The following is a 56,365-nucleotide window of genomic DNA, read 5'->3' as shown; positions in this document are numbered from 1 at the left end:
CGGCCCGTGCCAGGCCGGCCAGCAGCCGATTACTCTGTCCGGCACCGTGATGATCCCCGCCGGTCACCAGGTCAACCTAGTGTGGGACTTCGGCGATGGGTCGCCGCTCAGCGCTCCGTTCCCCGTGGACAACCAGGCCGGCACGTCGACGACGCCGCATCCTGTCAGCACTACTGCCCCCCACCTGTACTCACCAGGCACTTATCAGGCCTTCTTGCGGCTACAGCCACCCTCCGAATGCCCACCGGTCCCCGTGACCGTGACCGCTACCTGCGGCACCGGATGCCCCGTGATTACCGCGACGGCCAGCGTCGGCGACTGCGTGACCGAGCCGACCTCGCCTGTTGTCAACCATCGACCGATCACCTTCGAGGTCACCTCGTTCAACCCGGCACTTCCCGCGACCGCTTCCGCGTACGTGACCTGGTCCTACGGCGGGCCGGACAGTATGGGTGCGACCAGCGCGTCGACCACAATCACGGCACTTCCCCATCAGCACACTCGCTACTTCACCCACCAGCCTGGCGGGTACGCCGCGACCGCGACGGTAACGATCATCGACAACGGCCAGCTACTGTGCGCACCGCCCGCCGTCGTGAACTTCGCACTCCCGGCGAACGCGATACCTCCTGTTATCCCCGTGAGCCCGTGCGTCCCGTGCCCGATTCAGGTCAACGTTGTTCAAGCAGCACCGGCCAACCCACCACTTCCAGCTTCAAACGCGGGGTTCACGGCCTCGATCGTCTGGCCGGCGAACATCATGTCCCCGCCAATGCCGGTGGGTTTCGACTGGGTTGTGACGCTGCCAGCCGCCGCGGGGCAACCCGCTCCCCAGGCCAAGACGAGCACCACCGGAAACACCGTCGACACCACCGCTGCTGGCCACTGGACCGGAGCTGGCGCCACCGCTGCCAGCGCTGTGAATCTATCCGCAGGCGGGACCTACGCCGTTGGTGCCACCGCGAAATTCGCTCTATCCGCTGGTGTACCCGCCACCTGCAATCTGACGGGCTCGGCGGCGTTCCCCGTGGCTGGCCCACCACCGGAGTGCCCCACCGTCACCGCCCTCAACGTAACGGACATCGGCTGCGTATCGGCGACCGGCACCACTGCGACGAGCTTCACCGCCAGCGTTACCAACGCGGGTGCCGTCGTTGGTGATTACGAATGGGACTTCGGCGACCCGGCGTCCGGCACGACGAACACGATCACGACGGTCACACCGGCAGCGCAACACACCTTCAGCGCTCCGGGCACCTACAACGTCACCCTGACGATCAACAAGCCGGATGGGTGCGTGCCTCAACGACAAAGCATCTCAGCGATGATCACCGTGCCGCACTGTCCGTGCCCACCGGGTCAGCACCACGACGCGGCAGGCAATTGCGTGCCCGACACCCCGGACCCGTGCCCACCCGGTCAGCACCGTGACCTAGCGGGCAACTGCGTTCCCGACGATGACGTCGAGGTACTCGGCTGCGGAATCCTGCGGTGGGCAGCTGTGCTGCTCATCGCGCTCGGCCTCTTCGTCTTCGTGATCGTGGCTTGTGTGCCCGGGCTTGGCCAAGCCCTCATGTACGTGCTTATCGGCGTCGCAATCGGCTTGATCCTCGCTGGCATCATCCTGCTGCTCATCTGGGCGTTCATCTGTCCCAACAAGCCGTGCGCATGGTTCCTACTGATCCTCTGGCAGATAACACTCGCGTTCGGCGTCGTGTGCCTCTACTTCACCGTCTGCTGCCCGATCCTGTTGTGGATCGGCCTCGGTGCCATTGCCGGTGCGCTGGTTCTGCTTGGCCTGTGGATCAACGCATGCAGGCCGACCTTCTGCCGCATCATCGCCGAACTAGCACCGGTGCTGGCCAACATCATCGCTGGCATCGGCATTGTCGCGGCCATCCCTCTGCTCAACGCCTGCCTGAACCCGGCCATCGGCGTCATTGTCGGTGGCGTCTCGGCGATCCTGGTCGGAATTCTCGCCACGTGTGCCGTTCCTACAGCAGGCCAGAGAGGAGGGAGAGGCTAAGGACGATGACGACGGGCATCGCGGATCTTGACTGCTTAGAACGCCGACCCGTTGCTGCTGCATGGCGTGGAAGTGCCCGTGCCCGAGCGCACCTAAGTTGCACAAGGCCTTCACCAAGCGGTCCGTGATCGATCGCTTGGTTCAGAGAAGGTTCGATCAGTGTCCATTCTTCGTCGGTGGTGTCGGAGGGGTGGCGGCGGGGACGCACGTCGATCACACTCCCGCCTTGTCGACCGGGTTCCGTGCCGTCTGGACCACGTTGAGCCGGCCCAGCACCAGCTTGATCCACTCTTGCTCGCCAGGGATCGTCACGTCCCGTGATCTTTCGCTTTGCTCCGAGCGCGACCCAGGATCACTTAAGGGATCGAAGACACCTTCTCAGTGGCGGATCCCGCCCTTCATAGACGGGTCAGCGGCGGGGGCGGCGGGGCTTGGTGGTGCGGCGGGGTGCGCGGGGTTCCGGGGCGCTCGCCGTCCAGTGCGGCGGGCGGGTCAGCGTGGCGGGCAGGCGGGTGGCGGGGGTGCCCTTGGCGGCGTTGACCTGGGACTGGGTGAGGAAGATGGCGCCGGTGAGGTCGGCGTCCGTGAGGTCCGCGCCGCGCAGGTCGGCGCCGATGAGGTCGGCCTGCCGCAGGTCGGCCCCGCGCAGGTCGGCGCCGATCAGGTACGCCCCGCGCAGGTTCGCTCCTCGCAGCCGCGCACCACGGAGCCGGGCACCGATGAGGTCGGCGCCCCGGTGCTGCCGGCCGTCGAGCCCGTGGCGTACCAGCTCGCTGGCCCGCAGCAGCACCTTGTTGACCCGCTCGCGATGAGCTGCCACGTCGAAGCCTTCGAGCACGTCGGCGCTCTCGCGGGTGACCTTCTCGGTCTCCTCCAGCAGCGCGCGGGCGCAGTCGTGGACGGGCGCGGCGGCGGGCAGGGTGAGGATCTCCGCGAGGTACCACAGCAACTCGTGCAGCCCGCGCATCACCGGGAAGACGGCGTACATCTGCCGGGCCGTCTCCGGCGCCTCCCGCCAGCTCCGCCCCGCGTACGTGACCTGCGAGACCTTCTGCCCGGCCCCGAAGCAGTCGAACACCGTGCACCCGGAGAACCCGCGCTCGCGCAGCCGCGAGTGGATCGAGCACCGGAAGTCGTCACGCAGGTTGGTGCAGGGCCGGCCGGCGTCCTTGTCCACGGCGAAGTCGGCCGACGCCGAGAACGGCAGCGCCACGCAGCACAGCCCGAAGCAGCTCTCGCAGTCGGACAGCAGGCCGAGCTCGCGCGGGTGGGTTCCGGGCACCGGGCGGGTCTCCTCTTCACGTACGGGACGGCAGGTCAAGGGTACTCGTGGCGGCGGCCCGCTCAGCCGCCGTAGCGCCGCTGCCTGGCGGCGAAGCTGCGCAGCGCGCGCAGGAAGTCGATCTCGCGGAAGGCCGGCCAGAACGCCTCGCAGAAGTACAGCTCGGAGTAGGCCGACTGCCACAGCAGGAAGTTCGACATGCGCTGCTCGCCGCTGGTGCGGATGACCAGGTCGGGGTCGGGCTGCCCGGCGGTGTAGAGGTGCGGCGCGATGTCGTCCACGGTCAGCGTCGAGGCCAGCTCGACCATCGACTGCCCGGCCTCGGCCCGCTCGTACAGCAGCTCGCGCAGCGCCTCGACGACCTCCTGGCGGCCGCCGTAGCCGATGGCGAGCGTGAGGTGGAACCCGGTGTCACAGCTGCGGGTGGCCTCGACGGCGCTCTTCAGCGCGCGGGCGGTGGTGTCGGGCAGCATGTCGAGCATCCCCGCGACGTGCACCCGCCAGCGGGCGTCGGGACGGTCGAAGCGGTCGGTGACCATCTGCTCGATCACCCGCAGCAGGAACGCCACCTCCTCGTCGTTACGCCGCTGCAGGTTCTCGGTGGAGCACAGGAACACGGTCAGGTGGTTGATGCCGATCGTCTCGCACCACGAGAGCACGTCCTGGATGTGGTCGGCGCCGTACTTGTGGCCCATGCTCGGGTTGGCCATGCCCATCTGCCTGGCCCAGCGGCGGTTGCCGTCCATGATCAGGCCGACGTGGCGGGGCAGCGGGCCGGACGTCACCTGGCGGCGCAGGCGCCTGGCGTAAAGGGAGTGAAGGAGGTCGGTGGTGTGCACCTAACCAAGAATGGCGTGAGTGAGGGTCAGGAATCTGATCTTTCCTGATTTCCACCTCCGGCAGGTGTCCAACGGGACGCTAAGGGGTCGTCTGCCGGAACAACTTCCAGAACGCCAGCGCCGCCCCCTCCGGCCCGCCGGGGCAGGCGGCGACCACCCAGTGGGCGATGACGCCGGCCAGGGCCCCGGCCAGGTAGGCCGCGTGCACGTCGGCCGGCACGTCCTCCCATCCCGGCGGCCGGTGACCGGCGGCGAAGCGGCGGGTCAGCTCGCCGGTGAGGCGTTCGCGCAGGCGGGCGGAGAAGCGGGCGCTGCCGTGGGTGCCGAGCATGCGGGCGTAGAGGGTGGCGTGGTCGGCGACGTACGCGAACAGCTCGGCTAGCGGATCGGGGGCGCGGTCGCGGGGGGCGTCGAGCGGGCACAGGGCGGCCGCCCTGGCGACGGCGGCCAGGGTGTCCTCCATGGCGTCGGTGACGAGCGCGTCGACGTCGGGGTAGTGCAGGTAGATCGTGGCCCGGTTCACCTCGGCGCGCTTGGCCAGCGCGGACATGGTGATGGTGGCGGGCTCCTGATGGGCTGCCAGGTCGCGCACGGCCTCCTTGAGGCGGGCCCGGGTGCGCACGGCGCGGGGGTCGTCCGGGTTCACCCTTCCCACTATACGACATTCATCGCTTAAGCGACATGTGTTGACTAATCGACATTTGTCGCATACTTTGCTGGCATGCGTATTGAGATCTGGGCAGACGTGGTCTGCGGGTGGGCCCACATCGGCAAGCGGCGGCTGGAGAAGGCGCTGGCCTCCTGGGACGGCGAGCCGGTCGAGGTGGTCTGGCGGCCGTACCAGATCGACCCGTCCGCGCCCGCCCAGGCCGTGCCGATGGCGCAGGTGCTGCTCGACCCCGTGGCCGACGAGGCGCTGCGGGCCTGCGCTCCTGGCCTGTCCCCCGCCGAGAACCGGGCGCGGGTCGCCGAGGTGGCCGCGTCCGAGGGGCTGGGGGCAGAGTGGGGCTCCTCCTACCGGGCCAGCACGCTGGAGGCGCACCGGCTGATCGCGCTCGCGTACGAGGAGGGCGGGGCCGCGCTGCAGGACCGCGTGGTGGAGCGGGTGGTGAACGCCCACTTCGTCGAGGTACGCGACATCAGCGACCTCGCCGTGCTGACCGAGATCGCGGCGGACGCGGGCCTCGCCGAGGCGGCCGGCTACACCGGCGCGGGCCCCGACCGGCAGACGCTGCCCGGCGCCGAGCTGACCAGGGAGCTGCTGCTCACCGGCAAGGCCAAGGGCGTGCGCACGTCGCCGACCATCGTCGCCAACGGGCTCGCCCTGGAGGGCGCGCAGCCGCCTGAGACGATCGCCGCGTTCCTGCGCGACGCCGCCGGGCACCCGCCGCGCCGCCTGCCCGCCGAGGTCGAGCGGCTGCGGCACGCCGAGTCGCTGCTCGACCAGCGCGACCCGCTCGGGGCGCTGACGCTGCTGCGTCCCCTCATGGACGCGCACGGCGACGACCGTGGCGTCCGGATGCTGGCCGCGCGAGCCTACTTCGGGTCGGCGCAGCTCAACAGAGCGCGTACGGCACTGGAGTCGCTGGTCGCCGAATCCCCCGACGACTCCTACGCCCGCCACCTGCTGGGCCGCACCCTGCAACGCCAGGGCCGCCACGAGGAAGCCACCACCCACCTCACCCTGGCCGCCACCATGACCCCGGACTACGCCGCCTGACTCACCCCGGCCTCGGTACGCCGGAGGCCCGCCGGCCGCCTCCGGCCCAGGCCCCATCCGACCCGGGCGCCCGGCTCCACAGCCGAGACGCCCGGGCGACCCGCCTCCGGCGTTTGCCGGGTCATCCGGGCGTGCCCGGTCCGCGACCGAGACGCCAGGCGACTCACCTGCCCCGCCTCCGTCCTGGACTCCGTCCGCCCCGGGCGGATTCGTTCCGCGGGTGAGGCGGCCGAGCGACCCCGCCTGACCCGCATCTCGGGTCAGGCGTTCTGCCTGGCGCGACCTCTCGTGGTCGCGGCGGTGGTCTGCTCGGGCCGTCGCCGTAGGCCGCGGGCCGACAGGGCGATCAGGGCGGCCCACACTCCGCAGTAGAGCCCGAAGACCGCTCCCCCGCGGTCGGTGAAGAGCGCGCCGCCCACCATTCCGACGGCTCCGGCGGCGGCCATGAGGCCGCAGAGCCAGTGACCGGTCACCACGGTCAGGTGCACCCACCCGGCCTTCGCCTGGCCGAGGCGGAGTCGGCCGGCCAGCAGGATCGCCATGACGACGAGGCCCGACGCGGCGTTCGCCCACTGGGCCGAAGCGACCTCGCCGGGGCCGTAGGAGAGGTGGCTCTCCGGCTGCACCACCGGGCCGCCGGTGACTCCCAGGCGGCCTTCGAGGGCGTAGGCGATCTTGGAGGCGACGTAGAGGGCGGTCCAGGCGATTCCCGCGTCAGCGACCTTCATGGGCACCACCCTCCCGATCACCGCGCTCCTCGCGGCTCCCCCGTGCGGGGGGTCCCGCTCCCCCGCACGGGCGCTCAGAGGCCAGGGGACAGCAGCGCCTCGGCGCCGACGGGGGCTGTGAAATCGGCCGGGCGGCCGGGGGCGTGAAGGCGCGCTCGGCTTCAGCGCCGCCGCCGGGGTCGGCGGTTCGTCGGGGGTTTGGATGTGGGGCGGGGTTGGGATGTGGGGCGGGGGTTTTGCCGGGGGGCGGGATCCTGTTGATCAATTGCGGGGTGTGGCGGGCCGCCCTACCACAAGATCGCTACGTATAGTGATGGCCGATGTCACTTCGTGATTACAGGGGGAGATCATGAGAAGTAGCCTCGTGGCCGCCGGCGGCGCGCTGCTCATCACGGCAGCGGTGTTCGGAACGGCCGGCTCTGCGGCCGCCGACATCTGGTCCGACCACAGCTGGAACGAGCACCCGAGGGCGTGCGGGCTCGTCCTGAACGACGACAGCACCTACCACCACATCACCAAGCACGGCGTCTTCGCCGGTACGCGCGACGCCGACGCCTGCAAGGACGGCCACAAGCACCACTGGGGCTGGGACGACGACGCGGACGACGACGACTGAGTCCACCTGATGGCCGCCGCCGCCCGGGACACCTCGGGCGGCGGCGCGCCGTTTCCCGCGTCCGCGGAACGCCGATAGCCTGTGCCGATGCGACTCGGTGTGAACGTCCCGAACTTCGGTCCCGGCACCGACCCCGAGGTCCTGCGCCGCTGGGCGCTGACCGTCGAGGGGCTCGGCTACGACCTGCTCATGGTCTCCGACCACGTGGTCATCACCCCTGACGTGGCCGAGCAATATCCGGCGCCGTTCTACGACCCGTTCACCACCCTGGCCTGGCTGGCGGGCAGCACGACCCGGCTCACGTTCGGCACCACGGTCCTGATCGTCCCCTACCGCCACCCGCTGCTGATCGCCCGCATGGCGGCCAACCTCAGCGACCTGAGCGGCGGCCGCTTCGTGCTGGGAGTGGGCGCGGGGTGGGCGCGGCAGGAGTTCGAGGCGCTCGGGGTGGCCTACGAGCGGCGCGGCCGGCTGACCGACGAGCACCTGACGGCGATCAGAGCGGCCTGGGCCGACGAGGCCGACTACCGGTCCGGCGGGGTGCCGATCTGGGTGGGCGGCGGCAGCGGCGCGGCCCTGCGAAGGACGGTGCGGTTCGGCCAGGCGTGGCATCCGCTGCGGATGACGCTGCCGTGGCTGCGCGAGCGGTGGGCCACCCTTCAGGAGGTCGCCGCCGCCGAGGAGCTGCCGGTGCCGGCCCTGGCCCCGCGCATCCTGCTGCGCGTGACGGGCACGCCGGTCAGGGGTGACGAGCGGCTCCTGGGCGAGGGCACGATCGATCAGGTCACCGACGACCTTGAGCGGCTGCGGGAGATGGGCGCGGAGACGGTGGTGTTCGACCCGTTCTTCGAGGACCCGGCCGAGACCCTGCGCCCCGAGGCGGCCTGGGAGATGCTGGCCGCCGTCGCCGCCAGGATTCAGGAGTAAAGGCCGTCAGCGGTAGGCGAGCGCCTGGGTGCGATAGAGGTCGGCGTAGTCGCCGCCCGCCGCGAGCAGCTCGGCGTGGCCGCCCTGCTCGCTGACCCGTCCGTGTGACAGCACGACGATGTGGTCGGCCATGTGCGCGGTGGAGAACCGGTGCGAGACCAGGATGGTGACGGCGCCGCGCCGCACGGAGTCGCGGGTCTGCGCGGCACACAACTCCGAAAGGTCGTGTTCCGGCTGCGGGTCGAACGAGACCGTGGGCTCGTCGAGGAGCGGCCCGGCCATACCGGCGACCCGACTACGAAGAAGATATTCGGCTATGAATGAAACGTCTTCGAAGTCGTCTTCGCCCTGGCCACCAACGCCACCGAGGGGTTCACCCAGCTGTGGCCCTCGCTGCTCACGGCCGCCGCGGCGGCCGGCGGGATCTTCTTCCTGAGCCTGGCACTGAAGACCCTGGACGTCGGCGTCGGCTACACCGTCTGGACCGGCATCGGCTCGGTCGGCACCGTCGTGCTCGGCACCCTGATCTTCGGTGAGGAGATGAGCGCCTGGAAGGCCCTCGCCTTCGTCCTGATCATCGGCGGCGTGCTCGGGCTCAAGCTCTCCGACCGCCTGACCACCGCCTGACCACCCGCCCGACCCCATCCCTCAGGAGCTGCACCATGGCCTGGATCTATCTGTCCATCGCGATCGTCTTCGAGATCGCCTTCGCCCTCGGCACCAACGCCACCAAGGGCTTCACCCGGCTCTGGCCGTCGGTCTTCACGCTGCTGGCCGCGGCCGGCGGCATCTTCACGCTCAGCCTGGCGCTCAAGACGCTGGACGTCGGCGTCGGCTACACGATCTGGACCGGGCTCGGCTCGGTCGGCACGGTGATCCTCGGCGCCCTCATCTACAAGGAGAAGATCACGCCGGCCAAGCTGGGCTCGTTCGTCGCCATCATCGGCGGCGTCGCGCTGCTCAAGCTCACCTCGGGGATCTGAGCGGTTGCGGCACTGTTAGCCTTATGCCGTAAAGAATTGTCCGTACGGGGAGTTCCGCGTTGGTCGTCTACGCAGGCCAGGGTGACGCGCGACGGTCGATGGCGCTGCTGTGGCGCAGCGGCGAGCCCGGCGAGGCGCGGCCGGGCCCCAAACCGGGGCTGAGCGTCGACGCGATCGTGGACGCCGCGATCGAGGTGGCCGACGGCGAGGGCATGGCGGCGCTGTCGATGCGCAAGGTGGGCGAGCGGCTGGGCCGCACGGGCATGGCGCTCTACACGTACGTGCCGAGCAAGGGCGAGCTGATCGACCTCATGTACGACCGCGCCCTGGCCGAGCTGCCCGCCTCCTACGACCTCGACGCCGGATGGCGCGCGGCCCTGTCGGCGTGGGCCGAGCAGACGCTCGCCTTCTACCTGCGTCACCCCTGGATGTTGCAGGTGTCGCAGGCGCGTCCTGTGCTGGGGCCGAACGAGTTCGCGCTGCTGGAGAGCCTGGTGTCGATCCTGCGGGGCACCGGGCTCGGGCCGCGCAGGGTGCGGGGGATGGTGGCGCTGCTGTTCGACTTCGTCAGGGGCGCCGCCGCGACGGTCGCCGAGTCGCGCCAGGCGGCGACGGCGACCGGGGTGTCCGACGAGGAGTGGTGGCAGGCGCGCGCGTCGCTGCTCGAGGAGGTCGCGCCAGGGTTCGCGGGCCGCTTCCCGCAGGTGCGCTGGGTCGAGTCCGACGACTCCGAGCCCGTCGGGGACGAGCCTTACCTGGAGCATCGGGTGAGCGAGACGTTCTCGATCGGGCTGACGGTCCTGCTCGACGGCATCGAGGCGGCGGCGAAGGCCGCGAGCCGTCAGCCGCTGTGAAGCGGCCCAGCGGCGAATGCGAGACGGGCCGGGGCCATCGTCAACGCCGATGCCGGTTCGTCAGCGCGGAGTCAGCCGGGAGGTGAGTTCGGCGGCGTCGGGGACGAACCAGATGTGATGGCCGCTGTTGCACTCCTCGACCCAGGCGCGCAGCGCGGAGCCGGTCTCCAGGTGGCGGGAGATGTCGCCGACGATCGACAGGCCGATGCGGTAGTTGACGAACTTCTGCGCGATCTCGCCGGCCACGCCGGTGCTGAGCGTGAAGAAGGCGGCGGGCAACCGGTCGGCGGGGACGGCGACCCAGGTGGCGCCGCTCGACCACGCCTCGCCGATGAGGTCGAGCACGTCGCGAACCTCGGCCAGGGGCGGGCCGTCGTAGGAGTGGACGTCGGGCATGGGGGTCCTTTCGCGGGTGGTCATGGGCGGACGAGTGCGTCGATGATCCGCAGCACCTGGGCGGTCTCCTCCAGCCCGCCGAGTACGACGACCTTGAGCCGCCGCCGCCGCTCGTCGTAGGCGACCTCGACGCGCAGCCCGCTCCGCTCGGCCGACAGGGCGCCGAGGACCATCGTGCTGACGCGGTCCATCGCGGCCCGGTCGATGCCGTCGACCTGGACGATGCTGGTCGCCTCCGCGTGGCGGGGACTCGAGGGTGGTTCGGCGGGGAGCCCGGTGAAGGCCGCCAGCTCGTCTTTGGCGATGCGGTATTGCTTGCCGATGCGCACGGCGGGCAGACGGCCGTCGCGAATGTAGCCGCGCACGGTCTTGACGTGCAGACCGAGAAGGCCGGCCACCTGATCCACGGTGTAGTGCTCCATATCGTTCCCCATTATGCAGGACGATAGGGAGTGATAGGGAACGATCAGGCGTGCGCACCGACCGTGACGGTGCCGATGGTCAGACGGGGCGCCGCCTCCATGACGACCCCCAGGCGCTGCACCTGCTCGTCCAGCTCGCGGGCCTGGGCGGAGGTGAGGTCACGCAGCGGCTCGACCGTGACGTCCATCGTGCGGCCCTTGCGCCGCTGGTGCCAGACGCCGCTCACCTGCCCGCCCACCAGCAGCACAGGGAAGTTGCCGGCCTGCCCGCCGGCCAGCGCCCGCTCCGCCGCGGCCCCGGCGTAGAGCAGCTCGCGGGGGCGGCCGGCCACCACGTACGCGTCGAAGTACGGCAGCAGCCGCACCCCGCGCGGCGGCTCGTCGGGCAGCTCGGCCCCTGCCACCGCGTCGCGGATGACGGCGATGACCTGCTCTAGGCCTTGCGGGAAGGATCGTGCCGCGTTACAAGCGTCCGGTCAGGCGGCGGGCAGGGGCTCCCCCGGCATGGCGACCGGGACGCGGGCGGCGCGCGCGGCCCAGCGGCCGTCGTCGCTGCGCACGAGGCGGACCGGATGGTCGAAGCAGGCGCTCACCAGCTCGCTGGTGAGGACGTCGGCGACCGGGCCGCTCGCCAGGCAGCGGCCGTCGCGCAGCAGCATGGCGTGCGTGGTGGTGGCGGGCAGCTCCTCGAGGTGGTGCGTCACCAGGACGGTGGCCAGCGAGGCGTGCCGGGCGCGCAGGGCGTCGATGCTGGCGAGGAGCTGCTCGCGGGCGGCCAGGTCGAGGCCGGTGGCGGGCTCGTCGAGGAGCAGCAGGCGCGGCCGCGGCATGAGGGCGCGGGCGATCAGCGTACGGCCGCGCTCGCCCTGCGACAGCGTGGGCCACCTGGACTCCGCCTTGTCGCCCATGCCGAGCATGGCGAGGAGCCGGTCGGCGCGGGCCGCCTCCTCCTGCCCAGGCTGCCAGCGGGGCACGAGCGCGGCGGTGTTGGTCAGGCCGGTGAGGACGACGTCGCGCACCCGCATCGGCCCGTCGGGGGCGTGGCGCGGGTTGACGTGCCCCAGGTACGCGCGCAGCTCCCGGACGTCCACCCGCCCGAGCGTGCGCCCGAGCACCTCGACCACGCCGCGGCTCGGATGGTTGACGGCCCCCAGCAGGGCGAGCAGCGTGCTCTTGCCGGCGCCGTTGGCTCCGAGCAGCGCCCAGTGCTCGCCGGGGTGCACGGTGAGCGAGATGTCGCTCAGCAGGTGGCGCCCGTCACGGATGAACGCGACCTCGCCGGCCCGCAGCACGGGGCCGCTGTCGGCGGGGCGGGAGACCACGGTCATCGGGCCACCTCGCCGCCGCTCGCCGCTCCGGGCCTGGACGCTTCCGCCACCACATGTCTCCCTTCGTCCGGTCGCACCCGAGTCAAGCTATCAGGTTCTCAGACATCTGATCTTTGGGAGCCTTCGCAAGCGGCGCGGACCTCGGCGACGAGCTCGGCCGCGGCGTCCAGGGTGCGGCCGATCTCCTCAGGCGTGCCGCCCACGCGGGCCAGCAGCGCCTGGGCCCGCTCGCCGAACCGTTCGGGCGCCGACGGCAGCCGGGCGGCGGAGGTGATCATGCGATCCAGTCCACCCGCCACCCGTCCACGATCAGCCGGCCGCCGTCCACCCACGGGCCCCAGCCGCCCGGCTCGGTCACGCCGGTGTCCCGGCCGGTGACCTCGCGGGCCAGCGCGCGCAGGTCGTGGACGCCGAGCGGGCCACGGTAGTGAACCCGAGGTAGTGAACCCCGACCCTAGGATGGCGGGGTGGAAGTGCGCGAGGTCGAGACGTTGCTGCGCGAGCTGGCCCCGCAGGTCCTCGGCACCCTCGTCCGCCGCTACGAGCAGTTCGACACCTGCGAGGACGCCGTGCAGGAGGCGCTGCTCGACGCCTCCGTGCAGTGGCCGGAACAGGGGCTGCCGGACAACCCGCGGGCCTGGCTGACGACCGTGGCGGCGCGCCGGGTCATCGACCACATCCGCAGCGAGCACGCCCGCCGCCGCCGGGAGGAGAGCGCGGCGGTCAGCGTTCCCGCCGGCGCGTTCGTGATCGCGCCACCCGGCGAGGAGCCGGCCGGCGACTCCGACGACACGCTGACGCTGCTGTTCCTGTGCTGCCATCCGTCGCTGTCGGCGCCGTCGCAGCTCGCGCTGACGCTGCGGGCGGTGGGCGGGCTGACGACGGCGCAGATCGCGAGCGCGTTCCTGGTGCCCGAGGCGACGATGGCGCAGCGCATCAGCCGGGCCAAGCAGCGCATCAAGGCGAGCGGCCTGGAGTTCCGGATGCCGCCGCAGGACGAGCGGGCCGAACGGCTGCGGGTCGTGCTGCACGTCCTCTACCTGATCTTCAACGAGGGCTACGCCGCGACCTCGGGTCCCGAGCTGCTCAGGGCCGATCTGACGGCCGAGGCGATCCGGCTGGCCAGGGCGGTGCACCGGCTGCTGCCCGATGACGGCCAGGTGGCCGGGCTGCTGGCGCTGATGCTGCTCACCGAGGCACGCAGGCAGGCGCGCACGGACCGCGACGGCAGGCTGATCCCGCTCGCCGAGCAGGACCGGAGGCTGTGGAGCCGGCCGCTCATCGAGGAGGGCGTGGAGCTGGTCAGCAAGGCGCTGGCGACCTCGCCGGTCGGCCCCTACCAGCTGCAGGCGGCGATCGCGGCGGTGCACGACGAGGCGCCGGCGGCCGATGAGACGGACTGGCCGCAGATCCTGGCCCTGTACGAGGTGCTGCTCGGCATCGAGGACAACCCCATGGCCAGGCTCAACCACGCCGTGGCCGTGGCCATGGTGCGCGGGCCGCGGGCCGGGCTCGCGCTGCTCGACGAGCTGGCCGCCGACGAGCGCCTGGCGCGGCACCACCGGCCGGTCGCCGTCCGCGCCCACCTGCTGGAGCTGGCGGGCGACGCGGCGGGGGCGGTGGCGGCGTACCAGGAGGCGGCGCGGCTGACCACGAGCCTGCCCGAGCGGCGCTACCTGGAGGAGCGGGCGGCGGCGCTGGCGTGAGGCGCTCGTCGCGGTGGGCAGGGGTGCTGGGGTGAAGGTGGTCGCGCTGTCCGACACGCACGCGCCGAGGCGCTGGCGCTCGTGCCCGCCGCGGGTGGCCGAGCACCTGCGCGGCGCGGACGTCATCCTGCACGCGGGCGACGTGTGCGTGCCGTCGGTGCTGGCCGAGCTGGCGGCGTACGCGCCGGTCCACGTGGTCAAGGGCAACAACGACGGCCCGGACGTGGACGCGCCGGAGACCCTCGATCTCACCCTGGACGGGCTGCGGGTCGGCATGATCCACGACAGCGGCCCGGCCAAGGGGCGCCTGGCCCGGATGCGGCGCCGCTTTCCCGAGGCCGATCTGGTGGTCTTCGGTCACTCGCACATCCCGCTCGACGAGTCGGGCGACGGCCTGCGGATCTTCAACCCGGGTTCCCCCACCGACCGCCGCCGCCAGCCGCACGGCACGGTGGGGCTGCTCACCATCGAGGACGGCGCCCTGGTGCGGGCGGAGATCGTCCCCGTCACCTGAGGCGTGACGGGGCCTCAGGCGACCACGTCGTCGCGGGCCTTCTCCAATGCGCTGACCAGCTCCTCGATGACCTTGGCGTAGCCGAGGTGGCTGTAGCGTTCGGCGGCGTGCCAGGGGTAGAGCTGGCCGGCCTTGACGGCGGGCAGCTTGGCCCAGGTCGGCTTCTCGGCCATCTCGCCGATCTTCATCGACTGGGCGCGGGCGTCCACGAGGATCACGTCGGCGTCGTACTTGTCGGCGTTCTCCCAGCTCAGCACCTCCCAGAAGCCGCCCTCGCCCTCGGTGGGCCGCTCGGGGGAGACGATGTTCAGGCCCAGGTCGGCCCAGTACGCGATGTCGGGGTGGTCGGGCTTGTAGGCGACGTACAGCGCGTCGGGGGTCGCGGTGACGACCATGACCTTGAGATCGGGTTTCCTGGCGGCGAGGTCCTTGAGCGCGGCGCTCGCGGCGTCGAAGCGCCTCCTGGCCTCGGCCACGGCCGGCGCCCCGGGGTCGGCGCCGAGGGCGGCGGCGAGCTTGCCGTACTGCTCGATGACCGCGGTCAGCGGCTTGCCGCTGAGCTGAACGCCGACCGTCGGGGCGATCTGGTCGACGGCGTCCAGCGACTCGTCGGGGACGTACCAGAGCGTGTTCTTCTGGTACATGCCGGCCACGAGGAGGTCGGGCTGGAGCGAGGCGTACTTCTCGACGTTGAACTCGCCCCACACGTTGCCGATCGACTCGACGGCCGTGATGTCCACCTCGCCCACCTCGGGGTCGCGCCCGCCGCCCTTGAGCTTGTGGGGGCCGAACACGCCGACCGGCCGCACGCCGAAGTCCCACAGCGCCGCCGCCGCGCCCGACTGGGCCACGACGCGCTCGGGCCGCTTCGGCAGGGAGATCTTCTTTCCGCGGTCATCGGTCCAGGTCCACGCCTGCTCGGCCGCTCCTGTGGCGGGTTCCGGCGAGGTCTCCGCGCAGGCGCTGACACCGAGCAGGGCGGCGATGCCGAGGACGGCGAGAGTGCGGCGCGGGACAGCGGACATGGGTTCTCCTCATCGCGCAGCTTTTAGCTTAGCCTTACCTAACCACATGCCCGTCCCGACGTACGCCCCCGCCCCCGCGCTACGCCCCCGCGCTACGCCTCCGGGCGTAGCCCCGGCGGTGACGCGGGGCCGATTCGCGGGCCGCCCGCGCGGCCGATTCTGGAGCTCTACGAAGGGCTTAAGGGCGGCGGTAAGAGGAGCGGAACGCCGCCGTAAGCGCCCTCCAGCACAGTGATCCCAGATCGCGAAACAGAGAAGGGCCGACGACGATGAGCCAGCCGTACCGCATCCAGGACGACATCCGCCTCCCCGGCTTCACCGGGCCCGTGCACCGGCCGGGCGAGCCGGGCTACGACATCGAGCGCCGCGCGCTGAATCCGGCGCTCGACCCGCGCCCCGCCGTGGTGGCCGAGGCGTACGGCGTCTCCGACCTCCGCTCGGCGCTGCTGGCCGCCCGGGCCCACGGGGTGCCGTTCGCGGTGCAGGCCACCGGGCACGGCACGCACGTCGCCTGCGACGGCGGCGTCCTGGTCAAGACCGCGCCCATGGCGTCGGTGCTGGTGGATCCCGTCCGCCGGGTCGCGAAGGCCGGCCCCGGCGCGCGGTGGTCCGAGGTGCTGGCCGCCGCCGCGCCGTTCGGGCTGGCGCCGCTGTGCGGCTCGTCGCCCTCGGTCGGCGTCGTCGGCTACACGCTCGGCGGCGGGCTGGGCTGGCTGGGCCGCAAGCACGGGTTCGCGGCCGACAGCGTGCTGCGGGCCGAGGTGCTGCTCGCCGACGGGCGGCACGTGACGGCGAGCCGGAACAGCCACCCTGAGCTGTTCTGGGCGCTGCGGGGCGGCGGTGGCGGGTTCGGCGTGGTGACCTCGCTGGAGTTCCGGCTGTACCCGGTGGCGGAGGTGTGCTCGGGGTTCGCGTACTTCCCGATCGAGGCGGCGGCGGACACGCTGGCGGCCTACCGGACCTGGATCGAGGACGCGCCCGACGCGATCAGCACGGCGGTCGTGCTCAGGCGCATGCCGGACGACGAGGGCACGCCCGTCGCGGTGCGCGGCCGGCACGTCGTGATGATCAAGGTGCTGCACGCGGGTCCCGCCGGTGAGGCGAGGCGGCTGCTGGCGCCGCTGTGGCGCGCCGCGAGCGCGCATGGCGGGCCGCTGCTGGACGAGTTGCGCGCCACCACGTTCGCGGCCAGCTCGATGGGCGGTACGCCGGCCCGTCACCTGGACCTGTTCGACGGCGTCGGCGACGAGGTGATCGGCGCGCTGCTGCGGGCCGCCGAGCAGGCGCAGACCGTGGAGGTGCGGCATTGGGGTGGCGCGCTGGGGCGGCCGGGCCCTGACGCGGGGCCGGTCAGCCGGCGCTCCACGCGGCTGTCGGTGATCGTCGACACCGTGGTGCCGGGGCTGGCCGAGGAGTTGCGGCCGTACGCCAACGGCGGGTCGTTCCTGAACTTCACGGCGGACACGTCGCGGACGGCGGCGGCGTACGCGGAGGGCGACTACGAGCGCCTGCGCCGCGTCAAGCGCGCCTACGACCAGGACGGCTTCTTCCGCATCGGGCACGTGACCCGATGATCCGGGTGGTGATCCGAGCGGCGCACCCGCGTGACACGGCTGACATGGGACGGCAGCCGTGTCACCGTCGGGACGTCACCCCGGCCGACGGCCGGGGCTTGGCCTGTCTACGGCCTGTTGCCGCGGTGTGTGACGTGCTCCGCGGTGCCGACGTGATTGCGCTGCTTGCGCATGCCGGCCAAGCCCAGCAGGCCCAGGAGGCCGAGCAGGCCCCAGAGGCCGGCGTTGCCGCCCCCGTCGTCCCTGTTCTGCTGCGGTGCGGGTGTCACCTGACTCTGTGCCACCGGCGCGGCCGGTGCCTCAGCCATGGCTGCGGTGGCCGGTGCCAGCGTGAGAAAGAACGCCAGGCCCAGCCCGGTGAGGGTCTTGCGCATTGGGTTCCCCCGATCCGGCGGTCTCAACAACCGCGGAGACCGCCTATCACGCCTTCTCTCTTCGAAGGCTCCCGATAGCGGGGCGATCTCCTAATCCCCTGCTACCTGTGCCTCTACCATCGACGCCACACCATCAAACGCCTTCTCATCCCGCCTGACCGGCGGCGACGGCCCCGCATCCCCTGCCACGCACGGAAATCCGTTGCCCCCGGAATTCCTAGATCACTACACTCGCCACCGCCATCACCACGCGACGAAAGGAAGGGAGCCGGCCGTGCGCCACAGCACCGCTGCCGTCGTCCCCTCGTCGCGTCACGAGGTGATCCTGGTGTCTTCGTCGCCCCGGCGCCCGCTGCGCGGCCGGCGCCGGCCGCTGCCCTGACGAAGACCCCGTTCGCCGGGCTCAATCGCGCAGTCCTGTTCGGAAACGTCCCCGAAAGGCTGTAGGGCCGTGCGTGCTCACCTTTCCTCTCCTTTGACCACCGTTCGCAACCTCGGCATCCTCGCGCACGTCGACGCCGGCAAGACCACCGTCACCGAGCGCATGCTGTACGTCACCGGCGCCACCTACAAGCGCGGCGAGGTGCACGACGGCACCACCGTCACCGACTTCGACCCGCAGGAGCGCGACCGCGGCATCACGATCTTCGCCGCCGCGGTGAGCTGCGTGTGGGACGGCCACCGGATCAACCTCATCGACACGCCTGGCCACGTGGACTTCTCCGACGAGGTCGAGCGCTCGCTGCGGGTGCTGGAGGAGTTCTGTGCCGAGCCGTCGCTGTCCGAGGCGACGCTGGCCGGCGCGCTGCGCGACCTGACCCGTACGGGTGCGGGCGTGGTCGTGCTGTGCGGCTCCGCCTACCGGAACCGGGGCGTCGAGTGAAGGACTCGTCGGAGACGGCGTTCCGCACGGCGGGCAGGCTCGCGCTCCGCGAGGCGCTGCGGGCCTGCACGATGGTGCTGCTTGAGCCGGTGGCCGAGGTGACGGTGACGGTGCCGGAGGCCATGGCGGGCGCGGTGCTGGGCGACCTGTCGGCGCGGCGCGGGCGCGTGTCGGGCTCGCAGGCGCGCGGCGGTGCCGTGGTCATCACCGCGGTGGTGCCGCTGGCCGAGGTGTTCATGTACGCGACCCGGCTGCGCAGCCGTACGCAGGGCCGCGGCACGTTCACCACCCGCCCGGCCGGCTACGCCCCGGCCGGCTGACCGCTTCCCCGCCCCCGGCGACCGCGCGCCGGGGGCGGGAACCCGCTCAGGCCGTGGTGAAGGCGATCCACGTGTCCGGCGGCACCTCCGGCCTGCCCGGCACGGGACGGCGCTCCTCGGTCCAGGCGTCGCCGGCCAGGTCGGCGGCGACCCGGCGCCAGAACGCCACCGCACCGGCGTTGGCCTCCTGGAACGCGATCTCCCACCGCCCCGGGTGCCGGGCGACGACGTCCCTGACGGCCCGCAGGCCGAGGCCGGAGCGGCGGGCCGCGCGTACCACGAAGAAGCTGTTGAGCACCCTGACCGGCCCGTCGAGCCCGCGCACGAACGCGAAACCGGCGGGCCGGTCGTCGCAGCTCATGAGGTACGCCGCCCACCCGGGATCGGCGAAGGCCGACTCGAGGCGCTCACTGCGGAAGGTGGCGTCGGGGCGGGGCAGGCCGCCCTGGAACTCGGACATGTCGTGGCGGAACATCAGCCACAGCCGTTCGACGACGGGCCGGTCGGAGGCGGTGACGGGGCGGATCGCAAAAGAGGTCATAAGACAATTCCGGCCGGCATCGCCAAGGATGACCGGCCGGAAGGGATGGAGTAAGGAGAGATTACCAGATCATGGTGTGGTGACCGCTGCGCCGGTGACCGACGAGGCCCAGTACAACGCCCTCGCCACCTGCGGGAACAGGCCCTTGGGATGGTTGCGGAACATCGGCTCGGTGCCGAACATGACGACCGCCGCGCCGCGCTCGTCCCTGCCGCTGATCACCGCCGCCTGGCCCCTGGCCGACTCGGGCCCTCCGGCGCCGGCCGCGGTGGCCCGCCAGTGTCCCGAGACGAGCGGCCCGTCGGCCGCGTACGACTGCTCGACCGCCACCTCGGGCCCGAGCCCGGTGAACCAGAGCGGCGAGTACACGAACGAGTGACCCGTCGCGGCGCCGCCGACCTGGCCGCCGTTCGCGACCGTGCGGACCACGCCGTTGGCGTCCGAGCGGCCCTCCACCGTGGTGGCGGTGAGCAGCCCGGCGGCGGCGTTGAACGCGGCGCCCGTACGCCCACGGGTGATGACGCCGCCCGACCCGAGGAACGCCTCCAGGTCCGCCCGCGCCTGCGGCGTGAGCGCGGCGTGGCTGAGCCCGCTGGAGACGTACAGGACGTCGGTGCCGCTCCAGTCGAAGCCCTGGTTGAGCACGGCGGTCGAGACGGGCGTGACGTCGAAGCCCAGCTCGCGCAGCGTGAACAGCTCGTCGGCGGACGCCGCGGCGGCCACCCTGACCTGGGCGAGCGGGACCCCGCCCGGCTCGCGGGCCGGGGTGAAGGCGACGCCGTAGCGGTCGGCGACCACCCTGGCCGCCTGCCGGGCCGAGGACGGAATCACCGCGGCGCCGCCGTCCCAGCGCACGGTCACGCCCTGGGCGAGCAGGTCGTTGAGCGCCCGCACGTCCTGGGCGTCGGCCACCTTCAGGGCGAGCGGCCCTGACGTGCGCGGCACCGAGCCGGTGGGCGCGGCGACCTTGACCGGCGTGGTGTGCGCGCGCAGCGAGGTCAGCGGCTGCACCTGGGCGCCCCAGAGCAGGGCGTGGCTCCAGCCCGAGATGTCGTACATGGCATCGACGCGGGGTGAGATGTCCGCGCCCGGCTCCAGCATGACGTTCGCCAGCCCGCGCTTGGGCTGGCGCATGTCCACGACGTACGTGCCCGCCGGGTACGTCTTCCCGCCCTGGCGGAACGCCGTCCTCGCCCGCTCCACCCGGACGTCGTTGGCGATCAGATGGTCCACCAGCCGGGCGGCGGCCGGCGTGCCGGCCGGGATGGCGTAGGCGCGGGGGAAGGTGGTCGTGTAGACGTCCTCGGGGCCGAAGCCCGGCACGATGCCGAGCGGCACCGTCCTGGCCGGCTCGCCCGCCGCGCCCCGCCTGAACACCTCGATCTGGTCGGCGATCAGCCGGTCGTGGCGGTCCTGGACGAAGCGGTAGGTGGCGCGGATGGCCGCCGCGGCCACGTCGGTGTTGATCGCCGAGCGCCGCCGCAGCTCCTCGACCGGCAGGTTGGCGTAGTCGGCGTTGTTGACCCGCAGCGGGATCTCCACCGTGTGCGCGGCGACGGCACCGTGGAAGGGCGCGTACTGCGGGGTGAAGATCGGCGGCCAGTCGTCCCAGCCCTCCGCCGAGTCGCGGAACGGGATCTGCGCCGGCTGCACGCCGTCCTTCTCCGGCGTGTAGCCGAGCCCGTTGACCGCGGCCTCCATGCCGAGGCCGTTGGCGTAGGTGTTGGTGATGAACAGGTCGTACTCGTAGTTGGCGCCGTGCGGCGGCGTGGTCGGCTCGATGAGCGTGCCGTTGACGTAGCCGTGCAGGTCGATCATGGCGACCGGCTGGGCGTCCATCATCACCTGGCGCATCGCCCTGACCTCGGGCTGGGAGGCGGTGACGAAGTCGCGGTTGAGGTCGAAGCCGGCCGCGTTCTGCCGCGAGTTCGCGATGCGGCCGTCGGGGTTGGCGGTGACGTTGAAGTAGAGGCGGGTGCGCCTGAGCAGCGCGGTGATCCCCGGGTCCTCGGTGGTGGCCAGTTCCTCGATGGTACGCAGCGCCGCGTCGGTGCCCTCCCACTCGTTGCCGTGGATGTTGGCGTTGACGTACAGCGGCGCCTTGTACTTCTTGGCCAGGCCGCGGTCCCTGGCGGCGGCGGCCGGGTCGTTCTCGATGCGCTCGCGCAGGCGGGCCTGCTCGCGCGCCTGCGCCGCGCTCTCCGGCGCGGTGACGGTGACGAGGTAGAGGTCGTGGCCGCCGGCCGAGCGGCCGATGATCTCCGCGCTCACCCGGTCGCTGCGCCACTGCAGCTCGTTGAGCTTGGGCGCGATGCCGTGGTACGGCACCAGCCCGAGCTTGATCGCGGCGTCGGCCGGGTTCTCCCGCGGCGGCGGCAGCTTCGTGCGCCTGGGGTAGCCGCGGTCGTGCGGGATGCCGTACGAGCGCTCCTCGCCCTGCGTGGCGGCGCGGGCGGCGGCGGCCTGCTCGGGGAGGCCGGCCGCGACCTCGTTGCGCTCGGGGCCGTTGCCGAAGTCGCGGACGGCCGGCGGGGGCGGCTGCGCGGGCTCGGCCATGGACACGTTCTGGGGGACGGTGAGCAGGGCGGCCGCGACGGCGGCGCCGAGCAGGGCTTGGGGTAAGCGCACGGAAGAGCCTCCGGGGTTCCGGCTTGCGATGCGGGACGTTCATCCGAAAGGGCGGCCGGGCGCGGGCCCGGCCGCCGCGGTCCGTCAGTGTTCGCGGTAGTCGGCGGCGATGCCGACCAGGGAGATCAGGCCGGCGGCGAACTCCATCGCCTCCTTGTGGCCCTCGTCGAACGGCGGCTGGAAGCCCACGCCCTGCCACGTGCGGGTCTCGGCGTTCCAGAGGTCGGCGCCGACCTCGAAGTCCCAGCCGTAGATGCCGTGGTCGTACCAGAGCTCGTCGGCCGAGTTGCCGGCCGCCGAGTACAGCACGTCCGTCACGGGCCCGGTCTGCTGCGGCCAGATGACGGTGCCCCGCTCGGCGGCGATGGCCTCCAGGATCGTCTCGGACGAGCGCTCGAAGAACGCCTCCTCCTTCTTCGTCGGTCTCGGCAGGGTGACGCGGCCCTCGGCCTTGTACGCGCCGGGCGGCCACATGAAGTAGCCGCCGTAGCTGTGCACGTTCATGGCGAACTTGATGTTGCGGAAGCGCTGCGCCAGCCAGATGACGTTGCGGCTCTCGGGCTCGGAGTGCGCGGCCGGGCCCGCGTACGTGCCGCTCTGGCAGTTGGCGGAGGCGCCGAAGTAGCCGTCGTCGTGCGAGCCGACGGCGTAGTTGCGGTTGACGTCCACGCCCCACTGGTTGCGCAGCGCCGGGTCGGACTGCTGCGGCGGGCAGTGGTTGGTCATGTTCTTCCGCTGGGAGTTGAAGTCGTAGAAGCTGTAGTTCGCGCCGTCGGGGTTGACGGTCGGGACGATGAAGATGTCCGTACGCTCCAGCAGCCGCCTGGTGGCCTTGTCGCGCCCGTGGTTGCGCAGCAGCCGCTCCGCGGCCTCGATCGTGACCAGCGGCGTCACCCATTCGCGCGCGTGCTCCTGGGCGTAGGCGAGCACGCCGGTGCGCGAGCCGTCGCGGCGGGTGCCGATGCGCAGGGCCAGCACCTCGGCCGGCTTCCTGGAGACGTCGGCGGGAGCGTTCAGGAAGTCGTCGAGCTGGACGGGCTGCGCGGGTGACATGACGCCGGTCCCCGGGTCCGTACGGTAGAGCGCAGCCTTGAGCGGCAGCCCCGGCGTCGCGTTGATCGCGGCGACCACGTCGGCGGCGGTGCTGACGGGGTCGCCCGCCTCGCCGGTGCCCAGGCTGACCGTGACGAGCTTGCCGTCGAGCTTGACGCTCAGCGCGCTGCCCGGCGTGCCGGGATCGACGAGCTCGACGGACAGGTCGTTGCCGCCCTCCGAGCCGTAGGCGTTCGAGGTGATCACGACGGCGGCGCCCGGCGGGGTGCCGATGACGGCCTGGGCGTGGCGGCGGTAGCCGTTCGTCCGGTACGGCAGCGTGATCAGGTCGGTGAGCTTGGGGAACTGCCGGTGCAGCGCCTTGATGCGCTCGTTGAGCTGGGCCGGCGGCATGTACTGGGTGATGAAGTCCTTCTGGTAGCCGCGGTCGTGCTTGTCGGGGCGTTCGCCGTCGGGCCACTCCCGTACGTGCGCGTCGGCCCTGCCGCCGCCCGTCGAGGTGACGGTGATCCTCTGCGGCCGGTCGTCGGCCGGGACCGGGGTGCTGAACTGGTGCCCGAGGTACGCGCCCGCGTCCACGTACGCCACCATCTCGGCCCGCCCCGTCGTGCCGCGCTTGCCCCGCCACTCGACGGTGAGCGTGGCGGCCTGGGCGGCGCTGCTCGACGCCTCGACGGACAGGAAGTAGCCGTCGCGCGACTTGTACCAGAGTGCCCGCTCCACCACGATCTGGTCGCCCGAGGGCGGCTTCTCGCGGGCGTCCGCTCGTGTCCCGGCCGGCGCCTCGGACGCGAGCGCGGCGCCGAGCGCGCGGATTTCGGTCAGCTGGGTCGGGGTGACGACGGCGTCGACCTGGACGCTGCCGTCGGGCTGGGGACGTACGCGTTCTGTGAGGTCGGCGCCGGACGCCACCAGCCGCTCCATGACCGTCCGGTCCGGCACGGACAGCGTGACCAGCGACGCCGCTTCGGGATCCGCCGGTCCGGCGACCGCGGGAACGGATGGCGCCGCCCCCGGCAACGCCGTGGCGGCGATCAGCAGAGCGACTACGGACGCCCGTAAACCACGCATATGGACCCTCCTGGATCTTCCCGTATGGGGCTCATTGAAAGCCGACGAACCACATCAAGCAAGACCCAGGACGACCTCTTCCGGCGATCACGTGCGCGCGTCGCCTCAGTGAGGACGGCGTCTACCGGCGATCACGTACGCGCGTCGCCTCCATGAGGACGGCGGCTTCAGGCCGTCATGAGCGTGAGCTGAGCCACTCCCGAGCGCGGTGACGACAGCACCGGCACCGCGCCCGCCGGCGCGTCCCCGACGATGCGCGCCATGGACGCCTGCGCCAGCACCACCACGTCCACCTGCGCCGCGAGCCTGCCGAAGCCGTCGAGGACCAGCGCGTCGTGGCGGGCCGGGTCGCCGCCGCGCAGCGCCTCGAAGGCGCCCTCGCACAGGTACGGCACCACCTCCCGCGCCAGCCCCTGCCTGGCCGCCGCCCGCTCGACCACCCGCGTGGTGGGGCCCAGCGTGGACGCGAGGGTGGCCAGCACGCCGATCCTGGCGCCCGTACGCACCGCCTCCTCCGCCATCGGCTCGTCGATGCGCAGCACCGGCAGCTCGGCGTACGGGCGGGCCCGCTCGGCCGCCTCCCCGATGGACGAGCACGTCACCAGCAGCACGCCCGCGCCCGACTCCTTGGCGTAGGTGGCGTAGGCGATCAGCCGGCGCAGCACGTGCGGCGGCGGGTCGCCGGCCGCGATGGTGTCCTGCAGCAGGCTCTCGTCCACGAAGTTCAGCACCTTGGCATCGGGACGCGCCTCCTTGGCAAGCTCGGTGAGCGAGGCGGCGAGCGCGGGCACGGTGTGCAACATCGCGACGGTCTCCCGAGCGCCGTCCCGGCGGTCCTGCCCGGCCGCCGCGCCTTGAGCACCTTCCCGGCGCGTCTCGCCGGTCATCGGGCGGTCCAGGGGCGGGCGTGCTCGTCCACGATCGCGGCCAGGCGCCGCACCCTCGGCACCGACGTGGCGCGCAGTTCGGCCGCGAGGTCCGCCGTACCGACCAGGTCGCTCCAGACGGCCCGCCCGGCCAGCATGCCGGACGCGCCCGCGCGGCAGGCGGCGCGTACGGCGGCGGGGAAGTCGTCCCGCTCGACGCCCTGCGACAGCACCACCCACGGCACGGGGATCACCTCGTCCAGCGCCGCGCACTCCTCGACCAGCCGCTCCTCGGGCGCGGCGCCGCCGAGCGGGACCTGCGCCTTGTAGAGGTCGGGCCGCAGCCCGGCCAGCTCACGGGCCGCCTTCCTGATCGCGGCGGGCCCGTCGAACCCGGCGGCGTCCCCGGCCGGCTTCGCCACACCCTCCAGCACGGACAGCAATCCGGCCGCGGCGCACCTCCTGACGAACTCGGCCGCCGTCTCCAGCCGCCGGCCCCGCTCCTCGTCGTCCCGCCAGATGAGCAGCAGCTTGGCGGCCACCGCCCCCGCCTTGCGGGCCGCCTCGAGATCGATCCGGTCGTCGATGCCGGTGTCCTCGACCGGGCCGTCCGGGTCCTGCTGGAGGCTGTCCACCGCCACGATCAGCCCGCCGGGCACCGCGCCCTCCGCGGCCACCTGCTCGAACCCGTAGTCCTGGTCGATGAGGAACCCCGAGGCGTACGGGCCGACCTCCCGCGCCACGGTCAGCTTGAACTTCCGCAGCGTGTCGTCGCCGGCCCGCTCCCCCGTCGCGGCCGTGAACATCTGCCTGAGGCTCTCCCGCTGGTCCATGGCGACCATGGCGAACCCGCCGGAGGGGCGGGCGAGCAGGTCGAGGGTGGGTCGGTCTGGGGTGGTCATGCATGCTCCCGTTCGGGTGATGGGTTTCCTGAATGCGCGGCTCGCGTCCGGAAGGTGTCGTATGCGGGGAGGTAGGCGGCGCGCAGGGCCGGATCCTCGGGGTGGCGTCCGAGCGGCAGCACGGGAACGTCGGCCGGCGAGCCACCGGCCCGGCCCGCGATGAGCGCGGCGCCCGCGCAGACCGCGTCGCCGGACCGGACGATCTCGACCGGCACCGGCGAGACGGCGGCCTTGATCCGCATCCACGCCGGGATCCTGACCTGCCCGCCGAAGACCGCCAGCCGTTCGGGAACGGCACCGGCCACGGCGGCCAGCTCGTCGAGCATCCAGCGCGCGTGCAGGCAGGTGCCCTCGACGACGGCGGCCAGCAGCTCGCCGGGCCCGTGGGCGGCGTCCAGCCCCGCCAGCACCGCCCGCCGCTCCCGGTCGGGCGCCGGAGCCACTCTCCCCCTCAGGTACGGCTCGACCACGATTCCGGTCGGCAGCCGCACCTCTTCGAGCAGCCCCGGCAGGTCGCCGTACCCCTTGCCGCCGACCAGGCGCAGCGCCCAGTCGAGCATCGCCCCGCTGGTGGGCAGTCCGCCGACGAGCACCGTGCGCGCGCCGTCCAGCGACGGGTCCGCCGTGACGCCCAGCGCGATCCCGGTACGCGGGTCGGGCGCCGTTTCCGCGGGCACCATGAGGGCCTCGGCGGTGCCGAGCGAGTCGGCCACGTCACCCGGCCGCCGCACGCCCGCCGCCCACGCTCCTACCGCGTGGTCGTGCCCGGCGATCACGACAGGCACCCCCCGCCGCACGCCGTTCACGTCCACGTTCAGCCCGCCGACCGGTTCGGTCGCGCCGGTCACGGGCGGCAGGCGGCCGGGATCGATGCCGGCGTGCGCGGTCAGGTGCGGGTCGTAGCGCCCGGTCCGTACGTCGTAGGCGAGCGTGCGCGCCGCCAGGGTCGCGGTCGAGCGCAGGACGCCGGTCAGCGCGTACGCCACCGCCTCGGGCACCCCGGCCCACCAGCGCATCGCCTTGAGCAGCGCCGGCTCGTGGCGGCCCAGCCACATCCACTTGGCGAGCGGCGCCTTGGCGTCGGCCCAGCGGCCGGTGGCGGCATAGAGCGCGGCGTCGTCCGGCTTCAGCCCGGCGATCTCCTCGGCGCCGCGCGGGTCGTTCCACCAGATGAGCGGAGTGAGCGGCCGTCCTCGTACGTCGAGCGGCACCCCGGTCTCGGCCATGCCCGCGATCCCGATGGCTTCCGGCCCCCGCCCGGCCCGCTCCGCGCACTCCCCGAGCGCGTCCGTCACGGCCTTGACGAGGGCGGGCAGGTCGGAGGGCGTCCTGCGCCGGACGGTGGCCGCCTCGCCGCCCCATTCGTCGAAGAAGCCCACCTTGACGTGGGTGGTGCCCACATCGATCCCGGCCAGCAGCCCGTTCGGCGTCATGTTGTCACTATAAATCCATAAGTTGGCGGAAAAGTGCCAATTTATGGTGCATCATGGCCATAAGCCCAGCGTAGGAGCAACGGGCAGCACCGAAACGATCTACGCTACGTCCCAGCGATCGATGGAACGAGCAGGAGGTGAGAAGGCTGCGCTCCGAGCAGAACCCGGGCGACCCGCACGCCGGACACGAGCCCACCACCGCGCAGGAGGCGGGAGGTCTGCGTTACGGATCCGCGCCCGGCCGGCGGGCCGCCATCCTGCGCCGGGTCTCCCAGGACGGCTACGTCTCCGCCGCCACCCTGGTCGACCAGCTCGCGGTCTCCCCCAACACCATCCGCCGTGACCTGCGGAAACTCGCTCAGGACGGCCTGATCAGAGCGGTGCGCGGCGGAGCCACCCCGGCGGACGCCGGCGCCCTGCCGTTCTCCGACCGCTCGACGCAGGCCGCCGGCGCGAAGCACGTCATCGCCGCCGAGGCCGTACGCCTCATCGAGCCCGGCACCACGGTGGCGCTCGACTCGGGCACCACCACGCTGGAGATCGCCAAGCTTCTCCCCGCCGACGCCGGCCTCACGGTCGTCACCCACTCACTGCCGGTCATCGCCGCCCTCGCTCCCCGGCCGGACATCACCCTCATCGGCATCGGCGGCCAGTACAGCCGCGACACCCGCTCCTTCGGCGGCCCGGAAACCGTCGCGGCCCTGGAACACCTCGGCGTGCGCACCCTCTTCCTGGCCGCCACCGCTCTCGACGAGGCCGGCGTGTACGGCGCCACCCCCTACGAGGCCGAGACCAAACGCCGCCTGATCGCCATCGCCCGCGACACCGTCGTGGTGAGCGACGCCCGCAAGTTCGAGCTGAGCGCCCCGATCAGGGTCTGCACCTGGTCAGCCGTCACCCGCCTCATCACCGACGCCCTCCCCGAGCCGTTCACCCTCCCCACCCCCACGACCGTCACCCCGTGACTCCCGCACCCCCGGATCAGGCACTACTCCCTAGCCGTAGTACTCCTCGGCCTTCCCGTAGGCGTCTTTCCTGCGCTCCAAGAGCCGCATCCACGGGTCATCCCAGTTGCTGCGAGGCAAGCTCAGTTTGCTCTCGTGAATGTCCTGGACCCTCCACCTGAGTTCGCGGTGGTTCTGGTCGTTGACGAGCAGCCCGGGCAGGTTCTCCTCGATCCGCTTGGGCATCAGCTCGTAGACCTCCATGAACGCCTTGTTCGCCTGGGCGAGGAAGTCCCGGGCACGGCTGTCCGCCGTGCCGCCGAAGTCCCAGAGCTCGTCCCAGCCGCTGCGGTCGGGGTCGGCCATCGCCTCGAAGTTCTGGGCGCACCACGTGATGACCTGCAGGAAGCGGCTGCTGGCCCTGTTCATCGCGCCGGTGACGGCGGCCAGCGCCGTCACGCTGCCGTAGGTCTGCCGCAGCGCCCACTGCGCCTTGACGGCGGCTTCGCCATGCCACGGGCTGTCACGCAGGTCCTGCGCCCGTAGCCGCAGCGTGTGGGTCAGATCGACCAGGGACGCGGCCATCTGCGCGTAGCTTTGCGGGTCGCGGTGACCGCCGTTCATCACCAGGGTCTCGATGTCCCGCTTCGCCTGCTCAGCGGTCATGTGGTCGACCCCGTAGTCGATCGCTCTCGACAGTGTCAGCGGCACGATGCCGTTGGGGTAGATGTCGCTCGGCCCCCTCAGCCTGCGGTTCGCCAGGCCATCGACCCGCTCCTGCAGCTCCTCGATCGGCGCGTCGCCGAGCAGAGGATGGTCGGCGAGCTTGTAGTTGGCCGCGGCCCGCTCGATCAGCATCCCGGCCATGCCCGTCTCGGCGTACACATCGTTCCAGAAGCCTGCGATCGCTCTGTCAGCCTCGGCCATCATCCGGTGCAGCTCGCGCGGCAGATCCCAGCTCATCCTCGAAACGCCGATGTCGTCGGCGCTGCTGTGGTTGAACTCGCCTGCCGCGGCGGCCAACGCGACGAGCTTGCCCCCCACGGATCTCACGGGGCCGCGAGAGATCTCGAATCCCTCCGGACGGTCCAGATCGAGCCCCGGCCAGGAGTTGGGGATGGTCGGCTCCATCTCCCACGCGGACCACTGGTCGGCAGGCGTCGGCTCAGGCTCGCGCATTGAGGCTCCGATCAACACATGTGGGGTTGCCATACCCTACGAAGATCGTCATCATCTCCGCAACCGCTGACCTGTTGGCGAGGACCGCCGAAGCCCGCCGATGCCGCGCTCAGCGGCTGAGCGGGCGCGGCGGCAGGAACAGGGCCACCTGGAGGGGGGCCTGGCCACCCCGGCAGGACCACCTTGGCAGGGCCGCTCGGAACAGGGCCACCCGAAGTGGGGTCTGGCCACCCCCGGCAGGACCACCCCCGCAGGGCCGCTCGGAACAGGGCCACCCGCGGCAGGACCACCCGGGCAGGGCCGCTCGGATCGCGTCCATGACGGCGCGGCGCTGAGCGGCTTCCTCCGTTCCCTCGCTGAACGCTTTCAAGGCCGTTCGCCGCCCCCACCTGCACTCCCCCACGTCCGACGCCACCTGGCGAAACGAACCCTTGACAAACCTCGCAACCCCACATAATCTCCAGCCCAAAATTTAATCGATTCAACGAGCGGAGCTCGTCACGATGAGACCCCCCAGCAGCATCCGCCGCACCCTGGCCGCAGGCTTAGCCGCCCTGCTGTGCCTCCCCCTCACCGCCGCCCCCGCGCAAGCCGCCACGGCGGCAGGCGGCAAGCACCGTCCGAGCCCGCGTCTGGAGCATCTCGATCGCGGGCTGGTGGCGGCCTCCACCAGCGAGGGCGTCTTCCTGAGCTGGCGACTGCTCGGCGACGAGGTCACCGGGCACGGCGCGAAGGGCATGACGGGCACCGACTTCCGCGTCTACCGCGACGGCCGCCCCATCGCCACGGTGACCGACAGCACCAACTACCGCGACCTCGCGGGCACGTCCCGCTCCACGTATCAGGTGGCGCCGATCGCCAAGGATCGCGAGGGACGGAAGAGCTCTGTGGCCGCGCCTTGGCTTAAAACGTTTTATGATCTTCGGCTCAGCAAGCCGGCCGACGGCGTGACCCCGGCGGGCGAGGCGTACACGTATGCGGCCAACGACCTGAGCGTGGGCGACGTGGACGGCGACGGCCAGTACGAGTACGTGGTCAAGTGGGACCCCTCGAACTCCAAGGACGTCTCGCAGCGCGGCTACACCGGCACCACGTACGTGGACACGTACGAGCTGGACGGCACCCTGCGCTGGCGCCTCGACCTCGGCGTGAACATCCGCTCGGGCGCCCACTACACGCAGTTCCTGGTGTACGACTTCGACGGCGACGGCCGTTCGGAGATGATGCTCAAGACCGCACCCGGCACGAAGATCCTTCGCTACAACGCCAAGGGCAAGGTCGTCTCCGAGCGCTACGTCACGATGCCGCGCGAGGACCGCCGCGCCGGTTACTCCGACACCGACGACTACCGCCTGAGCGCCGCCGGCTACTTCGACCATCTCACGGGGATGTTCGCGAAGTGGCACAAGCACCCCGAGGTCGTCGCCGGGCACTGGCCGAAGACGATCGAGGAGGCGCTGGGCATCGAGCCGAAGTACCGCTACCCGCTCTCCCAGGCCGACGCGGCCGAGCTGGCCACGTACTTCATCGACGTCTACGCGCCCGCCCGCAGCGGCAACAACCGGCTGCGCGAGTTCGCGGGCTACATCCTGACCGGCCCCGAGTACCTGTCGGTGTTCGACGGCGCGACCGGCCGCGAGCTGCAGACCGTCCGCTACAAGCCGGGACGCGGCGACGACGGCCTCCTGTGGGGCGACTACGCGATGGGCAGGATCGAGCCGGGCAACCGGGTGGACCGCTTCCTGTCGTCGGTCGCCTACCTCGACGGCAAGCGCCCGTCGGCGATCTTCGCACGCGGCTACTACACCCGCAGCGCACTGGTGGCCTACGACTGGGACGGCAGGCGGCTCAAGGAGCGCTGGTACGTCGACAGCGGCCACGCCCCGATGGCGAACCCGTTCAACGCCTCGCCGCACGGCGTCCCCGGCAGCAACCCGAAATATGCCGACCTGACCACGCAGGGCTTCCACTCCATGGGCGTGGCCGACGTGGACGGCGACGGCAGGCAGGAGATCGTGTACGGCTCCGCCACCATCGACGACGACGGCGACCTGCTGTACTCCTCCTTCGACGTCGCCCCGCCGCAGAGCAACGTGCCGGGGCAGAACGTCCGGCTCGGCCACGGCGACGCCATGCACGTGGGCGACTTCGACCCCGACCGGCCCGGCCTGGAGATCTGGACCGTGCACGAAGGCGGCGCGTGGGCCCCGTACGGCTGGGCGCTGCGCGACGCCGCCACCGGCGCGGTGATCCACGGCGGCTACAGCGGCATGGACACCGGCCGCGGCATGGCCGGCGACATCGACCCGGACGTCCGCGGCGTCGAGACCTGGTCCTCGATGCCGCCCAACCAGGCGATCGAGGCCGGCCTGTGGTCGGCGCGCGGCGACTACCTGGGCAGGAACGCGCCCGGCACGAACATGAGCATCCGCTGGGCCGCCGACATGACCACGCAGCTCGTCAACGGCACCGCCACCGACGTCCTGCAGACGCCGACCATCGACGACCACCGGCGCGGAACGCTGCTGACCGCCGAGGGCACGCTGACCAACAACTGGACGAAGGGCAACCCGGGCCTGGTGGCCGACGTCTTCGGCGACTGGCGCGAGGAGCTGCTGGTCCGTACGACCGACAGCACCGCGATCCGCATCTACCTGAGTACCGAGGTGACCGACAGGAAGCTGTACACGCTCATGCACGACCCGCAGTACCGCGTGGACGTGGCCAGGCAGCAGACCGGCTACAACCAGCCCGCCTACCCGAGCTTCTACTTCGGCTCGGACATCGACTGGTCCAAGGTCCCCGTACCGAACCAGCGATAACCACCCCGCCCCACACGAGACAGCCACCCGCCCGGGTCCGGGACAACCGCCCCGCCCGGACCCGGGACAACCGCCCGCCCGGACCTGAGATACCCGACCCCAGTTCCGGGCGCGCCACTCCGAGCCGTAACCCCGCGCCGGGGCTCCGGGCTCCGGGCTCCGGGCTCCGGGCTCCGGGCTCCGGGCTCCGGGCTCCGGGCTCCGGGCTCCGGGCTCCGGGCTCCGGGCTCCGATAACAGCAAAGCACCGGCCCTGCCTGGCGGTCGCCAAAACTTGCGGCCAGCGCATCGGGGCTTACGCTCCTAGCACGGGCGCTGCGGTGACGGTTTCGTCCCGACACCGAGGAACGGCGAAGAGGGCGCTCCCGCTGCGGGAGCGCCCTCTCCGAGGGGGTTCAGGGGGTGTGGGGGTTCTCCGGCCGAACCGCCAGGCCGTTCACCTGGCCGGTTCATCCGGCCGCTTCAACGGGGCCCCGCAACGGGGCGCCGTCCAGCTGGGGTCGGGGAACCACTCAGCTGGAGCCGCTTTACTTGGCAGGGACCTTGACGGACACCTGCTGGATGACCGGGTTCTGGTCCTTCTCGGACCAGGCGCCGGTGGAGAACGCCACGGGGTAGCTCTTCTTGCCGACCCCATCGCCCCACTTGGTGATGATGTAGTCGACCTTGATGTGGCCCTGACCCTTGACGCCGTCGACACCCAGCGTGCGGGAGTTGAACGTGCCGCCGGTGAGCTCGGCGAAGGTCTTGGCGTCGAGGTCGAGCATCACGCCACGGTTGGAGGGGTCGCCGGGGCCGCGGTCACCCACGAAGAAGGGCAGCTTCTTGCCCTGGTAGAGCACGTAGCCCTCGGTCATGAGGGGCCAGCTCGGGCTGGCGGCCAGGCCCTTCTGCATGGGCTTGCCCGCGGCGGGCAGGCCGGTGTCGCCGGCTCGGCCGGAGGCGTCGTCCCAGAAGTAGGACGCGGTCGTCGAGCCCTTCAGCACACCACGCTGCTCGACGTCGGTCTCGGCGTGAGCGGTGGTCGCGCCGACGGTCATGGCCGCGATGGCGGAGGCTGCGAGCATGGCGACGGAACGCAGGCGAGCAGACATAGGAAAATTCAGGTCCTTTGTTAGGGGACGGGAACTTTGCGCTCGTCAGGACGAACGTAGCCGGGCAGCACGCCATACAGACGCTACGTAGAGCGCGAGAATCCACGGGAACGGGATCCAGGGAAACCGGGGCAGGCCCCGCCTCTCTTGGTCAGGCGCGGGTCACTGCTCGGTAACGTCTACGACAGTACCCTCCTAAACCGGACATTGGCAAACATATCACCACGAAACCGGCATAGATCTACCTTGCCGGTAAAGCGTCAGGTCACATCCCGCTTCAGCACCCGCAGGGTGCCCACCGCGGCGGGGACGGCGATCCAGAGCGCCACCGACGCCGCCAGCCGGGCCAGACCGCCGGCCGTCACGTCGTCGCTCATCAGGACGTCGCTGGTGGAATTGAGGTCCAGCCACTGTGCCACGGCTTTACCTCCGGCGCCAAGTTGGGCGGCGAAGCTCCCCACCATGGGGCTGACCAGGTAGATCACGATGGCGGCCGGGGCGTTCAGCAGCAACAACCCGAGGGCGAGGCCCTCTGCGGTCAGCAGCACCATGGTGGCGATCCAGCCCACCAGCACGTGCGCCTCCAGCCCCCACGTCGCCTCAACGCCCTGCACGGACGCCACCACCGCCGTCGTCGGCACCGCGACCAGCACCGCCAGCAGGCACGCCAGCACGGCCGCCACCAGCACAGACAGGCACTTGGCCACCAGCACCCGCGCCCTCCTGGGCTCCAGGGTGAACGTGGTCAGCGCCGTACGGTGCTGCCATTCGCCGGTAATCGACAGGATGCCCAGCACAGGCAGCAGGACCCCGAACACCGTCCCCGCCGTCCCCGCCAGCATGAACAGATCGGCCGTCTCCGTCACGACCCCCCGCCCGACGACGAGCGCCACCGCCACGACGACGAGAACTCCGGTCATGATCAGGCTGGTACGGGTATCGAGCAACTTCCGCGCCTCAACCCGCAACAACCTCCCGAACGTGACGCGCTGCGGAAGCTGGATGGCGGTGTGGGTGGTCATGCCAAAGTCCAATCACTAAGGAAAGACGGGCGGTCGGTTCGGAATCGCTGACGGTGGTCGCTACGATTTCGGGCCGGATGTGCAGGGGCTGTTGCCGGCGGCCGGCGCAAGCGGCGGATGGTGGCACAGCAGCAGCAGAGCGGGCGTGGTGAGGGCAGGGCTCAGGCACGCTGGGTGCGGCAGGCGAGAAGACGGAGTCACGAGTGGTGGGCAGTCGGCAGTGCGGCGGTGAGTGGCGGGTGCTGAGTGCGGATCAGATAGAGGATTGAGGGTGAGTGGCGGTTCCCGAACGCGGGTCAGGCAGAGGTGCAGCGGCGGTGAGAGGTGCAGCGGCGGTGAGTCGCGAGTACCGAACGCGAGTCAGATAGAGGTGCGGCGGCGGTGAGTGGCGGATTCCCAACGCGCGTCAAACGCAGATGCGGCGGTGGATCGCGAGTTTCGAACGCGAGTCAGACAGGGGTGCAGCGGTGAGTGGTGGGTTGTGAGTGAGGTTAGGCAGGGGTGCGGGAGGTTGGGGAGGTGAGGTCGAGGAAGGTTTGTTCGAGGCTGCGGCCTTGGCTGAGCTCGGCGAGAGTGCCGTCGGCCAGGACGCGTCCTGCGCCGATCATCACGATGCGGTCGGCGACCTGCTCCACCTCGTACAGCAGGTGGGAGCTGAGCAGGACGGCGCAGCCGGAGGCGGCCAGGCCGCGCAGAAGCTCACGCATCCACTGGATGCCCTGGGGGTCGAGGCCGTTGGCGGGTTCGTCGAGGATCAGGGCTCTCGGGCGGCCGAGCAGTGCGTGGCCGATGCCGAGTCGTTGCCGCATGCCCAGGGAGTAGCCGCGTATCGGGCGTCCGGCCTCCTTGCCGGTCAATCCCACCAGGCCGAGCACTTCGTCGACGCGTGACCTGGGCAGGCCGAGCATGAGGGCGCCCAGGGTGAGCACCTCGCGGCCGGTGCGGCCCGGGTGCTGGGCGCCGGCGTCGAGGAGGGTGCCCACGTCGTAGCCGGGGCGGGCCAGCTCCGCGTAGGGCTTGCCGAGCACGGTGGCGCGGCCGGAGGTAGGTCTGGCCAGGCCGGCCAGGATGCGCATGGCCGTCGACTTGCCGGCGCCGTTGGGGCCGAGGAAGCCCGTGACGGAGCCGGGGTGGACGGTGAAGGACACGTCGTCGAGCGCCTTCACCCCGTTGTACGTCTTGGTGACGCGGTGGAGTTCGATCACGTGCCCCAGTTCATCGAAAACGCGGCCCGGCCTCATCGGACCAGGGTCGAGAGTCTCCGTCGCCGGGGATACAACCACCGGCCGGGTTATGGCCGAGGGTCTACACGGGGATCGACCCAGGGTGCTAATGCGCAGGCCAAGCGATGTTTAGGCTTGGTGCCGTGCACGACCACCCCGGCCCTCCGCACCAGCCCTCAGGCGACGCCCCATGGCCCCCGGCCCCTTCCCCCGGCGGTCGCCCGGTTTCACCGGCCCCCGCTCCGGACGAGCGGCACGGCGTGGCGGCCCCGTCCTCGGACGAACCGCGTCGCATCGCAGGTGCGGCCTCGGACGGACCGCGTCGTGCACCAGGTGCGGCCACGAACGAGCCGCACGACGCCCCGGGCTCGGCCTCGAACGAGCCGCACAACGCACCGGGTCCAGCCTCGAACGAGGCGCATGACGTCCCCGGTCCGGCATCGGATGAGCCGGGGCCGGGCTGGGAGCAGGCGCCAGGCGTGCCCGTCCCCCGGGACATGCCGCGCCCCCTCCCCCGCGGCCTGCCGGGTTCCTCTTCCGGTGAGCGGTCTGTGGAGTGGCTGGGGGTCGCGCTCTTCTATCTGTTCGCCTCGGCGCCGCTGCTGCTCCTCGTTCTGGTGCTCATCAGCGGCAGCGTCGGCCGGCCGGTGGCCGACGTGGGCGTGCTGCTGGCCGACATGACCGCGGGGGCGGTGGGCATCGCGTTGCTGCCGTTGCGGCGCCGGTGGCCGTGGCAGGTCGCGACGGTGCTGGCGGCGGCGTCGGCGTTCTCGTTCGCGGCGAACGGGCCGGCGATCGCGGCGTTCACCTCGCTCGCCACGCATCGCCGGTGGCGCCAGGTGGTGCCGGTGGGGGTGCTGTTCTGGGTGTGCGTGGCGATCTCCACCCGGTGGAAGGGCGACTGGCGGCTGACGGCGGTCTACGCGGTCGTCTCGGGCACGATCCTGGCCGGGCTGACCGTGTTCGGGCTCTACCTGCGGGGGCGGCGGGAGCTTGAGGCGGAGCGGCGGGCGGCGGAGCGGCGCGGGCAGGCGCAGCGGGTGGAGCAGGCGAAGCTGGCCGAGCGGCTGAAGATCGCGCAGGAGATGCACGACGTCCTGGCGCACCGCATCTCCCTGCTGGCGATGCTGGCGGGCGGACTGGCGTACCGGAAGGATCTGACGCCCGAGCAGACGCGGGAAACGGCGCTGGCCATCCAGGAGAACGCCCACCAGTCCTTGACCGAGCTGCGCGCCGTGCTCGGCACGCTGCGGCGCGGCGACCTCGCCGATCAGGACGGACCGGCCGGGCAGGGCGGCGCGACGGAGGGCGGGCCCGCGCCGCCGCAGCCGACGCTGGCGCATCTCGGCGCGCTCTTCGCGGAGGTACGCGGTGCAGGTCAGGAGGTCGAGGTGGACGACACCGTCACCGACAGGGAGCTGCTGCCGACGCAGACGGGGCGGCACGCGTACCGGATCGTGCAGGAGGCCCTGACCAACGCACGTAAGCACGCGCCCGGGAGCGTGGTGCGGGCCGAGATCGGCGGGCGGCCCGGTGACGGGCTGCGCATCCGGGTCAGCAACGCGGTGGTGCCCGGCAGGTCAGGGCCTGGCGGGCGGCTGGGGTTGGTAGGACTGGCCGAGCGGACGCGGATGGCCGGAGGAAGGATCACTCATGATGTACGCGACGGGCGCTTCGTCCTCGACGCGACGCTGCCGTGGGAGGCTTGAGCCGTGGTGAGAGTCGTGATCGTGGATGACGATCCCATGGTGCGTACGGGCCTGCGGCTCATCCTGGGCGGCGAGGCCGACCTCGACCTCGTGGGTGAGGCGGCCGACGGCAAGCAGGCCATGACGGTGATCCGCGACCTGCGGCCCGACGTCGTGCTGATGGACATCCGGATGCCTGAGCAGGATGGGCTGACCACGACCGAGCTGCTGCTGCGGCAGGCGTCGCCGCCCCGGATCCTGGTGCTGACCACGTTCGACGCCGACGACATGGTGCTGCGGGCGTTGCAGCTGGGCGCCAACGGGTTCCTGCTGAAGGACACGCCGCCGCCGAAGATGATCGAGGCGGTGCGTGCGGTGGCCAAGGGCGAGCCGGTGCTGTCGCCGACCGTGGCCCAGCAGGTGATCGCCGCCGCCACCGGCCGCTACGAGCCGCGCCGCCCCGACGCCGCCCGCGAGCTGGCCGAGCTGACCGATCGCGAGCGGGAGGTCGCCATCGAGGTGGCCAGGGGCAGCTCGAACGCGGAGATCGCCCGTGATCTGTCGGTGAGCGTGGCCACCGTCAAGGCCAACATCACCCGCATCTTCGCCAAGCTCGGCACCGACAACCGCGTTCACGTCGCCATGAAGGTCCGCGACGCCGGCCTCCTCTGACCGCATGCCGGTTTCTGGGGCAGGAGGGGCCCCGAAGATGATGAGGGCGTGCGAAGAATTGGGCCATGGAGGCGCGCGTGAGGCCTCGTGGGCGTGGCCGTACGGCGTGGGGTCCTGGAGGGGGGCGGGAGCACGGGCCGCGCGACGTTGCTTTGGCTGGTGGCAGCGCTATGTCGTCGCGGTCGGTGCTGGGGCGGTTTCGGGCAGGACGACGCCCCGCTGACGGGCGGACGAATCAGGCCGCAGCGGAGCCGGGGGACGGCTCAGGCCAATCAGAGCGCAGCGGAGCCGGGGGACGGCTCAGGCAAAGGGTCGGGTCAGGTTCGGGCGGTCTGGGGGGCGGTGCTGCGGCGGATGATCAGGTTCGTGGCCAGTTCGATGCGGGTGCCCGAGGGGCCTCTGGGGTGGGTGAGCTCCTCGTGGACGAGACGGACGGCCTCGTTCGCCATGTCGTCCAGCGGCTGACGGACGGTCGTGAGCGGCGGTGAGAGCATCTCGCACAGGGTCGAGTCGTCGAAGCCGACCACCGACAGGTCGTCGGGCACGCGCAGGCCGCGCTCGGTGGCGGCCTGGTAGACGCCGGCGGCCTGGAGGTCGTTGCCGGCGAAGACGGCGGTGGGCGGGTCGTCGCGGTCGAGCAGTTCGCCGCCGAGGCTCTTGCCGCCGTGGACCATGAAGTCGCCGTAGCGCGTGAGCGTGGGGTCGGGTTCGATGCCGAAGGTCCGGTGGGCGGCCAGATAGCCCTCGTACCGGTCGAGCGTGCACTGCGTGTCGAGCGGCCCGCCGATGAACCCGATCCTGGCGTGCCCGAGCTCCAGCAGGTGGGTGGTGGCCATGACGCCGCCCAGCCAGTTGGTGGCGCCGACGGTGGACAGGCGGGGGTCGCGCTGGCCGACGGGGTCGAGCAGGACGAGCGGCACGTGCAGCAGCTCTTCGATGGCGGCGATCTCGCGCTGGTCGGCCCGGGAGAGCACCAGCACGATGCCGTCGGTGTTGCGCTTGCGCACCATGCCGATCCAGCGGCGCAGGTCGAAGTCGGCGCGGTAGGAGGAGGTGACGACGAGGGAGAAGCCCCAGCGGGCGGCGGCCTGCTCGGCGCCGCTGATGAGCACCTGCGCCCATGGCGAACCGAGGCCGTCGATGAGCAGGTCGATGACGCCGACGCGGGGCTTGGTCGGCGGGCGCGGCGCCTCGTAGCCGGAGGCTCTGACCGCTTCGAGCACCTTGTCCCTGGTGGCTGCGGAGACGTGTTTCTTGCCGCTGAGCACTTTGGAGACCGTCGGTACGGACACTCCGGCGGCCGCGGCGACGTCGGCCAGCGTGGCTCGAGGCACAGGACCTCCCGTTTGCCATGGCACCGCCGTTGGGCGGCACCGGCGAAGTTACAAACTTTCGGAAAACCGCCGGACCCAGGCGACCCGCTGACCAGGCGGGATTCCGCCATGTGAGCGGGTTATTGACAGGGCCGCGAGCCGGACCCTACCGTAACAGCTCGGCAATGTCACGAGAGTTTTTCGGTAAGTTGCCCAGAAAATTTCCGCAGCTAGGGAAGTCGCGAGGGGTCATGCCAGCACTTGTTGATCCGCCGGAGCCGGAGATCGCCCGCGAGCGGGCGCGGCGGGTCGAGGAACTACTCGCCGGCATGTCACTGCGGGAGAAACTCGCGCAGCTCGTCGGGGTGTGGCTGAACGTCAACAGGAAGAAGGGCGTGGTCGCGCCGCTGCAGGACTCGATGCAGGGCGAGGACCTCGGGTTCGAGGAGTTCGCCCGCGACGGCGTCGGCCACATCACCCGCCACTTCGGCACCACGCCGGTCGAGCCGGAGGCCGCGCGCAAGACGCTGGCCGAGCGGCAGCGGTGGCTGCGCGCGAACACGCGGCTCGGCATTCCGGCGATCGCGCACGAGGAGTGCCTGACGGGCCTGGCGGCGTGGCGGGCCACGACCTATCCGGCGCCGCCGGCGTGGGGCGCGTCCTTCCACCCGGAGCTGGTGGAGGAGATGGGCCGGGCCATCGGGTCCGGCATGCGGTCGCTCGGCGTGCACCAGGGGCTGGCCCCCGTCCTCGACGTGATCCGCGATCAGCGCTGGGGGCGGGTCGAGGAGTGCGTGTCGGAGGACCCGTACGAGGTGGCCACGGTGTGCGCGGCGTACGTACGCGGGCTGCAGTCCGCCGGCGTGATCGCCACGCTCAAGCACTTCGTCGGCTACTCCAACTCCCGCGCCGGCCGCAACCTGGCTCCCGTGCACGCGGGCGCCCGCGAGGTGGCCGACACGCTGCTGTTCCCGTTCGAGGTAGCGGTACGCGACGCCGGCGCCGGCTCGGTGATGAACTCCTACGCCGAGATCGACGGCATCCCGATCGCCGCCGACGACCACTACCTGACCGGCGTGCTGCGCGACACGTGGGGCTTCGACGGCACGGTCGTGGCCGACTACTTCGCGGTCGCGTTCCTGCACACCCTGCACGCCGTGGCCGAGGACGCCGGTGACGCCGCCGCGCAGGCGCTGACCGCGGGCATCGACATCGAGCTGCCGACCGGGGTGACGTACCTGGACCCGCTGCAGGAGGCGGTGACGGCGGGCCGCGTCGACGAGGCGCTGGTCGATCGGGCGCTGCGGCGGGTGCTGCGGCAGAAGGCCGAGCTCGGCCTGCTCGACGACGACTACGACCCGGAGCCGCAGGGCGAGGCGGACCTCGACGACCCCGTCTCGCGGGACGTCGCGCGCCGCCTGGCCGAGGAGTCGGTGGTGCTGCTGACCAACGACGGCGTGCTGCCGCTGGGCGACGCCGCGGGCCGCAAGGTCGCGGTCGTCGGGCCGAACGCGGACGAGGTGGCGGCGCTGTTCGGCTGCTACTCGTTCGTCAACCACGTGCTGCCGCACTTCCCCGACGCCGAGACCGGCATCAACGCGCCGACCCTGCTGGAGGCGCTGCGCGAGGAGCTGCCGCAGGCGCACATCACGACCGAGCGCGGCACGGGGGTGGACGACGGCGATCGCTCGGGGATCGCCGCCGCCGCCCGCCTGGCCGCCGAGTCCGACGTCGCGATCGTCGTGCTGGGCGACCGCTCGGGGCTGTTCGGGCGGGGCACCTCGGGCGAGGGCTGCGACGTGGAGTCGCTCGACCTGCCGGGCGCGCAGCAGGAGCTCGCCGACGCGGTGCTCGCGACCGGCACGCCGACCGTGGTGGTGCTGATGACCGGCCGCGCGTACGCGGTGCCGGGCATCGTCGAGCGCGCCGCGGCCGTCGTGCAGGCGTACTTCCCCGGTCAGGAGGGCGCGGGCGCGCTCGCGCGGGTGCTGAGCGGCGCGGTCAACCCGTCCGGGCGGCTGCCGATGAGCCTGCCGCGCGGCACGGCCGGCCAGCCGTACAGCTATCTGCACCCCAAGCTCGGCGGGGCGGGCTCGGTGAGCAACCTCGACCCGGCGCCGGTGCTGCCGTTCGGCCACGGGCTGAGCTACACGAGCTTCGGCTACTCCGCCTTCACCGCCGACGGCGAGGTGCCGGCCGGTGAGACGATCCGCTGCGCGGTGACGGTGACCAACACCGGCGACCGCGCAGGCGCCGAGGTCGTGCAGGTGTACGCCTCCGACCGGATCGCCTCGGTCACCCGGCCGCTGGCCCAGCTCGTCGGGTACGCCCGGGTCGAGCTAGCGCCGGGGCAGTCGGCGCAGGTGGAGTTCGCGGTGCCGGCCCGGCTGCTGTCGTTCACCGGCCGCGACGGGCGGCGCGTGGTCGAGCCCGGCGAGGTCGGCCTGTCCGTCCGCCGCTCGGTCACCGACGTGGTGGAGGAGCGCACGGTGCTGCTGACCGGCCCGGTCCACGCGTGCACCGGCGACGAGCCACGGCTGACCACCGTCGTCGTGATGGCCGAGGAGCGCTGAGCATGGATCGCATGGAAGCGTTCAGGCGGCGCGTCGGCGGTTTCGCCTTCGGCGGCGACTACAACCCCGAGCAGTGGGACCGCACGGTGTGGAAGGAGGACGTCCGGCTCATGCGGCAGGCCGGCGTCAACACCGTCAGCCTGGGCGTCTTCGCGTGGGCGGCGCTGGAGCCCGAGCCCGGCAGGTACGAGTTCGGCTGGCTCGACGAGGTCATGGACCTCCTGCACGACAACGGCATCAGCGTCAACCTGGCCACGCCCACGGCGGCGCCGCCCGTCTGGCTCACCCACCTGCACCCCGAGGTGTTCCCGATCAGGGAGGACGGCCAGCCGTTCGGCTTCGGCAACCGGCTGCACTACGACCCTTCGTCGCCGATCTACCGTGAGTACGCCGCGCGGATCACGACCAAGCTGGCCGAGCGCTACTCCTTCCACCCGGCGCTGGCGATGTGGCACATCAGCAACGAGTACGGGCCCACGTCGTACGGCGAGGCCGCCTCGGTGAACTTCCGCCACTGGCTGCGCCGCAAGTACGGCACCCTCGACGCGCTCAACGAGGCGTGGACCACCCGCTTCTGGGGCCAGGTCTACACCGACTGGGAGCAGGTCGACGTGCCGCACATCCCCCGTACGTGGATGAACCCCACCCGCCGCCTCGACTTCAAGCGCTTCACCTCCGACGCGCTGCTGGAGTGCTACATCGCCGAGCGGGACATCGTGCGCTCCTTCCGCGACGACATCCCGGTCATGACGAACTTCATGCGCTTCTTCCGTCACGCCGACTACTGGAAGTGGGCGCGGGAGGAGGACGCCGCGGCGCTCGACATCTACCCCAACCCGGCCGAGGCGGACTCGCACGTGTCGGCGGCGTTCAACTACGACCTGTTCCGCTCGCTCAAGGGCGGGCAGCCGTGGATGCTGATGGAGCAGGCGGCCAGCGCGGTCAGCCAGTGGAAGCTCAACATCGTCAAGGAGCCTGGACGCATGCGGCTCGGCTCGCTGCAGGCCGTCTCGCGGGCCGCCGACTCGGTGATGTACTTCCAGTGGCGGGCCAGCAGGGGCGGGCAGGAGCGCTTCCACTCGGCGATGCTGCCCCACTCGGGGCCCGAGTCGCGGACGTTCAAGGAGGTCACCGATCTCGGGCGGGAGATGAAGCTGCTCGCGCCCGTCGCCGGCACCCGCTCGTCGGCCGACATCGCGATCCTGTTCGACTGGGACGGCTGGTGGGGCCTTGAGGAGGTCTTCGGCCTGCCGCGCAACGACTGGAGCTACACCGACACGGTGATGCGGCACTACACGCCGCTGTGGGAGCGGCACCACGCGGTGGACGTGGTGTCGGCGTCGTCCTCGCTGGACGGCTACAAGGTGCTGGTGGTGCCGAACGCGTACCTGATCGACGACGCGGGCGCGGCCCGCATCGAGGCGTTCGCGCGCGACGGCGGCACCGTCGTCATGTCGTTCTTCTCCGGGGTCGTGGACGCCGACAACCGGGTCAGGCCGGACGGCTACCCGGGGGCGTTCCGGCGGCTCATCGGCGCGAAGATCGACGAGTACTGGCCGGCGCGCCCCGACGAGTCGTTCACCGTCGAGTTCGCCGACGGCCGGCGGGCCACCTCCACCTGGTGGCGCGACGACCTGCACCTGGAGAGCGGCACGGCGCTGGCCACGTACGCCGACGGGCTGCTCGCGGGGCGGGCGGCCGTGGTCGAGAACCGGTTCGGGTCCGGGCGGGTGGTCTACTTCGCGACGCTGCTGGAGCGGGAGGCGTTCGACGAGACGGTGGCGCGGGTCGTCGCCGAGTCGGGCGTGCGCTCCCGCTTCGAGGGCGTGCCCGCGCACGTGGAGTGCTCGGTACGCGGGGACGCCTCGCACGAGTACGTGTTCCTGCTCAACCACAGCGCCGAGTCGGACGCGTCCGTGCCCGTGGGAGGTGAGGGCACAGACCTGCTGACCGGGCGGCCGGTGTCCGGCGAGGTGTCCCTGGCCCCGCTGGGAGCGGCGGTCGTCCAGCTCTCCCGCGGCTAGGACCGCCGGGCGTAGGTGACGGCGAGGTCCAGGACCGGGTGGTACGCGGCCACCCGGTCCTGGGTCCAGCCGTCCTCGCCCAGGGTGAGGTCGTCGGTGACGATGCGGTAGATGAGCGCCCTGACCAGGAGCTGCCCCCACTGCGGCAGGTGGGCCCAGCGGGCGGCCAGGCCGGGGGTGGCGCCGTACCAGCACAGGGCGTCGGCGACCGCGACGGCCGACGCCCACGGGGCGGGCCGCCAGTAGACCGGCCAGTCGATGATCGCGGGTGGCAGGCCGGGGGCGAACAGCACGTTGCCCGGCAGGTCGCCGTGCACCACCTGGGACGGCAGCCCGACCGGGCGGCGGGCCCGGACAAGCGGCGCGAGCAGGCCGGCCGCGTCCGAGGTCACCGGTCGTTCCTCCCATGCCACCCGGTCCCCGGACGCCCAGGGGTCGTCGCGGGCGTCGAGGAAGCCGGGCCTCGGCAGGTGCGCGATCGCCGCGTGGAACGCCGCACCGGCCCGCAGCACGTCGTCCTGCCTGCGCATGTCCGGCTCCCCCGCCACCAGCCGCGCCGCCTCCCACCCGTCCACCACCCATACGCCGCCCGCCCGGACGGGGCGGGCGAGCCGGAACTCCGGCGACTCGGGCAGGGACGCCAGCACCTCGGCCCGCCAGAGCGTCTCCGGCAGGAACGCCACCCGCTTGAGCACCACGGGCCCCGCCCGCCACGCTCCACCCAGCCACACCGGCTTCCCCACCCCGCCGAACGCGGCCACCACCTCGCCGCACGGCGCCTCCCCGCCCTCCGGAGAGGCCGCGCCCTGAGGCGAGGGGCCGGGGCCGGTGGGGGCCGAGGTGTCGTGGTCGCTGGTCATGCGGGCTGCTCCAGCCAGGCGTCGACGCCGGACCGGAGGGCCGACTTGAGGGGGTCGGGGGCGAAGGAGGCGTCGATGCCGGCGCGGGCCAGGCCGGCGAGGTCGGCGTCGGTGAACCCGTGGACGTCGCGCAGGCGGGCGTACTCGTCGGCCAGCGCCGTCTCCCCATCCGTGTTGACGGTGACGGCGAGCCCGGCGGCGCGCAGCCGGGGCAGCGGGTGGTCGGCCAGCGACGGCACGAGCCCGAGCAGCACGTTGGAGGTGGGGCACACCTCCAGCGGGATGCCGCGCTCGCGTACCTCCGCCACCAGCAGGTCGTCGTCGAGCAGCCGGATCCCGTGCCCGAGCCGCTCGGCGTGCCCCACGTCGAGCGCCTCACGGATGCTGGCCGCCCCCGCCGACTCCCCCGCGTGGTGCACGAGGTGCAGCCCGGCCTGCCTGGCCTCGTCCAGCACGCCGGCGAACGGGGCGAGCGGGTGGCTCTCGTCGCCGGCCAGCCCGATGCCGATCACCTCGTCGTGCCGCAGCGCCAGCTCGTACGTCCGCCGCAGCCGCTCGACGGGCCGCCGCCTGGAGTGGTCGAGCAGCACCCGGCACTCGATGCCGTAACGGGCCCGCCCCTCGGCCAGCCCGTCGACCACGGCCTGCAACGGCATCTCGGGCTGCCCCACCCGCTCGCCGTGGGCGGCGGCGGTGAACGTCACCTCGGCGTAGCGGGTGCCCTGGGCGGCCTCGTCGGCGCAGAACTCCAGCGCGACCCGGCGGAAGTGATCGGCCGTGCGGAGCAGCCCCCGCACCTGGGCCCGCTGGTCGGCGAACTCCCTGAAGGTGCGGAACACCCCCTCGGGCGCGGGCTCGCCACCCAGCTCGCGCACGGTCTCGGGACGGACGGTGCTCTCGAGGTGCACGTGCAGGTGGGCTTTGGGCAGGGCGCGAAGATCTCTCACGTGCCCCCACGATAGACAGTCGCGGGCACCGGCCGCACCGCATTATCGCCAGGTCAGACGGCCGGTCGCTTGGTCAGGCGCATCTTCGACTGCTTGTGCGGCGAGCGTTCCCAGTCCTCCATGAACGTGGCGGTGAAACCGTAGGAGGCGGCCAGGGCGGCCAGCGTCTCGGTGCGGTAGTAGAAGTCCTCGCGCAGCACGTGGTGCTCCTTGCCCTCAGTGCGGTCGAAGGTGAAGTCGAACCACCCGCCCGGCTTCATCACCCGTCCCACGTGGGCGAAGCACTCCTCGATGACGTGCAGCGGCGAGTGCGAGAACACGCTGTGGGCGTGCACCACGTCGAAGTGCGCGTCGGGCAGGAACGCGAAGCGCAGGTCGCGTACGGGGGTCAGGTGGGGCAGCTTGTCGGCCAGCCCGTGCCGGACGAGGGTGTCCTGGGCGGCCATGAGGATGTCGGGCGAGATGTCGATGCCGTAGTAGTTGCCGGTGTGCAGGTAGTCGATGAACAGGTGGCCGGCCCGCAGGTTGCCGCAGCCGATCTCCAGCATCCGGCACTCGGGCTTGAGCCCGTGCTCGACGAGGTAGTCGAACTGCATGCGGCCGAGCGCCAGCCAGCGCTTGTGGGTGTGGGAGCCTACGGCGCCCTCGGGGTCGCGGGCGGTGTCGGAGCGCATGACGGCCCTGTAGTAGGCGACGTGGTCCCGCGTACGCAGCCTGAACCACGTGTCGCGGGCCAATCGCCGCAGATGGGGCACGATCTTGTGCGGATGCTTGATCGCGTACGTCGCCTGGTGGACGAGGCTCGAACGGGAGCGTTTCACGCTTCGAAATGTAGGCCGACGGCCCCTGCCCTCATAGGGCTGTGGCGACACTCTTGATGAGCCTTTGGCGCAGCCTTTCTCCGCGGCCCGGCCGTGGGGCGCCGGCTCAGCTCAGGTAGTCGCGCAGGGCCAGGGAGCGGGACGGGTGGCGGAGCTTCGACATGGTCTTGGCCTCGATCTGGCGGATGCGCTCGCGGGTGACGCCGTAGACGCGGCCGATCTCGTCGAGCGTCATCGGCTTGCCGTCGTTGAGGCCGTAGCGCATGCTGATCACCCCGGCCTCGCGCTCGGAGAGCTGGTCGAGCAGGGCGCGCAGCTGCTGCTGGAGCAGCGTGAACGAGACCGCGTCGGCCGGCGAGACGGCCTCGGTGTCCTCGATGAGGTCGCCGAACTCGCTGTCGCCCTCCTCGCCGAGCGGCGTGTGCAGGGAGATGGGCTCGCGGCCGTAGCCCTGGATCTCGATGACGCGGTCGACCTCGAGCTCGCACTCCTGGGCGATCTCCTCGGGCGTGGGCTCGCGGCCGAGGTCGGTCTGCAGGCGGCGCTGCACCCGCGCGACCTTGTTGATCAGCTCGACCATGTGGACGGGGATGCGGATCGTGCGGGCCTGGTCGGCCATCGCCCGGGTGATCGCCTGCTTGATCCACCACGTGGCGTACGTGGAGAACTTGAAGCCCAGCCGGTAGTCGAACTTCTCGATCGTCCTGATCAGGCCCAGGTTGCCCTCCTGGATGAGGTCGAGGAAGAGCATGCCGCGGCCGGTGTAGCGCTTGGCGATGGAGACCACCAGGCGCAGGTTGGCCTCCAGCATGCGCTGCTTGGCCCGCGTGCCGTCCTCGGCGATCCATTCCAGGTCGGCCCGCAGGTCGTCGGGCAGGCCCGGCTCGGTGTCGAGCCGTTCCCTGGCGAACAGCCCGGCCTCGATCCGCTTGGCCAGCTCGATCTCCTGCTCGGCGGTGAGCAGCGGCACGCGGCCGATCTCCTTGAGATAGGCCTTGACCGAGTCGGCGCCGACGGTGGTGACACCCTCGGCGGTGCTGTCGTCGAGTTCGAGAACCTCTGCTGCTTGGGACAAAACCTTCTCCTCGCTCACGTACGGCACGAACGGCGTCCTAAACTTAGGTCACGCCTAACATTAGGCTCCCCCGATAGAAGAGTCAACCTAAAATAAGGTCGAACCTAAGTTTTTGTGTAAGACTGGAGCTATGAGCATCGACACCTTGGGCTTGAGGGAACAGAAGAAGCGAGAGACCAGGCAGGCCATCTCTGACCACGCTACCCAACTGTTCCTGGAACGTGGCTTCGACCGCACGACGATCGCCGACATCGCGGCCGCCGCGCGGGTCGCGAAGATGACCGTGACCAACTATTTTCCCCGCAAGGAGGACCTGGCGCTCGACCACCACGAGGAGTTCGTGGCGGGCCCGGCCGCGACCCTCGCTCGCCGGCCCGAGGGTGAGCCCGCGCTGGGGGCGATGCGGCGGGAGTACATGGCCGCGCTCGAGCGCCACGACCCGGTGATCGGCTTCACCGGGCCCGCGTTCGCCCGCATGATCGCCGAGAGCCCGACCCTTTTCGCGCGCCTGCGCGAGCTGCACGACCTCAGGGAAGAGGCCCTCGCCGAGCGCCTCACCGCCGAGACGCCTGACGACCCGATCGGCGCGCGCGCGATCGCGGCCCAGCTCGCCGCCGCCGACCGCCTGCTCTTCCGCGAGCTGCAGTCCCGCATGCTGACCGCCCCGGACGGCGACCCGCTCGACGGCATCGCCACCGAACTCGCGGAAATAGCCCACCGCGTCTTCGACCTCCTGGAACCCTCGCTCGGCACCGCGGCCATCCGCTGACCACCCCGCGCGGGGCGGTGTGTGGGTGGCCTGAGGACGGGGGCTGCTCGGGCAGCGGCAGTGCGCGGGCCGCCCCTCGCGCCACGGCCGGTCAGCCGGCCAGCTCTTCGCCGTAGGCGGCGGCTTCGCCGAGGAGGTGGCGCCAGGTTTCCTCATCGGGCTGGGCGAGGCCGACCCACTCGCGCATGCGGCGGCCGCCCATGCGCATCTCCTCCGCCGTGCCGTCCTCGACCAGGGCGGCCGCCCGCGGAGCCGGCAGCTTGACCACCACCCGCCCTCGTGATCTGGCGTAGAAGGCGTAGACGCGTCCCCTCACCTGCAGCCCCTCGGAGTTGAACATGCGTCCCATCCGCACCCCCGGCCGGGCGAGGTGTTCGGAGACGAGGTCCTCGTAGAGCTCCTCGGCGGTGGCCATGCGATCTCCCCTTCGTATGGGCGCCGGCCGGCCCCGGCCGTGTGCACGCCGAGGTCCAAGATTTCACATGCCGCCGACAAAAGCCCGCACAGGCCGGGGCTTTCAGTGCGGCAGGCCGGACTCGGCCGCGCGCAGCTCCCGCAGGGCCGCGCGCAGGTCGGTGACCAGCTCCCAGGCGTCGGGCACCATCTCCCTGTCGGTGACGACGCCGACGTCCAGCGAGCCGTCGTAGGAGAAGGCGGTGATGTTGACGCCGCCGCTGACGTCGGTGATCACCGAGACGGGGTAGTGGGCGAGCAGCCGGACGCCGCACACGTACAGGGGGAACTGGGGCCCTGGCACGTTGGAGACGATCAGGTTGATCGGCGGCGCGGCCTGTCCGACCAGGTCGAACGCCGAGCGTGAGGCGAGCCCCATGAGCGCGGCCGGCATCGACTCGCTGAACTCGCGCAGCCATCGCGCGGACACCGGCGCGAAACGGTCCTTGATGCGCTGCATGGAATGCCGCACGTGGTACAGCCGCTCCACCGGGTCGGCGAGGTGCACGGCCAGCGGCGCGGTCATGATGGCGACCTGGTTGCCCGCCTCCCCGCCCGCCCCGCCGCCTTCCCCGCCGCCCTCCTCCGGGCGCACCGAGAACGGCACCCCGGCCACCAGCGGCCGGCCCGGCACACCGCCGTGAGCGGCCAGCCACCGCCGCAGCGCCCCCGCGCACACGGCCATGACGACGTCGTTGACCGTGACCCCGAACGCCTTGCGCACCTGCTTGACCTCGTCCAGCGGCAGCGAGACGAAGGCGAAGCGGCGGTGCGCGGAGACGGGACCGCTGAACGGCGTGCGCGGCGGGGGCAGCGGGGGCAGCGCGGGAAGATCGGGCGCCTGGCCCGCACCGGCCAGGCGGCGGGCGACGGCGGAGACGGCGCCGGCACCGGGCAACTGCGACAGGACGGGGATCTCGTCGAGGTGCGGAACGGCCTGGGCGGCGAAGCGTACGGCGTGGGCGGGGTTGGCGGCCAGGCGGGCCAGGCCGCGCGCCACCATCTCGGCGGTGCCGGGCGGCGGCGCGTCGTGCTCGGGCTCGTCGCGGGGCGGCGGCGCGGGCTCGGGGCCGACGTCGAGCAGGGCGGCCAGCACGTCGGCGCCGCCGATGCCGTCCACCGCCGCGTGGTGGATCTTGGTGTAGAGGGCTGTGCGGCCGCCGGGCAGGCCGTGGATCAGGTAGATCTCCCACAGCGGGCGGTTCCTGTCGAGGCGGCGGGCGTGCAGGCGGGCGACCTGCTCGGCGAGCTGCCGGTCGTGGCCGGGCGGGGGCAGGCCGATCTCGCGTACGTGGTAGTCGAGGTCGAGGTCGTCCTCCTGCCGCCAGTACGGGTGGTCGAGCCCCAGCGGCACGGCGGCGAGCCTGCGCCGCAGGGCGGGCACGTACGGCAGCCGCCGTTCGAGCAGATCCTGCAGGTCGGCGCGGTGCAGGTGGCCGTCGAGCACGGCGAGCCCGGCGATGTTGGCGACGTTGGTGGCGGTCTCGAAGTGGAGGAACTGCGCGTCCAGGGCGGAAAGCTGCGGCATCGTCACACCTCCGCCCCGAACGCAATCACTGTGCGCCGGTCACTTCAAGAGCGGTCGTCGTCGCGTCCGGCTCGGCGAAGGCCGGCAGCCGGAGCCCTTCCTCCTTCACCTGCCCCAGGTCGGTGGCCACGAACGGGCTGACGAGCAGCTCGGCCTTCTTGCCCGAGCGTTCGCTCTGCCACCCCCCGACGTACGGCGGGCGCGGCTCCTGCGCCTGCAAGGCCCACCAGCCGGTGCACGACGTCGGCCACGTCACCCTCGTGACGGGACAAAAGATGCCGGCGAGTCAGTGTGGCACGGTTGAGGTCGCGCAGGGTGAGCATCTACATATCATGCCCTTCCCCATCAAAGAGGTACGCGCCGCGTACCCTGCTCTCTCCGACGGTCACGCCTATCTCGACGGCGCCGCCGGCACCCAGGTCCCTCAGTCCGTGATCGACGCCATCGCCACCGCCTACCGGACGGGGATCGGCAACGTGGGCGGCACGTTCCCGGCCAGTCACCGCTCCGACGCGATCGTGGCCGCCTGCCGTGCCGCCGTCGCCGACCTGGTGGGCGGCCGGCCGGACGGCGTCATCCTCGGCCCCAACATGACGACGCTCACCTATCGCCTGTCCAGGGCGATCGCGGGGCCGGGCGACGAGGTGGTGGTCTCGCGGCTCGACCACGACGCCAACGTCCGGCCGTGGACGCAGACCGGCGCCACCGTACGGTGGGCCGAGGTCGATCCGGTCACCGGGGAGCTGCCGGTCGAGCAGTACGCCGACCTGATCAACGAGCGGACCAGGGTGGTCGCGGTCAGCGCGGCGAGCAACATCCTCGGCACCCGTCCCGACGTGGCCGCCATCGCCGAGCCGGCGCACCGGGCCGGGGCGCTGGTGTACGTGGACGGCGTGCACGCCACCCCGCACGGGCCGGTGGACATGGGGGCGATGGGCGCCGACTTCTACGCGACGAGCGCGTACAAGTGGGGCGGGCCGCACATCGGCGCGGTCGTCGCCGATCCCGGGCTGCTGGAGACGCTGCGTCCTGACAAGCTGACGCCCTCGCCCGACACGGTGCCGCAGCGGTTCGAGACGGGCACGGCGGCCTTCGCCGACCTGGACGGCGTGACGGCCGCCGTGGACCACCTGGCCGCGATGGTGCCCGGCGCCGGCAGCCGCCGCGAACGCCTGCTCGCCTCCATGGCCGCGGCCGAGGAGCACGAGCTGGGGCTGTTCGCGGAGCTGGTGGCGGAGCTGGAGTCGATGCCGCACGTGACGCTGTACGGCAAGCCCGCCCGGCGCACCGCGACGGCCTACTTCAACGTGGCCGGGCACGAGCCGCGCCAGGTCGCCGAGCATCTGGCGAAGCTTGGGGTCAACGTGTGGAGCGGGCACAGCTACGCCTGGGAGCTGACCGGGGCGCTGGGCATCCGCGACTCGGGCGGCGCGGTGCGGGCGGGCCTGGTGCACTACAACGACCGTACGGACGTGGAACGCCTCCTCGACGGCCTGACCCGCCTCCGCTGACCGATGCTCAGCCCTTGTGGCGGTCCGGGAACGTGACGATGCGGTCGAGGACCGCGGCGCCGTGCGGGCTGCTGAACAGGGCGGAGGCGTGCAGGCTCTCCCCCGGGATCACCATGGTCTCGCTGGCGGCCGCCTTCGTGGCGGCGGCCTGGGCGGCGGCGAGGTCGTCCGCGCCGCCGAGCTGCAGAAGCTCAGGGCCGCCGGGCTCGTCGCGTACGAGTCGGAGCACGGGCCGGGCCCGCAGGACAAGAAGGTCTACCATCTGACGCCCGAGGGCCGGCGGGCGCTGCGCGGGTGGGTCACCGAGCCGCCGCGCGAGCGGCCGGAGCGGGACGAGCTGGTGCTGAAGGCGTACGCGTCGTGGCTGGCCGAGCCGGGGATGGTGCGGCGGATGTTCGCCGAGCAGCGGGCCGCGCACGAGGAGCGGCTGGCCGAGTACGAGCGCCACGAGGCCTCCTTCGGCGGCCCGCCCGCCCTCGGCGACCCGCGCTTCGGCAACTACGCGACCCTGCTGTGCGGCCTCGGCTACGAACGGCACCGCATCGAGTGGTGCCGCTGGATGCTCTCCCGCCTCGACGAGGACGCGTGACCCGCTCATCCGGGGGCTCGGTGGGTAGGGGTCACAGCGAGGGCCGGTGGAAACGGGCGCGGCCCTCACGGCGACGACGGTCAGGCGGGGCCGATGGCGGGGCTGATGGCGGGGAGGTCGTCGCAGGCCGGGAGGCGGACGACGAAGCGGGCGCCGGACGGGCAGTCCTCGACCGTCAGCGTGCCCCCGTGCGCGATGCACGTCTCCCGGCTGACCGCCAGGCCGAGCCCGCTGCCGCCGGGGTCGAGCCGCTGCCCCTCGGCCAGCCGGACGAACGGCTGGAAGACCCGCTCGCGGTCGCCGGGCGCGATGCCCTTGCCGTCGTCCTGCACGACCAGCACGGCGTGCCCGTTCCGGCGGGCGATGGAGACGTCGATCCTGGACTGGGCGTGCCGGCGCGCGTTGGCGAGGAGGTTGTCGAGCACGCGCGAGAGCTGCACGCGTGAGCCGAGCACGACAGGACGCCCGGCCCGGTGCAGCTGGATGCGGGTGCCGGTGCGCGGCTGGGCCGCCAGCTCCTCCTCCACCAGCGCGGTGAGGTCGATCGGCTGGTGCGCGACCGGCCCCGCGTCCTTGACCTTGGTGTAGGCGAGCAGGTCGTCGATGATCGCCTGGAGACGCTCGGTGGTGCGCAGCGTCAGCCGCAGCGCGGAGCGCGAGTCCACCTCGTCGGGATACATGAGGGCCTCCTCCAGCTGCACGTGCAGGCCGGCGACCGGAGCGCGCAGCTCGTGGGAGACCAGGGAGGCGAAGCGGCGCTGCGCGGTCACCGCCTTCTCCAGCCGGTCGAGGTAGAGGTTGGAGGTGCGGGCGAACCTGGCGATCTCGTCGTCGCCAGGCGGGGTCGGGACGCGCAGGCTGAGGTCGGTGGCGGTGGCCTCGCGCATGGTGTCGCTGATCTTGCGCACGGGGCAGAGCATGCGGCCGACGACCACCCAGGTGACCCAGGCCGCGGCGGCGGAGGCGATCAGCGCCGCGGCCGCGAAGCCGATCGACATGTACGGCATGGTCAGCGCGGGCGGGAGGACCTCGCCGGCGATGATGTAGTGCTCCTCGCCGCCGAACAACGTCTGGGCCACCGGCCCGTCGAACCGCAGCACCGCCACCATGAGGCACGGGCTCTGCTCGGGGCAGGTCACGACGTCCTCGAGGCGCTCGCCGAGTGCGGGCCGTACGTCGGTCAGCGGCGGCACTTGCGACCCTGCGTCGTTGGCCGCCACCACCCGCCCCTCCTGGTCCACGAGCTGCATGTAGTCGGTGCGCAGCTGTGGCTGGGGCGGCGGATAGACGCCCGGCGCCATCTGGTTCACCCAGCCCAGGATGTCCTGGCGCAGGCCCTCTTCGAGGTCCTTGACGATGCTGTTGCGGATGCCGAGGACGGCGAGCGTGGCGACGATCGACAGGACGACGAGGAACAGCGCACCGACCCAGCAGGTGTAGCGCGCGCGGATCGACCGCAGGAACGGCCGTCGCCGTCCCGCTCGGCTCAGCCCCATGCCACCACCTCCTCGAGTGGCCGCGATCGTCCGGCCCGGACCCGGGCGAATCCTTCGCTACGCTCCCTCCGTCATGGCCTCGGCAGGTGTTCGAGCAGCAGCAGCGCGATGTCGTCGCCGCGCTGCTCGGCGGCGGGCGCCTGGTCGAGCATGGCCTCGCCCAGGCTGTGCAGCGGTTGCGGGCCCGCCTTGGTCAGGTGGGCGGCCAGGCGGGCGATGGCGTCGCCGAGGTAGACGCCGGGCGCCTCGATGAGGCCGTCGGTGTAGAGGGCGAGCACGGCGCCGGGCGAGAACGGCACCTGCATCGTCGGATACTCCGCGTCGGGGTCGATGCCGAGCAGCGGTCCGGGCGGCACGTCCACCGGCTCCGCGACGCCGCCGGGTGCGCGCAGCAGGGGCGGCAGGTGCCCGGCGTTGGCCACGGAGAAGGCGCGCAGCCGCAGGTCGAGGTGGAGCAGCAGGCAGCTCGTGAACAGGTCGGTGTCCAGGTCGAGCAGCAGCCGGTTGGCGTTGCGCAGCACCGTGCCGGGGTCGGCGTCGGGGTCGGTGGCGGTGGCGTGGATGGCGGTGCGCACCTGCCCCATGAGGGCGGCGGCGGCCAGGTTGTGGCCCTGCACGTCGCCGATGACCGCCACGGCGGCGTGGTCGTGCAGGCGGATGAGGTCGTAGAAGTCGCCGCCGATGCCGACACCGCGGGTGGCGGGCACGTAGCGGGCGGCCGTCTCCAGGCCGTCGATCTCGGGCAGGCGGTGCGGCAGCAGGCTGGTCTGCAGGCAGTGGGCGGCGTTGTCCTTGGCCTCGTACAGCAGGGCCCGGTCGAGCGCCTGCGCCATCATGCCGGACAGCGAGGTGAGCGTGGCCCGTTCCGAGCAGGTGAAGGGGTGTGGCTGCTCGAAGGCCACCACGCAGGTGCCGGCCGCCCTGTCGGACAGCGACAGCGGCAGGAACGCCCACGCCTGCATGTCGTCGGCGTCCAGCGCGGGCTGGTAGAGCCCGCCCATCTCCTCCCGGTCGCTGTAGAACCTGGCCTCGCCGGTCCGCGCGACCTGGCCGGTCATCGTACGGGAGTCCACCGGCAGCCCGTTGAGCCGCTCGAGGAACGTGCTGCTGAACCCGTGCGAGCCCAGCGCCCGCAGCCTGCCGCCCTCGGCGAGGAAGACCGCCATGGAGTGGACGCCGCAGGCGGCCATCATGTGGTCGCTGACCAGCTCCACGACCTGGCGTACGGTGAGCGCCCTGGTCAGGGTGGCGGCCAGGTGCAGGAGCTCGTGCAGGTGGTGCGGCTGCGGGTGCGCCGAGCCGTCGCCGAGCGCCGTCTGGCCGATGGTCATGAGGTGCAGGCTGACGCCCGAGGGGTCGGGGTGCAGGCGGGCCTCGACGGTGGTCCCGCCCGAGGTGCCGAGCCGGCAGGAGGTGGGCTGCTGGCCGACCACGGCGTGCCTGAAGCGCTCCTTGAAGGTGGGGCCGCGCAGCCAGTCCACCGCCTCCCAGACCACGCGGCCGAGCAGCGCGGTGGGTGCGCCGCCGAGCAGCGCGGCGGCCGGGTCGTTGAGGTAGGTGATGTGGCCGTTCAGGTCGAGCGAGACGCAGCCGTCGCGCAGCCGGTCGGCGAAGCCGAAGGCGGCGAGCGAGCGCCCCACGTCGGACGGAGGCGGCGGAAGGGGGGTCAGCGTGCGGGGCTGCGGGGTGACGGGGGGCCGCTGCCCGTCCTCCGCCGTCTCGGCGAGCAGCTCCTGCATGCGGCGGGTGGCCTCGTCGACCACCCCGAGCTCGTACGCCCCCAGCCGCGGCGCCTGCGACGACGACCACATGAGCACCCAGGACCCGGCGACCCGGCCGCCGACCCTGAGCGGCGTGGCCAGCACGGAGAAGTGGTACGGCACGAGGAAGGCCATGGCGGGGAAGCGTCGGGCCAGCTCCTCCAGGTCGGGCACCCAGACGCGCTCGCCCTTGCGGACGGCGACGGTCGCGGGGACGCCCGCCTCGGCCCGCAGCCGGCCCCACTGCCCGATCATCGGGCCTGGCAGTCCGAGCTGGGCCTGCATGAGGAGCACCTCGTCGTCGGCGTCCAGCAGATAGAGCACGCCGATGTGGGCGCCGGTCGCGCGCGCCGCGCGAACGAGCGTCTCGTCCACTGCCGAGGTGGCCAGGGGCCCGGCCGGCCGGAGCCGGTGAGACGCGCTGAGCCACTCGGTCCCGCGCGACAGCATCGGCTCCTCACGCCTCCCTACGCGAGCCATACGGTCACGGTATCTACCGCTTTGTCCCGATAGGGGATTGCTTGTCGTAATCTGACCGCTTTCCGGGGTGCGGATGGCGGTCTCCAAACCCTCCCATGGCGTGCTCGCCCGCCGTCGCGGCGGACGGGTCCCGTACCCCCTGCCGGGCCGCTACTCCGCGAGACTTCCGCAGGTAAAGCCCTTCTCCCGGTCGGGCGAGAACATCTGCGCCTCGGTGAGGATCGTGCCCAGCAGCCGGCCGAGCAGCACGGACTGGTCGATGCCGGCCTGCTCGGGGGTGATGCCGTACATGCCCTGGTAGCCCATGGAGAGCAGCGCGTACAGCGTGACGCCGAACGGGACGACGACGGAGCCGACCTTCTCCAGCAGGTTTCCCCGCGCCGAGAGAACGTGCCGCCGGTGGCGGTCGTCACAGTCCGGTGGGGGGGGGGTGCGGGCCCCCCCCGGGGGAACTGGCGGGGTGGATTGGCAAAGTTTGGGGGGGTGAGGGCGGGGTGTGGGAGGGGAAAGCG

Annotated in this window: 51 protein-coding genes and 3 pseudogenes (1 of these 54 cut by a window edge); 21 read left to right on the top strand and 33 right to left on the bottom strand. The window is 71.9% G+C overall.

Annotated features, from left to right (window positions below; genetic code table 11):
- Positions 1-2,026, top strand: partial view of a PKD domain-containing protein gene (locus ABZW11_RS21025; protein ID WP_355419455.1) — the 3' portion only. Its footprint begins 605 nt before the window's first position; only the last 2,026 of its 2,631 coding nucleotides appear in the window; its start codon lies off the left edge, out of view; the stop codon is at positions 2,024-2,026.
- Between the two features lie 409 nt (positions 2,027-2,435).
- On the opposite strand, the gene ABZW11_RS21020 is transcribed toward ABZW11_RS21025, so the two are convergent.
- The 3 genes from ABZW11_RS21020 to ABZW11_RS21010 all read right to left on the bottom strand — a co-directional run bounded on the left by ABZW11_RS21020 (position 2,436) and on the right by ABZW11_RS21010 (position 4,793).
- Positions 2,436-3,308 (bottom strand): pentapeptide repeat-containing protein, encoded by an 873-nt coding sequence (locus tag ABZW11_RS21020; protein WP_355419453.1) that lies wholly within the window; start codon positions 3,306-3,308, stop codon positions 2,436-2,438.
- A gap of 62 nt (positions 3,309-3,370) precedes the next feature.
- A complete protein-coding gene (uppS, locus tag ABZW11_RS21015) occupies positions 3,371-4,147 on the bottom strand; it encodes a polyprenyl diphosphate synthase (RefSeq protein ID WP_355419451.1) in 777 nt (258 codons plus the stop codon).
- A gap of 79 nt (positions 4,148-4,226) precedes the next feature.
- Positions 4,227-4,793: a TetR/AcrR family transcriptional regulator gene (locus ABZW11_RS21010; protein ID WP_355419449.1), complete on the bottom strand. Its 567-nt coding sequence runs from the start codon at positions 4,791-4,793 to the stop codon at positions 4,227-4,229.
- 75 nt (positions 4,794-4,868) lie between these two features.
- On the opposite strand from ABZW11_RS21010, the gene ABZW11_RS21005 reads away from it, so the two are divergent.
- Positions 4,869-5,867, top strand: coding sequence for a DsbA family protein (locus ABZW11_RS21005; protein ID WP_355419447.1), 999 nt, complete (start codon positions 4,869-4,871; stop codon positions 5,865-5,867).
- A gap of 260 nt (positions 5,868-6,127) precedes the next feature.
- On the opposite strand, the gene ABZW11_RS21000 is transcribed toward ABZW11_RS21005, so the two are convergent.
- A complete protein-coding gene (locus ABZW11_RS21000) occupies positions 6,128-6,595 on the bottom strand; it encodes a hypothetical protein (RefSeq protein WP_355419445.1) in 468 nt (155 codons plus the stop codon).
- Positions 6,596-6,944: 349 nt separating this feature from the next.
- On the opposite strand from ABZW11_RS21000, the gene ABZW11_RS20995 reads away from it, so the two are divergent.
- Complete coding sequence (locus ABZW11_RS20995; RefSeq protein ID WP_355419443.1) at positions 6,945-7,211, top strand: hypothetical protein; 267 nt, start codon at positions 6,945-6,947, stop codon at positions 7,209-7,211.
- An 87-nt stretch (positions 7,212-7,298) separates the two neighbouring features.
- Positions 7,299-8,138, top strand: a complete 840-nt coding sequence (locus ABZW11_RS20990) for an LLM class flavin-dependent oxidoreductase (RefSeq protein ID WP_355419441.1) — start codon at positions 7,299-7,301, stop codon at positions 8,136-8,138.
- A 6-nt stretch (positions 8,139-8,144) separates the two neighbouring features.
- On the opposite strand, the gene ABZW11_RS20985 is transcribed toward ABZW11_RS20990, so the two are convergent.
- Positions 8,145-8,420 (bottom strand): hypothetical protein, encoded by a 276-nt coding sequence (locus ABZW11_RS20985; protein ID WP_355419439.1) that lies wholly within the window; start codon positions 8,418-8,420, stop codon positions 8,145-8,147.
- Positions 8,421-8,468: 48 nt separating this feature from the next.
- Here ABZW11_RS20985 and ABZW11_RS20980 point away from each other — a divergent pair.
- The 3 genes and pseudogenes from ABZW11_RS20980 to ABZW11_RS20970 all read left to right on the top strand — a co-directional run.
- A pseudogene (locus tag ABZW11_RS20980) lies at positions 8,469-8,765 on the top strand (multidrug efflux SMR transporter); the annotation flags it as partial.
- Positions 8,766-8,800: 35 nt separating this feature from the next.
- The gene (locus ABZW11_RS20975) at positions 8,801-9,121 is read left to right on the top strand and encodes a multidrug efflux SMR transporter (protein ID WP_345403995.1); all 321 of its coding nucleotides are present in this window, start codon (positions 8,801-8,803) and stop codon (positions 9,119-9,121) included.
- 59 nt (positions 9,122-9,180) lie between these two features.
- Positions 9,181-9,975, top strand: a complete 795-nt coding sequence (locus ABZW11_RS20970; protein WP_355419437.1) for a TetR/AcrR family transcriptional regulator — start codon at positions 9,181-9,183, stop codon at positions 9,973-9,975.
- Between the two features lie 60 nt (positions 9,976-10,035).
- Here the strand turns inward: ABZW11_RS20970 and ABZW11_RS20965 are convergent, their stop codons facing one another.
- The 5 genes from ABZW11_RS20965 to ABZW11_RS20945 form a co-directional block, all read right to left on the bottom strand.
- Positions 10,036-10,395 (bottom strand): DUF4180 domain-containing protein, encoded by a 360-nt coding sequence (locus ABZW11_RS20965; protein ID WP_355419435.1) that lies wholly within the window; start codon positions 10,393-10,395, stop codon positions 10,036-10,038.
- Positions 10,392-10,805, bottom strand: coding sequence for a helix-turn-helix domain-containing protein (locus ABZW11_RS20960; protein ID WP_355419433.1), 414 nt, complete (start codon positions 10,803-10,805; stop codon positions 10,392-10,394). Before ABZW11_RS20960 ends, ABZW11_RS20965 begins: the two co-directional genes overlap by 4 nt.
- A gap of 32 nt (positions 10,806-10,837) precedes the next feature.
- On the bottom strand, positions 10,838-11,197 hold the full coding sequence (locus ABZW11_RS20955; RefSeq protein WP_355419431.1) for a crosslink repair DNA glycosylase YcaQ family protein: 360 nt from the start codon (positions 11,195-11,197) through the stop codon (positions 10,838-10,840).
- A 72-nt stretch (positions 11,198-11,269) separates the two neighbouring features.
- Positions 11,270-12,121 (bottom strand): ATP-binding cassette domain-containing protein, encoded by an 852-nt coding sequence (locus ABZW11_RS20950; protein WP_355419429.1) that lies wholly within the window; start codon positions 12,119-12,121, stop codon positions 11,270-11,272.
- 98 nt (positions 12,122-12,219) lie between these two features.
- Complete coding sequence (locus tag ABZW11_RS20945; RefSeq protein WP_355419427.1) at positions 12,220-12,399, bottom strand: hypothetical protein; 180 nt, start codon at positions 12,397-12,399, stop codon at positions 12,220-12,222.
- 195 nt (positions 12,400-12,594) lie between these two features.
- Between ABZW11_RS20945 and ABZW11_RS20940 the strand changes: the two genes are divergently transcribed.
- The gene (locus tag ABZW11_RS20940) at positions 12,595-13,827 is read left to right on the top strand and encodes a DUF6596 domain-containing protein (RefSeq protein ID WP_355419604.1); all 1,233 of its coding nucleotides are present in this window, start codon (positions 12,595-12,597) and stop codon (positions 13,825-13,827) included.
- A 31-nt stretch (positions 13,828-13,858) separates the two neighbouring features.
- On the top strand, positions 13,859-14,341 hold the full coding sequence (locus ABZW11_RS20935; protein ID WP_355419425.1) for a metallophosphoesterase family protein: 483 nt from the start codon (positions 13,859-13,861) through the stop codon (positions 14,339-14,341).
- A gap of 14 nt (positions 14,342-14,355) precedes the next feature.
- On the opposite strand, the gene ABZW11_RS20930 is transcribed toward ABZW11_RS20935, so the two are convergent.
- A complete protein-coding gene (locus ABZW11_RS20930) occupies positions 14,356-15,366 on the bottom strand; it encodes an ABC transporter substrate-binding protein (protein WP_355419424.1) in 1,011 nt (336 codons plus the stop codon).
- A 269-nt stretch (positions 15,367-15,635) separates the two neighbouring features.
- Between ABZW11_RS20930 and ABZW11_RS20925 the strand changes: the two genes are divergently transcribed.
- Positions 15,636-16,940 carry an FAD-binding oxidoreductase gene (locus tag ABZW11_RS20925; protein WP_355419423.1) on the top strand — a complete coding sequence of 435 codons (1,305 nt, stop codon included), beginning with the start codon at positions 15,636-15,638 and terminating at the stop codon, positions 16,938-16,940.
- Positions 16,941-17,047: 107 nt separating this feature from the next.
- On the opposite strand, the gene ABZW11_RS20920 is transcribed toward ABZW11_RS20925, so the two are convergent.
- Positions 17,048-17,314, bottom strand: a complete 267-nt coding sequence (locus ABZW11_RS20920; RefSeq protein ID WP_355419421.1) for a WGxxGxxG family protein — start codon at positions 17,312-17,314, stop codon at positions 17,048-17,050.
- Between the two features lie 451 nt (positions 17,315-17,765).
- Here ABZW11_RS20920 and ABZW11_RS20915 point away from each other — a divergent pair.
- A pseudogene (locus tag ABZW11_RS20915) lies at positions 17,766-18,071 on the top strand (GTP-binding protein); the annotation flags it as partial.
- 122 nt (positions 18,072-18,193) lie between these two features.
- Complete coding sequence (locus ABZW11_RS20910; protein ID WP_355419419.1) at positions 18,194-18,517, top strand: hypothetical protein; 324 nt, start codon at positions 18,194-18,196, stop codon at positions 18,515-18,517.
- A 46-nt stretch (positions 18,518-18,563) separates the two neighbouring features.
- Here ABZW11_RS20910 and ABZW11_RS20905 read toward each other — a convergent pair whose 3' ends face one another.
- The 6 genes from ABZW11_RS20905 to ABZW11_RS20880 all read right to left on the bottom strand — a co-directional run bounded on the left by ABZW11_RS20905 (position 18,564) and on the right by ABZW11_RS20880 (position 27,011).
- Positions 18,564-19,058, bottom strand: coding sequence for a GNAT family N-acetyltransferase (locus ABZW11_RS20905; RefSeq protein ID WP_355419417.1), 495 nt, complete (start codon positions 19,056-19,058; stop codon positions 18,564-18,566).
- Between the two features lie 69 nt (positions 19,059-19,127).
- Positions 19,128-21,686 (bottom strand): M14 family zinc carboxypeptidase, encoded by a 2,559-nt coding sequence (locus tag ABZW11_RS20900; protein ID WP_355419415.1) that lies wholly within the window; start codon positions 21,684-21,686, stop codon positions 19,128-19,130.
- An 84-nt stretch (positions 21,687-21,770) separates the two neighbouring features.
- Complete coding sequence (locus ABZW11_RS20895; RefSeq protein ID WP_355419413.1) at positions 21,771-23,810, bottom strand: M14 family zinc carboxypeptidase; 2,040 nt, start codon at positions 23,808-23,810, stop codon at positions 21,771-21,773.
- Positions 23,811-23,977: 167 nt separating this feature from the next.
- The gene (locus tag ABZW11_RS20890) at positions 23,978-24,697 is read right to left on the bottom strand and encodes an aspartate/glutamate racemase family protein (RefSeq protein ID WP_355419411.1); all 720 of its coding nucleotides are present in this window, start codon (positions 24,695-24,697) and stop codon (positions 23,978-23,980) included.
- Complete coding sequence (locus ABZW11_RS20885) at positions 24,694-25,578, bottom strand: hypothetical protein (RefSeq protein WP_355419409.1); 885 nt, start codon at positions 25,576-25,578, stop codon at positions 24,694-24,696. Before ABZW11_RS20885 ends, ABZW11_RS20890 begins: the two co-directional genes overlap by 4 nt.
- Positions 25,575-27,011: an FGGY family carbohydrate kinase gene (locus ABZW11_RS20880; protein WP_355419407.1), complete on the bottom strand. Its 1,437-nt coding sequence runs from the start codon at positions 27,009-27,011 to the stop codon at positions 25,575-25,577. The genes ABZW11_RS20885 and ABZW11_RS20880 overlap by 4 nt, the downstream gene beginning before the upstream one ends.
- A gap of 137 nt (positions 27,012-27,148) precedes the next feature.
- Here ABZW11_RS20880 and ABZW11_RS20875 point away from each other — a divergent pair, with 137 nt between their 5' ends.
- Entirely contained in the window at positions 27,149-27,976 is an 828-nt protein-coding gene (locus ABZW11_RS20875; RefSeq protein ID WP_355419405.1) for a DeoR/GlpR family DNA-binding transcription regulator, read from the top strand.
- Between the two features lie 30 nt (positions 27,977-28,006).
- Here the strand turns inward: ABZW11_RS20875 and ABZW11_RS20870 are convergent, their stop codons facing one another.
- A complete protein-coding gene (locus ABZW11_RS20870; RefSeq protein ID WP_355419403.1) occupies positions 28,007-29,134 on the bottom strand; it encodes a hypothetical protein in 1,128 nt (375 codons plus the stop codon).
- A 503-nt stretch (positions 29,135-29,637) separates the two neighbouring features.
- On the opposite strand from ABZW11_RS20870, the gene ABZW11_RS20865 reads away from it, so the two are divergent.
- Positions 29,638-31,956, top strand: coding sequence for a rhamnogalacturonan lyase (locus ABZW11_RS20865; protein WP_355419401.1), 2,319 nt, complete (start codon positions 29,638-29,640; stop codon positions 31,954-31,956).
- Between the two features lie 526 nt (positions 31,957-32,482).
- On the opposite strand, the gene ABZW11_RS20860 is transcribed toward ABZW11_RS20865, so the two are convergent.
- The 3 genes from ABZW11_RS20860 to ABZW11_RS20850 form a co-directional block, all read right to left on the bottom strand.
- Entirely contained in the window at positions 32,483-33,049 is a 567-nt protein-coding gene (locus ABZW11_RS20860; RefSeq protein WP_355419399.1) for a hypothetical protein, read from the bottom strand.
- A gap of 260 nt (positions 33,050-33,309) precedes the next feature.
- Positions 33,310-33,969, bottom strand: a complete 660-nt coding sequence (locus ABZW11_RS20855; RefSeq protein ID WP_355419397.1) for a hypothetical protein — start codon at positions 33,967-33,969, stop codon at positions 33,310-33,312.
- 593 nt (positions 33,970-34,562) lie between these two features.
- Positions 34,563-35,276: an ATP-binding cassette domain-containing protein gene (locus ABZW11_RS20850; RefSeq protein ID WP_355419395.1), complete on the bottom strand. Its 714-nt coding sequence runs from the start codon at positions 35,274-35,276 to the stop codon at positions 34,563-34,565.
- Positions 35,277-35,845: 569 nt separating this feature from the next.
- On the opposite strand from ABZW11_RS20850, the gene ABZW11_RS20845 reads away from it, so the two are divergent.
- Positions 35,846-37,003: a histidine kinase gene (locus ABZW11_RS20845; protein WP_355419393.1), complete on the top strand. Its 1,158-nt coding sequence runs from the start codon at positions 35,846-35,848 to the stop codon at positions 37,001-37,003.
- A 21-nt stretch (positions 37,004-37,024) separates the two neighbouring features.
- Positions 37,025-37,654: a response regulator transcription factor gene (locus ABZW11_RS20840; RefSeq protein WP_355419391.1), complete on the top strand. Its 630-nt coding sequence runs from the start codon at positions 37,025-37,027 to the stop codon at positions 37,652-37,654.
- 317 nt (positions 37,655-37,971) lie between these two features.
- On the opposite strand, the gene ABZW11_RS20835 is transcribed toward ABZW11_RS20840, so the two are convergent.
- Complete coding sequence (locus ABZW11_RS20835; RefSeq protein WP_355419389.1) at positions 37,972-38,988, bottom strand: LacI family DNA-binding transcriptional regulator; 1,017 nt, start codon at positions 38,986-38,988, stop codon at positions 37,972-37,974.
- Between the two features lie 230 nt (positions 38,989-39,218).
- On the opposite strand from ABZW11_RS20835, the gene ABZW11_RS20830 reads away from it, so the two are divergent.
- Positions 39,219-41,540: a glycoside hydrolase family 3 N-terminal domain-containing protein gene (locus tag ABZW11_RS20830; protein WP_355419387.1), complete on the top strand. Its 2,322-nt coding sequence runs from the start codon at positions 39,219-39,221 to the stop codon at positions 41,538-41,540.
- Between the two features lie 2 nt (positions 41,541-41,542).
- The gene (locus tag ABZW11_RS20825; protein WP_355419385.1) at positions 41,543-43,564 is read left to right on the top strand and encodes a beta-galactosidase; all 2,022 of its coding nucleotides are present in this window, start codon (positions 41,543-41,545) and stop codon (positions 43,562-43,564) included.
- Here the strand turns inward: ABZW11_RS20825 and ABZW11_RS20820 are convergent.
- The 4 genes and pseudogenes from ABZW11_RS20820 to ABZW11_RS20805 form a co-directional block, all read right to left on the bottom strand.
- The gene (locus tag ABZW11_RS20820; protein WP_355419383.1) at positions 43,561-44,424 is read right to left on the bottom strand and encodes a TIGR02569 family protein; all 864 of its coding nucleotides are present in this window, start codon (positions 44,422-44,424) and stop codon (positions 43,561-43,563) included. The two genes, ABZW11_RS20825 and ABZW11_RS20820, sit on opposite strands and share 4 nt — an antisense overlap.
- A complete protein-coding gene (add, locus tag ABZW11_RS20815; protein WP_355419381.1) occupies positions 44,421-45,371 on the bottom strand; it encodes an adenosine deaminase in 951 nt (316 codons plus the stop codon). The genes ABZW11_RS20820 and add overlap by 4 nt, the downstream gene beginning before the upstream one ends.
- 53 nt (positions 45,372-45,424) lie before the next feature.
- On the bottom strand, positions 45,425-46,192 hold the full coding sequence (locus tag ABZW11_RS20810; protein WP_355419379.1) for a class I SAM-dependent methyltransferase: 768 nt from the start codon (positions 46,190-46,192) through the stop codon (positions 45,425-45,427).
- A 106-nt stretch (positions 46,193-46,298) separates the two neighbouring features.
- A pseudogene (locus tag ABZW11_RS20805) lies at positions 46,299-47,237 on the bottom strand (RNA polymerase sigma factor); the annotation flags it as partial.
- Between the two features lie 160 nt (positions 47,238-47,397).
- Between ABZW11_RS20805 and ABZW11_RS20800 the strand changes: the two are divergent.
- Positions 47,398-48,036, top strand: coding sequence for a TetR/AcrR family transcriptional regulator (locus tag ABZW11_RS20800; RefSeq protein WP_355419377.1), 639 nt, complete (start codon positions 47,398-47,400; stop codon positions 48,034-48,036).
- 91 nt (positions 48,037-48,127) lie between these two features.
- Here ABZW11_RS20800 and ABZW11_RS20795 read toward each other — a convergent pair whose 3' ends face one another.
- From ABZW11_RS20795 to ABZW11_RS20785, 3 genes are all read right to left on the bottom strand, one after another.
- Complete coding sequence (locus tag ABZW11_RS20795; protein ID WP_345403895.1) at positions 48,128-48,451, bottom strand: hypothetical protein; 324 nt, start codon at positions 48,449-48,451, stop codon at positions 48,128-48,130.
- Positions 48,452-48,553: 102 nt separating this feature from the next.
- Positions 48,554-50,017, bottom strand: a complete 1,464-nt coding sequence (locus tag ABZW11_RS20790) for a wax ester/triacylglycerol synthase family O-acyltransferase (protein WP_355419375.1) — start codon at positions 50,015-50,017, stop codon at positions 48,554-48,556.
- A 25-nt stretch (positions 50,018-50,042) separates the two neighbouring features.
- Positions 50,043-50,273 (bottom strand): hypothetical protein, encoded by a 231-nt coding sequence (locus ABZW11_RS20785; protein ID WP_355419373.1) that lies wholly within the window; start codon positions 50,271-50,273, stop codon positions 50,043-50,045.
- Positions 50,274-50,349: 76 nt separating this feature from the next.
- Between ABZW11_RS20785 and ABZW11_RS20780 the strand changes: the two genes are divergently transcribed.
- Both ABZW11_RS20780 and ABZW11_RS20775 read left to right on the top strand, forming a co-directional pair.
- Positions 50,350-51,528: a cysteine desulfurase-like protein gene (locus ABZW11_RS20780; protein ID WP_355419371.1), complete on the top strand. Its 1,179-nt coding sequence runs from the start codon at positions 50,350-50,352 to the stop codon at positions 51,526-51,528.
- 88 nt (positions 51,529-51,616) lie between these two features.
- Positions 51,617-52,117, top strand: a complete 501-nt coding sequence (locus tag ABZW11_RS20775; RefSeq protein WP_355419369.1) for a PadR family transcriptional regulator — start codon at positions 51,617-51,619, stop codon at positions 52,115-52,117.
- 80 nt (positions 52,118-52,197) lie between these two features.
- Here the strand turns inward: ABZW11_RS20775 and ABZW11_RS20770 are convergent, their stop codons facing one another.
- From ABZW11_RS20770 to ABZW11_RS20760, 3 genes are all read right to left on the bottom strand, one after another.
- A complete protein-coding gene (locus tag ABZW11_RS20770) occupies positions 52,198-53,613 on the bottom strand; it encodes a HAMP domain-containing sensor histidine kinase (RefSeq protein ID WP_355419367.1) in 1,416 nt (471 codons plus the stop codon).
- Between the two features lie 71 nt (positions 53,614-53,684).
- Positions 53,685-55,853 (bottom strand): SpoIIE family protein phosphatase, encoded by a 2,169-nt coding sequence (locus ABZW11_RS20765; protein ID WP_355419365.1) that lies wholly within the window; start codon positions 55,851-55,853, stop codon positions 53,685-53,687.
- Positions 55,854-56,003: 150 nt separating this feature from the next.
- Entirely contained in the window at positions 56,004-56,159 is a 156-nt protein-coding gene (locus ABZW11_RS20760; protein WP_355419363.1) for a hypothetical protein, read from the bottom strand.
- Positions 56,160-56,365: the final 206 nt, after the last annotated feature.

The sequence above is a fragment of the Nonomuraea sp. NPDC004580 genome, from assembly GCF_040609855.1.
Lineage (GTDB): Bacteria > Actinomycetota > Actinomycetes > Streptosporangiales > Streptosporangiaceae > Nonomuraea > Nonomuraea salmonea.
This window is presented reverse-complemented; position numbering and strand designations above follow the sequence as displayed.

Bases quoted from the DNA above. Each gene is read 5' to 3' on its own strand.
- ABZW11_RS21005 (WP_355419447.1), top strand. From the start codon at position 4,869: ATGCGTATTGAGATCTGGGCAGACGTGGTCTGCGGGTGGGCCCACATC.
- ABZW11_RS21000 (WP_355419445.1), bottom strand. From the start codon at position 6,595: ATGAAGGTCGCTGACGCGGGAATCGCCTGGACCGCCCTCTACGTCGCC.
- ABZW11_RS20995 (WP_355419443.1), top strand. From the start codon at position 6,945: ATGAGAAGTAGCCTCGTGGCCGCCGGCGGCGCGCTGCTCATCACGGCA.
- ABZW11_RS20990 (WP_355419441.1), top strand. From the start codon at position 7,299: ATGCGACTCGGTGTGAACGTCCCGAACTTCGGTCCCGGCACCGACCCC.
- ABZW11_RS20985 (WP_355419439.1), bottom strand. From the start codon at position 8,420: ATGGCCGGGCCGCTCCTCGACGAGCCCACGGTCTCGTTCGACCCGCAG.
- ABZW11_RS20975 (WP_345403995.1), top strand. From the start codon at position 8,801: ATGGCCTGGATCTATCTGTCCATCGCGATCGTCTTCGAGATCGCCTTC.
- ABZW11_RS20965 (WP_355419435.1), bottom strand. From the start codon at position 10,395: ATGACCACCCGCGAAAGGACCCCCATGCCCGACGTCCACTCCTACGAC.
- ABZW11_RS20960 (WP_355419433.1), bottom strand. From the start codon at position 10,805: ATGGGGAACGATATGGAGCACTACACCGTGGATCAGGTGGCCGGCCTT.
- ABZW11_RS20950 (WP_355419429.1), bottom strand. From the start codon at position 12,121: ATGACCGTGGTCTCCCGCCCCGCCGACAGCGGCCCCGTGCTGCGGGCC.
- ABZW11_RS20945 (WP_355419427.1), bottom strand. From the start codon at position 12,399: ATGATCACCTCCGCCGCCCGGCTGCCGTCGGCGCCCGAACGGTTCGGC.
- ABZW11_RS20930 (WP_355419424.1), bottom strand. From the start codon at position 15,366: ATGTCCGCTGTCCCGCGCCGCACTCTCGCCGTCCTCGGCATCGCCGCC.
- ABZW11_RS20925 (WP_355419423.1), top strand. From the start codon at position 15,636: ATGAGCCAGCCGTACCGCATCCAGGACGACATCCGCCTCCCCGGCTTC.
- ABZW11_RS20920 (WP_355419421.1), bottom strand. From the start codon at position 17,314: ATGCGCAAGACCCTCACCGGGCTGGGCCTGGCGTTCTTTCTCACGCTG.
- ABZW11_RS20905 (WP_355419417.1), bottom strand. From the start codon at position 19,058: ATGACCTCTTTTGCGATCCGCCCCGTCACCGCCTCCGACCGGCCCGTC.
- ABZW11_RS20895 (WP_355419413.1), bottom strand. From the start codon at position 23,810: ATGCGTGGTTTACGGGCGTCCGTAGTCGCTCTGCTGATCGCCGCCACG.
- ABZW11_RS20890 (WP_355419411.1), bottom strand. From the start codon at position 24,697: ATGACCGGCGAGACGCGCCGGGAAGGTGCTCAAGGCGCGGCGGCCGGG.
- ABZW11_RS20885 (WP_355419409.1), bottom strand. From the start codon at position 25,578: ATGACCACCCCAGACCGACCCACCCTCGACCTGCTCGCCCGCCCCTCC.
- ABZW11_RS20880 (WP_355419407.1), bottom strand. From the start codon at position 27,011: ATGACGCCGAACGGGCTGCTGGCCGGGATCGATGTGGGCACCACCCAC.
- ABZW11_RS20870 (WP_355419403.1), bottom strand. From the start codon at position 29,134: ATGCGCGAGCCTGAGCCGACGCCTGCCGACCAGTGGTCCGCGTGGGAG.
- ABZW11_RS20865 (WP_355419401.1), top strand. From the start codon at position 29,638: ATGAGACCCCCCAGCAGCATCCGCCGCACCCTGGCCGCAGGCTTAGCC.
- ABZW11_RS20860 (WP_355419399.1), bottom strand. From the start codon at position 33,049: ATGTCTGCTCGCCTGCGTTCCGTCGCCATGCTCGCAGCCTCCGCCATC.
- ABZW11_RS20855 (WP_355419397.1), bottom strand. From the start codon at position 33,969: ATGACCGGAGTTCTCGTCGTCGTGGCGGTGGCGCTCGTCGTCGGGCGG.
- ABZW11_RS20830 (WP_355419387.1), top strand. From the start codon at position 39,219: ATGCCAGCACTTGTTGATCCGCCGGAGCCGGAGATCGCCCGCGAGCGG.
- ABZW11_RS20825 (WP_355419385.1), top strand. From the start codon at position 41,543: ATGGATCGCATGGAAGCGTTCAGGCGGCGCGTCGGCGGTTTCGCCTTC.
- ABZW11_RS20820 (WP_355419383.1), bottom strand. From the start codon at position 44,424: ATGACCAGCGACCACGACACCTCGGCCCCCACCGGCCCCGGCCCCTCG.
- ABZW11_RS20800 (WP_355419377.1), top strand. From the start codon at position 47,398: ATGAGCATCGACACCTTGGGCTTGAGGGAACAGAAGAAGCGAGAGACC.
- ABZW11_RS20795 (WP_345403895.1), bottom strand. From the start codon at position 48,451: ATGGCCACCGCCGAGGAGCTCTACGAGGACCTCGTCTCCGAACACCTC.
- ABZW11_RS20790 (WP_355419375.1), bottom strand. From the start codon at position 50,017: ATGCCGCAGCTTTCCGCCCTGGACGCGCAGTTCCTCCACTTCGAGACC.
- ABZW11_RS20780 (WP_355419371.1), top strand. From the start codon at position 50,350: ATGCCCTTCCCCATCAAAGAGGTACGCGCCGCGTACCCTGCTCTCTCC.
- ABZW11_RS20770 (WP_355419367.1), bottom strand. From the start codon at position 53,613: ATGGGGCTGAGCCGAGCGGGACGGCGACGGCCGTTCCTGCGGTCGATC.
- ABZW11_RS20765 (WP_355419365.1), bottom strand. From the start codon at position 55,853: ATGGCTCGCGTAGGGAGGCGTGAGGAGCCGATGCTGTCGCGCGGGACC.
- ABZW11_RS20760 (WP_355419363.1), bottom strand. From the start codon at position 56,159: ATGGGCTACCAGGGCATGTACGGCATCACCCCCGAGCAGGCCGGCATC.